General features: G+C 63.2%; 48 protein-coding genes, 1 tRNA gene and 1 pseudogene. 9 read left to right on the top strand and 41 right to left on the bottom strand.

Annotated elements, in window-relative coordinates:
* Positions 1–211: 211 nt before the first annotated feature.
* From AKL29_RS05190 to AKL29_RS05240, 12 genes are all read right to left on the bottom strand, one after another.
* Entirely contained in the window at positions 212–895 is a 684-nt protein-coding gene (locus tag AKL29_RS05190; protein ID WP_050383363.1) for a hypothetical protein, read from the bottom strand.
* Positions 896–964: 69 nt separating this feature from the next.
* The gene (mcrC, locus tag AKL29_RS05195; RefSeq protein WP_050383600.1) at positions 965–2,050 is read right to left on the bottom strand and encodes a 5-methylcytosine-specific restriction endonuclease system specificity protein McrC; all 1,086 of its coding nucleotides are present in this window, start codon (positions 2,048–2,050) and stop codon (positions 965–967) included.
* Positions 2,051–2,062: 12 nt separating this feature from the next.
* On the bottom strand, positions 2,063–4,267 hold the full coding sequence (locus tag AKL29_RS05200) for an McrB family protein (RefSeq protein ID WP_050383364.1): 2,205 nt from the start codon (positions 4,265–4,267) through the stop codon (positions 2,063–2,065).
* Between the two features lie 108 nt (positions 4,268–4,375).
* Positions 4,376–4,603, bottom strand: coding sequence for a hypothetical protein (locus AKL29_RS41630; RefSeq protein WP_152977443.1), 228 nt, complete (start codon positions 4,601–4,603; stop codon positions 4,376–4,378).
* Between the two features lie 5 nt (positions 4,604–4,608).
* On the bottom strand, positions 4,609–5,808 hold the full coding sequence (locus AKL29_RS05205; RefSeq protein ID WP_050383365.1) for a GIY-YIG nuclease family protein: 1,200 nt from the start codon (positions 5,806–5,808) through the stop codon (positions 4,609–4,611).
* Positions 5,798–7,858 carry a DEAD/DEAH box helicase gene (locus AKL29_RS05210; protein ID WP_430648856.1) on the bottom strand — a complete coding sequence of 687 codons (2,061 nt, stop codon included), beginning with the start codon at positions 7,856–7,858 and terminating at the stop codon, positions 5,798–5,800. Before AKL29_RS05210 ends, AKL29_RS05205 begins: the two co-directional genes overlap by 11 nt.
* Positions 7,858–10,653, bottom strand: coding sequence for a class I SAM-dependent DNA methyltransferase (locus AKL29_RS05215; protein ID WP_050383601.1), 2,796 nt, complete (start codon positions 10,651–10,653; stop codon positions 7,858–7,860). The genes AKL29_RS05210 and AKL29_RS05215 overlap by 1 nt, the downstream gene beginning before the upstream one ends.
* A 233-nt stretch (positions 10,654–10,886) precedes the next feature.
* On the bottom strand, positions 10,887–11,900 hold the full coding sequence (locus AKL29_RS05220) for an AAA family ATPase (RefSeq protein ID WP_050383367.1): 1,014 nt from the start codon (positions 11,898–11,900) through the stop codon (positions 10,887–10,889).
* A complete protein-coding gene (locus AKL29_RS05225) occupies positions 11,893–12,216 on the bottom strand; it encodes a hypothetical protein (protein WP_050383368.1) in 324 nt (107 codons plus the stop codon). The genes AKL29_RS05220 and AKL29_RS05225 overlap by 8 nt, the downstream gene beginning before the upstream one ends.
* Positions 12,213–12,461, bottom strand: coding sequence for a hypothetical protein (locus AKL29_RS05230; protein WP_050383369.1), 249 nt, complete (start codon positions 12,459–12,461; stop codon positions 12,213–12,215). The genes AKL29_RS05225 and AKL29_RS05230 overlap by 4 nt, the downstream gene beginning before the upstream one ends.
* Before the next feature lie 109 nt (positions 12,462–12,570).
* Positions 12,571–13,425: a hypothetical protein gene (locus AKL29_RS05235; protein ID WP_152977444.1), complete on the bottom strand. Its 855-nt coding sequence runs from the start codon at positions 13,423–13,425 to the stop codon at positions 12,571–12,573.
* A gap of 88 nt (positions 13,426–13,513) precedes the next feature.
* Complete coding sequence (locus AKL29_RS05240; RefSeq protein ID WP_050383371.1) at positions 13,514–14,782, bottom strand: tyrosine-type recombinase/integrase; 1,269 nt, start codon at positions 14,780–14,782, stop codon at positions 13,514–13,516.
* Positions 14,783–14,788: 6 nt separating this feature from the next.
* On the opposite strand from AKL29_RS05240, the gene AKL29_RS41635 reads away from it, so the two are divergent.
* Positions 14,789–14,978: transfer RNA gene (locus tag AKL29_RS41635), tRNA-Arg, on the top strand.
* Positions 14,979–15,032: 54 nt separating this feature from the next.
* Here the strand turns inward: AKL29_RS41635 and AKL29_RS05245 are convergent.
* The 3 genes from AKL29_RS05245 to AKL29_RS05255 all read right to left on the bottom strand — a co-directional run bounded on the left by AKL29_RS05245 (position 15,033) and on the right by AKL29_RS05255 (position 22,521).
* The gene (locus AKL29_RS05245; RefSeq protein WP_050383372.1) at positions 15,033–15,353 is read right to left on the bottom strand and encodes a hypothetical protein; all 321 of its coding nucleotides are present in this window, start codon (positions 15,351–15,353) and stop codon (positions 15,033–15,035) included.
* 71 nt (positions 15,354–15,424) lie between these two features.
* Positions 15,425–20,248 (bottom strand): NAD-glutamate dehydrogenase, encoded by a 4,824-nt coding sequence (locus AKL29_RS05250; protein ID WP_050383373.1) that lies wholly within the window; start codon positions 20,246–20,248, stop codon positions 15,425–15,427.
* 329 nt (positions 20,249–20,577) lie between these two features.
* Positions 20,578–22,521 carry a sigma-54-dependent Fis family transcriptional regulator gene (locus tag AKL29_RS05255; RefSeq protein ID WP_050383374.1) on the bottom strand — a complete coding sequence of 648 codons (1,944 nt, stop codon included), beginning with the start codon at positions 22,519–22,521 and terminating at the stop codon, positions 20,578–20,580.
* Between the two features lie 283 nt (positions 22,522–22,804).
* On the opposite strand from AKL29_RS05255, the gene AKL29_RS05260 reads away from it, so the two are divergent.
* Positions 22,805–24,613 carry an NAD(P)/FAD-dependent oxidoreductase gene (locus tag AKL29_RS05260; RefSeq protein WP_050383375.1) on the top strand — a complete coding sequence of 603 codons (1,809 nt, stop codon included), beginning with the start codon at positions 22,805–22,807 and terminating at the stop codon, positions 24,611–24,613.
* A gap of 58 nt (positions 24,614–24,671) precedes the next feature.
* Here AKL29_RS05260 and AKL29_RS05265 read toward each other — a convergent pair whose 3' ends face one another.
* The 5 genes from AKL29_RS05265 to AKL29_RS05285 all read right to left on the bottom strand — a co-directional run bounded on the left by AKL29_RS05265 (position 24,672) and on the right by AKL29_RS05285 (position 28,959).
* Positions 24,672–25,091 (bottom strand): CBS domain-containing protein, encoded by a 420-nt coding sequence (locus AKL29_RS05265; RefSeq protein ID WP_028335592.1) that lies wholly within the window; start codon positions 25,089–25,091, stop codon positions 24,672–24,674.
* A gap of 252 nt (positions 25,092–25,343) precedes the next feature.
* Positions 25,344–25,814 (bottom strand): aminoacyl-tRNA deacylase, encoded by a 471-nt coding sequence (locus tag AKL29_RS05270; RefSeq protein WP_028335591.1) that lies wholly within the window; start codon positions 25,812–25,814, stop codon positions 25,344–25,346.
* A gap of 120 nt (positions 25,815–25,934) precedes the next feature.
* The gene (locus AKL29_RS05275; protein ID WP_050383376.1) at positions 25,935–26,747 is read right to left on the bottom strand and encodes a pentapeptide repeat-containing protein; all 813 of its coding nucleotides are present in this window, start codon (positions 26,745–26,747) and stop codon (positions 25,935–25,937) included.
* 285 nt (positions 26,748–27,032) lie between these two features.
* A complete protein-coding gene (locus AKL29_RS05280) occupies positions 27,033–28,271 on the bottom strand; it encodes a CaiB/BaiF CoA transferase family protein (RefSeq protein WP_028335589.1) in 1,239 nt (412 codons plus the stop codon).
* Positions 28,258–28,959 (bottom strand): haloacid dehalogenase type II, encoded by a 702-nt coding sequence (locus tag AKL29_RS05285; protein ID WP_050383377.1) that lies wholly within the window; start codon positions 28,957–28,959, stop codon positions 28,258–28,260. Before AKL29_RS05285 ends, AKL29_RS05280 begins: the two co-directional genes overlap by 14 nt.
* Positions 28,960–29,053: 94 nt before the next feature.
* On the opposite strand from AKL29_RS05285, the gene AKL29_RS05290 reads away from it, so the two are divergent.
* Positions 29,054–29,956 carry a LysR family transcriptional regulator gene (locus AKL29_RS05290; RefSeq protein ID WP_028335587.1) on the top strand — a complete coding sequence of 301 codons (903 nt, stop codon included), beginning with the start codon at positions 29,054–29,056 and terminating at the stop codon, positions 29,954–29,956.
* Here the strand turns inward: AKL29_RS05290 and AKL29_RS05295 are convergent.
* Positions 29,953–31,362: an MFS transporter gene (locus AKL29_RS05295; RefSeq protein WP_028335586.1), complete on the bottom strand. Its 1,410-nt coding sequence runs from the start codon at positions 31,360–31,362 to the stop codon at positions 29,953–29,955. The two genes, AKL29_RS05290 and AKL29_RS05295, sit on opposite strands and share 4 nt — an antisense overlap.
* A 296-nt stretch (positions 31,363–31,658) precedes the next feature.
* Between AKL29_RS05295 and AKL29_RS43830 the strand changes: the two genes are divergently transcribed.
* Positions 31,659–32,720 carry a YXWGXW repeat-containing protein gene (locus AKL29_RS43830; RefSeq protein WP_050383378.1) on the top strand — a complete coding sequence of 354 codons (1,062 nt, stop codon included), beginning with the start codon at positions 31,659–31,661 and terminating at the stop codon, positions 32,718–32,720.
* Positions 32,721–32,836: 116 nt separating this feature from the next.
* Here the strand turns inward: AKL29_RS43830 and AKL29_RS05305 are convergent, their stop codons facing one another.
* The 4 genes from AKL29_RS05305 to bioB all read right to left on the bottom strand — a co-directional run bounded on the left by AKL29_RS05305 (position 32,837) and on the right by bioB (position 36,940).
* Entirely contained in the window at positions 32,837–34,099 is a 1,263-nt protein-coding gene (locus tag AKL29_RS05305) for an adenosylmethionine--8-amino-7-oxononanoate transaminase (RefSeq protein ID WP_050383379.1), read from the bottom strand.
* Positions 34,096–34,728 (bottom strand): dethiobiotin synthase, encoded by a 633-nt coding sequence (gene bioD, locus AKL29_RS05310; protein ID WP_050383380.1) that lies wholly within the window; start codon positions 34,726–34,728, stop codon positions 34,096–34,098. The genes AKL29_RS05305 and bioD overlap by 4 nt, the downstream gene beginning before the upstream one ends.
* On the bottom strand, positions 34,725–35,879 hold the full coding sequence (locus AKL29_RS05315) for an 8-amino-7-oxononanoate synthase (RefSeq protein ID WP_050383381.1): 1,155 nt from the start codon (positions 35,877–35,879) through the stop codon (positions 34,725–34,727). Before AKL29_RS05315 ends, bioD begins: the two co-directional genes overlap by 4 nt.
* A 65-nt stretch (positions 35,880–35,944) precedes the next feature.
* Positions 35,945–36,940 (bottom strand): biotin synthase BioB, encoded by a 996-nt coding sequence (bioB, locus tag AKL29_RS05320; RefSeq protein ID WP_028335582.1) that lies wholly within the window; start codon positions 36,938–36,940, stop codon positions 35,945–35,947.
* Positions 36,941–37,064: 124 nt separating this feature from the next.
* Between bioB and AKL29_RS05325 the strand changes: the two genes are divergently transcribed.
* Positions 37,065–37,703 carry a GntR family transcriptional regulator gene (locus AKL29_RS05325; RefSeq protein ID WP_028341425.1) on the top strand — a complete coding sequence of 213 codons (639 nt, stop codon included), beginning with the start codon at positions 37,065–37,067 and terminating at the stop codon, positions 37,701–37,703.
* A gap of 275 nt (positions 37,704–37,978) precedes the next feature.
* On the opposite strand, the gene greA is transcribed toward AKL29_RS05325, so the two are convergent.
* From greA to AKL29_RS05345, 4 genes are all read right to left on the bottom strand, one after another.
* The gene (greA, locus tag AKL29_RS05330; protein WP_050383382.1) at positions 37,979–38,461 is read right to left on the bottom strand and encodes a transcription elongation factor GreA; all 483 of its coding nucleotides are present in this window, start codon (positions 38,459–38,461) and stop codon (positions 37,979–37,981) included.
* A gap of 79 nt (positions 38,462–38,540) precedes the next feature.
* Positions 38,541–41,687 carry an efflux RND transporter permease subunit gene (locus tag AKL29_RS05335; RefSeq protein ID WP_050383383.1) on the bottom strand — a complete coding sequence of 1,049 codons (3,147 nt, stop codon included), beginning with the start codon at positions 41,685–41,687 and terminating at the stop codon, positions 38,541–38,543.
* On the bottom strand, positions 41,684–42,919 hold the full coding sequence (locus tag AKL29_RS05340; protein WP_244481767.1) for an efflux RND transporter periplasmic adaptor subunit: 1,236 nt from the start codon (positions 42,917–42,919) through the stop codon (positions 41,684–41,686). Before AKL29_RS05340 ends, AKL29_RS05335 begins: the two co-directional genes overlap by 4 nt.
* A 353-nt stretch (positions 42,920–43,272) precedes the next feature.
* Positions 43,273–44,409, bottom strand: coding sequence for a hypothetical protein (locus tag AKL29_RS05345; RefSeq protein ID WP_050383384.1), 1,137 nt, complete (start codon positions 44,407–44,409; stop codon positions 43,273–43,275).
* Between the two features lie 665 nt (positions 44,410–45,074).
* Between AKL29_RS05345 and AKL29_RS05350 the strand changes: the two genes are divergently transcribed.
* The 3 genes from AKL29_RS05350 to AKL29_RS05360 all read left to right on the top strand — a co-directional run bounded on the left by AKL29_RS05350 (position 45,075) and on the right by AKL29_RS05360 (position 47,163).
* The gene (locus AKL29_RS05350; RefSeq protein ID WP_050383385.1) at positions 45,075–46,187 is read left to right on the top strand and encodes a helix-turn-helix transcriptional regulator; all 1,113 of its coding nucleotides are present in this window, start codon (positions 45,075–45,077) and stop codon (positions 46,185–46,187) included.
* Positions 46,188–46,341: 154 nt separating this feature from the next.
* Positions 46,342–46,647, top strand: coding sequence for a hypothetical protein (locus tag AKL29_RS05355; protein WP_050383386.1), 306 nt, complete (start codon positions 46,342–46,344; stop codon positions 46,645–46,647).
* A gap of 3 nt (positions 46,648–46,650) precedes the next feature.
* Entirely contained in the window at positions 46,651–47,163 is a 513-nt protein-coding gene (locus AKL29_RS05360; RefSeq protein ID WP_050383387.1) for a DUF1697 domain-containing protein, read from the top strand.
* 170 nt (positions 47,164–47,333) lie between these two features.
* Here AKL29_RS05360 and AKL29_RS05365 read toward each other — a convergent pair whose 3' ends face one another.
* The 12 genes and pseudogenes from AKL29_RS05365 to AKL29_RS05425 form a co-directional block, all read right to left on the bottom strand.
* A complete protein-coding gene (locus AKL29_RS05365) occupies positions 47,334–48,557 on the bottom strand; it encodes a threonine ammonia-lyase (RefSeq protein ID WP_050383388.1) in 1,224 nt (407 codons plus the stop codon).
* A 625-nt stretch (positions 48,558–49,182) separates the two neighbouring features.
* Positions 49,183–49,593, bottom strand: coding sequence for an aminoacyl-tRNA deacylase (locus AKL29_RS05375; RefSeq protein ID WP_244481768.1), 411 nt, complete (start codon positions 49,591–49,593; stop codon positions 49,183–49,185).
* Between the two features lie 124 nt (positions 49,594–49,717).
* Positions 49,718–51,244 (bottom strand): magnesium-protoporphyrin IX monomethyl ester anaerobic oxidative cyclase, encoded by a 1,527-nt coding sequence (gene bchE, locus AKL29_RS05380; RefSeq protein ID WP_050383390.1) that lies wholly within the window; start codon positions 51,242–51,244, stop codon positions 49,718–49,720.
* A gap of 111 nt (positions 51,245–51,355) precedes the next feature.
* Positions 51,356–52,096, bottom strand: coding sequence for a di-trans,poly-cis-decaprenylcistransferase (locus AKL29_RS05385; protein ID WP_050383391.1), 741 nt, complete (start codon positions 52,094–52,096; stop codon positions 51,356–51,358).
* Between the two features lie 30 nt (positions 52,097–52,126).
* Entirely contained in the window at positions 52,127–52,549 is a 423-nt protein-coding gene (locus tag AKL29_RS05390) for a transcriptional regulator (protein ID WP_038377679.1), read from the bottom strand.
* A complete protein-coding gene (locus AKL29_RS05395; RefSeq protein ID WP_028335568.1) occupies positions 52,536–53,153 on the bottom strand; it encodes a hypothetical protein in 618 nt (205 codons plus the stop codon). The genes AKL29_RS05390 and AKL29_RS05395 overlap by 14 nt, the downstream gene beginning before the upstream one ends.
* Before the next feature lie 128 nt (positions 53,154–53,281).
* Positions 53,282–53,638 carry a DUF1428 domain-containing protein gene (locus AKL29_RS05400; RefSeq protein WP_028335567.1) on the bottom strand — a complete coding sequence of 119 codons (357 nt, stop codon included), beginning with the start codon at positions 53,636–53,638 and terminating at the stop codon, positions 53,282–53,284.
* Between the two features lie 145 nt (positions 53,639–53,783).
* A complete protein-coding gene (locus AKL29_RS05405; RefSeq protein ID WP_050383392.1) occupies positions 53,784–54,521 on the bottom strand; it encodes a DUF899 domain-containing protein in 738 nt (245 codons plus the stop codon).
* An 18-nt stretch (positions 54,522–54,539) separates the two neighbouring features.
* Positions 54,540–54,902, bottom strand: a pseudogene (locus AKL29_RS05410) (SRPBCC family protein); the annotation flags it as partial.
* Positions 54,887–55,342: an ArsR/SmtB family transcription factor gene (locus AKL29_RS40335; protein WP_080667144.1), complete on the bottom strand. Its 456-nt coding sequence runs from the start codon at positions 55,340–55,342 to the stop codon at positions 54,887–54,889. The pseudogene AKL29_RS05410 and the gene AKL29_RS40335, both read right to left, overlap by 16 nt.
* A 129-nt stretch (positions 55,343–55,471) precedes the next feature.
* Positions 55,472–55,756, bottom strand: a complete 285-nt coding sequence (locus AKL29_RS05420) for a DUF3551 domain-containing protein (RefSeq protein ID WP_028335563.1) — start codon at positions 55,754–55,756, stop codon at positions 55,472–55,474.
* Between the two features lie 165 nt (positions 55,757–55,921).
* Positions 55,922–56,893 carry a Bug family tripartite tricarboxylate transporter substrate binding protein gene (locus AKL29_RS05425; protein WP_016843619.1) on the bottom strand — a complete coding sequence of 324 codons (972 nt, stop codon included), beginning with the start codon at positions 56,891–56,893 and terminating at the stop codon, positions 55,922–55,924.
* 204 nt (positions 56,894–57,097) lie between these two features.
* On the opposite strand from AKL29_RS05425, the gene AKL29_RS05430 reads away from it, so the two are divergent.
* Positions 57,098–57,517: a VOC family protein gene (locus tag AKL29_RS05430; protein WP_028335562.1), complete on the top strand. Its 420-nt coding sequence runs from the start codon at positions 57,098–57,100 to the stop codon at positions 57,515–57,517.

Genomic DNA, 57,517 nt, shown 5'->3' on the forward strand with positions numbered 1-57,517 from the left:
GTATTTCTAGGGGTTTTTGCAAATATCGGTTTGACTGCGAACCCGCTGGGTAAGCAATAGGTAAGCACCGTCTCTTCTCGCGGTGTCCGCCCCTCTCAATCGCATTCGAAATTTTTATGGCGAAGTACCCCACCCAGTTTGGGGCCCCACTACCGTTCTCTGCGAGCAGCAAAAAGCGAATTGCCAAGCGCTCGCACCTGAGACGGCGAACTTATTCCAACCGCTTCCTACGTCGCCTTCGATAAGGGCGCAGCCTACGGCTGCCCTCCCGTACGGTGAAGGAAACCGCCGTCTGCACACCAAGCTCCTCCATGACCTCATTCAGCGACGTGATCAGCGGCTTGGTGAGGTCCCGCCCAATTCGCCGGTCGCCCTCTTCGCATCGCAAGCCATTGGCAATCAGTGAACCTACCGACTGGCCGCCTCCTTCCGAGTGCGGATTGAGATAGTCGCCAGCAGGATAGCAGGTGACGCCGTTCGGACCGTAAACCCACACGTACGAGGAGGACTCGGAGCGCTCCATCATCTTGCCGATCTGCTCCGGCAGCTTTGGGTCCTTTGCAGAGTGGTCCCACTTCGCCTGGGCGAGCATCCCCTTGCTTACGTCCTTCCGATCTTCCGGGATAACAGCCACCGAAATATACACGTCGGCACCCACCTTCCCTTCGAGCGCTCCGCGGCCCTGAGCCGGGAAGTCCCGCACCTCTACTTGGACGTTCAGGTCTCCGACATCCATCTTCTTGATCGTGTGCTCGATCGCACCCGCGATCTTCGAGGTGAGCTGCGGCTCCTGAGTGAGCGCCTCATAATGTCCCTCCACGACCTCCGAAACGATGGCGTCGACGGCCTGCTCGATTGCCTGGAAGACGTGCTCTTTTTCTTCGTCCGTTGCCATGTTGCCCCCAACTCAACACTACACGCAGGACGGGCATCCTGTCAGCGGACATTCTTCCGAAGGCGCCCCTCAGTCTCTAGCCCGAGCGATCGAGTGGAGCCGATCAAGGATGTCGGAAGGCTTGAGAGCCAAATCGACTGTGACGAACCGGATATCATGGCCTTGGATAGTGAATGTCTCATCCACATCATGGTCGAGCGCGGGATAGAGAAGCACGCCTTCCGCCCTGTCGCATAGGGGTCCGCGGCCCCGTTGAGAGAGAAGATAAGCGTAGATCTGATAGATGTTGGCGCTCTTGAGTTTGTCCTTGTCGGCAATGCCTTTCGCGAGAATGCTGGTGAACTTGGTATCGATGACGATCCTGCGGTCCTGCCCTCTGTCCAGGATGATGTCCGGCTTCATTCCCGGCAGCAGGGCTACGTCGCCGGACCGGCCCGGCTCCAGTTGCCAGCTCTGATAATTCTGCTCACGCACGGACCAGCCATCGGCGGCACTCAAATGATGCCGATAGAACCCCGTGACCGCCTTCTCGAAGATCTTTCGCAGGGTGATCTCGTCCCGCCTGAGCCGCGACAGTTTCATGTCACCGGACGCTTCGTTCGGCAGCAGCATCTCGAACACGAGCCTGGCCGCGCTGACCATGAAGCGATCTTCGGATTGATGGCTTCCGATCGTGTCTGCGGACATCTCCTGTCGGGTTGGTCGGGACGCCGCAATGCCCAGCCGTCCGAGGTCGTCACCGAGTCGGCGGCAATCGGCGGCGACGGCACGATCCTGAATCCGTCCGGCGATCGCAATCAGCGCGCAGCGCACCAGCCGGTTTCGCGGAGTGTCGAACGACAACTCCTCAAACCGGCAGGCGAGCCGCCCGCGCTGCAGATGTTGGCGGGAGAGCGTCCGCAACCAATCCACCCGCCCTCTGACCCGCGGAATGATTGCTTCCCTGCGCTGATAGCCCCGCGACAGATTGGTCCTCAGTCGCCGTTTGACCAGCGTCACCAGCAGGCGACCCAGAATGTCGGCCAGCTCAATATCATCGTCCGTGCCTATTCCGCACTGGCTCTCGAACTCGGCGAGACCGGACGCATAGACAAGCAACAGCCAGAGGTTCCGAATCGGAATGCCTTTTTGGCTGCGCCAGGCCTGATCGGACATCTGCACCCGTCCCTACAGGCAGGCCTGCAGAGTCTTGGTATGATCTTCCGCCTTGTCCCTCGCATCGTACCAATACTCCAGCAGCAACGGTCTGATCTCGGTCAGGATCACATTGCCGATCCATGTCTTCCATCGCGCGGCATCCATGCTCTCAGCCGGCGTGAGAAAGCTGTGACCGACACTGAACTGAGCACCGAGCGACTGGTCCGCCGCAATGGTCTCGTTCAACGCGACGATAGACTGCCTTAGGGCCTGCAGCAGTTCATCCGGAGCACCCCGCGCCTTGCAGTATTGCTGCCAGGCAGTTCCAAAATTGGGATTGAGGTTCACGAATGCGAAGCGGCGCCGCAAAGCGAGGTCGACGAGCGCCAGCGAACGGTCGGCAAGGTTCATCGTCCCGATGACATAAAGATTCGGCGGTACATGGACCCGCTCAGTCTGAGACATCGGATAGGCCAGCCGGAGTGCCTCGCTCTCGCTGCGCTTGTCCGCCTCTAGCAGCGTGAGCAGCTCGCCGAAGATCTGCGCCGGGTTACCTCGATTGATCTCCTCGATCACCAGAACGTATGGCCTCGTGGGTTCTGCCTTCGCCGCTGCAACCGCTTCCAGGAAGGCGCCATCGACCAGTTGCAGGCCGGTGGTTCCGTTCGGTCGGTAGCCGCGGACGAAATCCTCGTAGGATAGTGAGGGCTGGAACTGCACAGCCATCAGTCGCGAAGGGTCTTTCTCGCCGATCAGCGCGTATCCCAGGCGCTTGGCGAGCCAGGTTTTGCCTGTTCCCGGAGGCCCCTGCAGAACTAGGTTCTTCTTCGTCTTCAGCAAGTCGATCGCTTGGTCGAGCGTCGCGCGCTCAAGGAAGCAGCCTTCATCGATGATAGCCTCAACCGTATAGGACGCTCCCGAGCTGGCTTCTTCCGCGATCATCTCGGGAGCTGCGTCGTCCAGCGCCTCAGCCGCGGCGTTGATCCGCCAGCGCTCCTCGAAATCCCGCGGCAGTGCGGATACATATTCCTGACCGTCGTCAGTCAGATACAGACGGTTGATGCCCTGAACAGTTTCGGCTCTCACGAGACCGGTGACTCTGGCCCACGCGATGATGTGCGACCCCGGCATTGTCGTGGTCCAGGTCGGCACCAGCGATTGCAGCCATTTGGCCGCATCAGTCGTCCCCATCCCGTCGGGGCGCCGCGACAACTGAAGCAATAGATGCCCCATCCCGAAAACACGACCGACCAGCGGCGCACGCAGCACTTCCGCTGGCTCGTTCGCGGTCAGCAGTTCAAGGCCGCGCTGCGTCGGCCGGTACGCCCCGTCGACGAGATGAATAAGTCCTAGTCCACCCGTGGCCTGCGAGATCACATTGGCGGCACTGTTCGTGTTGAGCTGCGGCGCTTCCGATAGGATCACGCTTGCGAGGTCGTCCCGTGCAATCCCGTTCTCCGCTTCGCGGACGACCGCCACGAACACGCCGACCGCACCCTTCATGCAGGATAGGCTTCGCCGTTGAGCGGTTACAGGCAAAAGCGACAAGGGCGGTATGTCGCTCGCCTCCGGCTGCGCCGCCTCCACCGTCACCGCGCCTTCGTCGGGACGATTTAAATATTTATTCCAGAGAAACCACGCGAAGATCGACTGGTCGACCTCGCTGGCGATGTCAGGTGCGTTCCCCACCGAATCGCGGATCCGCTGCCGAAGCGCCGGGTGCTGGGCGATGAAGTCGCCGATCAGTCGCGGCGCACCGATCAGGCGTTGCGTGGCCCATACCCTGTTGGCATCCATCAGACAGGTCATGTCGCGCGGGAACATCGCGGCCATCAGACGGACCAGGCGCGCCTTAGGCCGGCGCTTGGCGTGAGCCGGATGAACCCTGGCCAGAACATGGTCGAACATGTCCTGTAGCCTCTTCCCGCGCTCGGCGAGATCGCTGCCGATCGGCGCGTCTCGGAACTGAAGAAGCTCACGCGAGATCGCAACGTCGGAATATGCACCTTCCACCGTGACCGAAGTGCCCGGCCCGATGTTGGAGATCGGATTCTCGTCCCAGAGCCTGCGCTGGAATGCGGGATCGAGCCATTGCGCCTCGTCCGCACTCTTCACCAGCTCGACATGCGCGGCGTATCTCTGCCGCCACTCCACTGCCCATGGCTCGTTCAAGTAAGCGCGGAACGGCCCGTTGAACGCTTCAGTCAATGCCTTATCATCGAATGAATCAACCATCCCCTCAGCCTTCCAAGCTTTGATTTCGTCTCAGATCGCGTTCGACTGCGCGACTTCTTCCGGCGCTTGCTACGGTCACATTCCACGACATTGATCGCAGATGCTACGCTAACTCTTTCGTCTCTTCTTGAGCAGCTTGCGACGAGCCGCCGCTCGCTTACCGGGAGGCGTCGAGCGCTTCGTCGGGTGGCGGCGGTTCTTGATCTTCGCCAGCCTGGCTAAATCCCTCTCCCGCTCGCCCGGGACGGCTGCACCGGCCACACCTCCTTCTCTATCTTTATTTGGTGTGCGCGCCTTGATGAGCCGGTTACGCTTTTCGTGGTTGATCTCGTTCATGGTGGTCAGCCCCCCTGGGTCTTGTCTGACCGCACTAGCGCTGCTGTTCTCGGATCGTACAGGTAATCGGTGATGGTACCATCTCTGATCCGGTCAACAGCTTCGTTGATGACGAAGAGAGGCACGAGAAACCATTCGCGAGGAACCACCGGATGACCGAAGCGATCCTTGATCTCGATATCGAGCCGCGCAGGATCAAAGATGCGGTGGATGAGGTTTTCTAGCTTCGTCCGATTGATATTGGACAGCTTGTAGGTGGCGACGACCTCCACGTCGGCCAAAAGGAAGGTCGCATCGTTCTTCGCGTCTCCGATGCGTGCCTCAACCGTGCCGCCGGTGACCCCGATCTTGTGCAGCACATCGCGGTGGGACGCGACTGTCGGGTGGTCAGACTTGCTACGCAGTACATAGATCGTGCCGCTGGCCAAGTCGCCGTCTTCGCTCTCGCCGGAAAACAGCGGCCCCGCCGTGGGGTCGGTGATGCGCCGGCCCGCCTCATCGCGGTGGAGGGCACGTTGCAACGAGCGCAATAGGACGTCGCTCTCGGTGCCGTTGTCGTAGATCACGCGCAACCGGCTATCGCGACGGTCGTACTCGGTCACAAATTCCTTGCCGGCTCCCGCGACATAGGCGATCTGGCCACCGACGATGAAAAACTCGCCCTCCTTGATCTCTGCCATCGTCTGGAACCGCCGCGTCTGGCGTATGCCGACATCGAGGTCTTTCCTCACCTGAACAAACAATGGCTTGAAGTTATTAAAGTCCTCGCAAGGCGTGCGGTTGGCGATTTCCTCAGCCGCACGCTTGTCGGCGGCGGTGCGCACATGGCGAAGCTCTGTAATGTCGGGCGCACCACCCATGCCTTCCAGTTCGGCTAGTAATTCATCGTTATCTATCAATTCGACCGGCTCGATGTCATTTGCCACCACGACAGCCAAGAGACCCTGCTTGTCGAGCGGGGTGAGAAGCGAACGGCATTCTTCTAGCCCACGTAGCCGATCGAGGCGCACGGCATAAAGCCGCTCGAATATGTCGTTGCTCTCGTCATGCGCTGGTGCGCGGCCGTGGGCTTCGGCGAAACGCTGGATTTCTTCGAAGCCCGCGATGATGCGTTCCTCGCGTGCGCTACGGCCGCCTTTCTTGTCCTGCGGGGCGAAATCGGCGAGGTCAGCCGCCAATTCATCGAGATCGAGGTCATCCGTCATAGCGGCCCTCTTTCTTGAAGCGCATGAACGCGACGGCGCCCTCGGCCATGCGTTTTTCCCAGGGGTCCTGGGCGTCGATGGAGGGCAACCTGCCTCGCTCCTTCTTGAACCTCGACGCGCGGACGGCAAGCTCTTTGGCCTCCTCTGGCGTCAGACTCGTGCGCTTGGCTCCAATCGCCGCCTCGACCTGCTTTAGAGCCTCCTCGTTCATGGTCTTGGCGAGGATGGCGTAGGCTTGGCCGAACGGGTTGATGCGGTCGATAAGATCGATATCAAGTTCGGTTACACTAAGGGCAAATTTGCGCACGCCGTCGATCAGGGCCGTATTGGCCTTTGGCTCAGTATCGTTTTCGCCGCCAAGCGCGATTTTTTTGGCCTGCTGCGTTACGTTAAGGGCGGCAATGGCGTGCTGACGCACAGCTTCCTGATCTTCCTCGTCAAGTTCGGGATACTTGTCCTTGATAATCTTCCCCATCCGCACCTGGGTCAGTTCCTCGGGGATCAGCTCCTCGTCGAACAGTCCGCGCTCGATGGTAGTTTTGTCCTGAACGAAGGCGGCGATAACTTCATTCAGATCCTCGGTGCAGATGCGTGCGGCTTCCTTGCTCTTGGGTTCGGCAAGGCCCTTGATCTCGATGTGGAACTGCCCGCTCTGCTCATTGAAGCCAACATTACCTTTGCTCGGATCGTAGCCACCTTCACCGTAGTCAAAGCCGTCAACCGGGCCGCTCTGCGGATTCTTTGGCGTGAAGTTGAAGCGCGGCGCGAGCACCTGTTCCATCAATAGGCTCGCGGCTATGGCTTTCAGCGTGTCGTTGACGGCCTCGGTGACCGCCTCCTCGGAAGCGTCCGGCTCGGCGATCAGATTAGTGAAACGGGCGCGGGTTTTGCCCGGCGCGTCACGGGTCGCGCGGCCGATGATCTGCACGATCTCGGTGAGGCTGGATCGATAGCCGACGGTAAGCGCGTGCTCACACCAAATCCAGTCGAACCCCTCCTTGGCCATGCCGAGCGCAATGATGATGTCCACATGGTCGCGGTTGTTCTTCTGCGCGGGGTCTTTCAGTGCCGCTGAAACTTTGTCGCGCTTCGCGGGGTCGTCATCGACCAGATCGGCGATGCGCAGCACCTTTCCGTCCGGCCGCTTGACTAGCTGGAAGCCGGTCGCGGGGGCGACGCCTTGCCACTCGCCCAACGCCTCGATGATGTGTTCCACCTCCCTGATCTTATCTTTCGTGCTTTCGCGCGAATTGACGCTTGGGATGTGGATGATGGTTTTCTCATTTGGCTCAAGGACGCTCAGTATGTCGTCGGCGTAGGAACCGGAATAGAAGAAATAGCCGATGTCGAGTTGCTTGAGATATTCGTAGCCATTGAGTTGTTCGTAGTAGGTATAGGTAACAGGATCGAACTTCGCCTCGTCGTGCGGGGCCATCACCGGGACGGCATCGCCCCGGAAATATGAGCCCGTCATGGCGACGATATGCACCTCGTCGCGAGCGATGAACGCCCCGAGATGCTGGCCTAGCTTGCTCTCGGGGTCGGCTGAAACGTGATGAAACTCATCCACCGCGATCAGCCGCTTATCGAACTTCTCGACCCCGAACTTGTCCACGGCGAAGCGGAAGGTCGCGTGGGTGCAGACTAGAACCTTGTCATCGCTGTCGAGGAACGCACCGAGAGAATTGACCTTGCCACCGTTGTCCGAGCCGGGCGCGTCGCAGAGGTTCCATTTGGGTACAACGATCCAATCGGCCGAAAAGCCGTATTTGGTCAACGGCTCATCATGGAAGCTGGCGCCGATGGATTTTTCCGGCACGACGATAATGGCCTGCTTGAGACCCTGATTGGCGAGCTTGTCGAGCGCAATGAACATGAGCGCCCGGCTCTTGCCGGAGGCGGGCGGCGACTTGATGAGAAGGTACTGCTCGCCACGCCGTTCATATGCGCGCTCCTGCATCGGCCGCATGCCAAGCGCGTTGGCCTTGGTCGATGAACCGTTGCGGGCATAAGAAACCGAAACGGAAGGGATGACTTTCTTGTCGTCGATCACGCGCTTGCCCCCGCCTTTTTCTTCTTCGTCGCTGTGCTCTTTCCAGCACCGGACGACGCGATCATCTTGGTGTAGAGATCAAACAGCTTTTCCAGCCGCTCAGTGTCGTTGCGGAAGCGGCGTCCGATGTAGATACGCTCAAGCACTTCGTCGTTGCGCTCATGCGCCGCGCGCAGATCGGCCGGCATCTTCTCCGGGTCATAGAGGTCGGCGATAGTCGCTGGGAAATGAGCCTCGCGCACCAGCAGGATGCCCTCAGCGCAGCGCGTGAGGTCGGCCTTGTTCTTGTCGGTGAGTGAGGGGACCGGAAATGTGTTCCAGCCAAGCGTGTTGGAATAGCGGAAGTCCGTTTTCATCTTTCCACACACCGTGGCAATCCAAACAAGATGCAAACGGGATGCGATCAGCGCCATGTTCCAGAGCGGCGCGTCGTAGAGAGCAAAGGCATTGTCGGACACGATGGAATGCTCTGACAGCAGGCCAACCGGTAGATAGGGGCGGCTTTCAGACGTGACCTTCGGAACGACGATGGATGACTCGTGACCTCGACCTTGAATCTGCTTGAAACGATGCGGGCGGTCGGCGAATGCCCGTGTTGATTCGGCATCGCTGGCCAGCCTCATTTCCCGAACACCCTCGAAGCGAGCGGCAACAAAACTCGATTGTAGCGCGGCATTGACCTCAGAATCTTCGATCCACAGGCAACGTCGGACAATTCCTTTTACGTACTCCTGCGATCCAACGAAGTCATAAACGAAGCGCGAGATTGCTGGCTCTGCCTTAGCCGCAGCCACTGCCTCATCGAAGGAGAGCAGAAGATTTCCTCCGTCTTTCGGCATGTTCCCTAAATCCATGTAGGCTGTCCCGGATATCGACTTTTTTGAAGGCTGAATATCGATATCTCGCCCAGCAACAAGGTAGGCATTGATGTTGCTCGCCTCCTGCACCACCACTCTGCCGCCGTCATCAACCGAACATAGACGAGCTGCTCCTTGATGATGGTTAGAGATACCAACGATGATTACGGTCACGCCCGCATTGTTGCTCGCAAGGTTCGACCATCTGAATGATGTATGAGCGAAATGAATTTTGTGGCCTGTGCTGAAGATCAGCGGCCACAGAATTGGAACTTGAACCCCCTGACATATTGAGTTTGTTGCCACCAACGCTGCGACGGCGCTCGTCTGCATGCCATAGTCTGCTGCCTTCATTATCCAGCCTGCCACGTAGTCAAGCGACTTCCAGCTGTTCGTCCGACCGTCAAAGATCGCCTTGAGGTCGGACTTATGTTCATCCGTCTGCCATTTGCTGCCGAGATATGGCGGATTGCCGCATATATAAGTTTCTCCGCCCTCGTTCTCGAAGTCGATCTGCGCCTGATCGAGCGGCGTGCTGAAAAGGTCGTCTCCGTGAAGCTTCACGCTCGCGCCCGTCGGCGGGCAGATGCTGAGCCAGTCAAGTCGTAGCGCATTGCCGCAGCTGATCCAGTTCTGCGCGTCGAGCGGCAAGAAGTCCTGCAAGGCTTCCTTCTGGCCCCGATAGAGCACGTCGCACTGAAACTCGGCGATGATAAGCGCCAGCCGCGCGACCTCGGCTGGGAAGTCGCGCAGCTCGATGCCTCGAAAATTGGTAAGCGGAATATCCGTGCGCCGGTCGGCCTCGCCGCGCTGCCTGTTGATCTCGGCCTCAATCTCCCGCATGGCCTTGTAGGCGATGACAAGGAAGTTGCCCGAACCGCAGGCCGGATCGAAGACCCTGATTTTCGCCATGCGATTGCGGAGGTTCAGCAGCTTGCGGGGATTGCAGTCCGCTTCCGTAAGCCGGGCGCGCAGATCGTCGAGAAACAGCGGATTGAGGGCCTTCAGGATGTTCGGCACGGACGTGTAGTGCATGCCGAGCGCGCCGCGTTCCTCGTCCTCGGCGACGGCCTGGATCATCGACCCGAAGATATCCGGATTGATCTTCGTCCAGTCGAGACTGCCGATATGCAGAAGATACGCGCGGGCGATCTTGCTGAATCGCGGCGTGTTCACGCTGCCGGAGAACAGTTCGCCATTCACATAGGGAAAGGCATCAGCCCATCGGGGAATGCCCGCGCTCGCTCGGTCCTCCCGCTTAGTGTTCATGGAGCGGAACAGTTCGCCGATCACTTTATGGGTGTCGGACGAGTCCTTGGCGCTCATCCGGGCGATGGTGTCGGTGAACAGGTCTTTGCCGCTGAAAATGTCGGTGTCCTCGGCGAAGAAACAGAAGATCAGCCGCGCCATGAAATGGTTCATGTCGTGGCGGCGCGCCGCGGTGCCCCAATCGGGATTGTCTTTCAGAAGCTCGACATAGAGCCGGTTCATGCGGCTGGTGGCGCGGATGTCGAACGAGCTTTCGCGGACCTGCTTGACGGTGGTGATGCCCGCGAGCGGCAGGAAGAATCCGAAGTGATCGGGGAAATCGGCATAGGCACAGGCGACGGTTTCGCCGGTGTCAAAATCCTCCGCTTCGAAGTCTGCGCCGTCGGTCGCGAGGATGAAACGCGCCTTCGCCTTCGCCGTGGCCGGGCTGGCTTTCAGCGCGGCCAGGGTCTTCGTGACCGCGCCCGGCACGGAGACAGCGATGTGAATGTGGTTCCGTTGCAGGACGCCGCCCAGATCGGAGCTATTCGACGCGCCCGCTCTGAGCTTCTTGATCGTCGTTTCCTTATTGCCGAAGGCTTGCAGAAAAGCGAACGGGAACTCGACGCCGCTGAACGGCTGCTCGGCCAAGGTCGATATTGCTTCTTCAATTTCGACGGCGTTCATCTTGCCCCCGCCCACCCGAATTCCGGAAAGGACCGCTGATGTAAATGCGGCCGGACTTTCCCACTCCATAAAAGCAGATATATTTTTTGGAGCGATTCCCGAGAAAACATAGGTCTTTCATAGACTTCAACGGCCGCGGTAATTCAAGGAAATTTTGGGAAATTTGCACTACCATTCTGAAGGTGTCCCGCTGTCCCACACCCTAAGGCAGCGGGACAGCGGGACAGCGGTCGCTACTCCTTCGGCTCAGCCGGCTTGGCCTTCTTCGCTCGCTTGGCCTTCTTCAACAGCCGGTCAACCCTGGACTTGCTCATCGACAGCTCTTTGCCGATCTCGCGGGTGCTCTTACCCGCTTCCGACAGCTCCAGCACCTTCTCCACATCCTCTGCGTCTTCGCTCTTGAGATCGGTGCATACCCACCGGGCCGCCCCGTCTTCGTCCAGTTCGAGCTTCGCCTCGAACGCCAGGGCATCCTCGCCGAACACCCCTCGCGCCTTGGTCAGGTGCACCTCGAAGCGTGCCCCTTCACCGGGATCATAGTCTTCGGGGTGCTTGAGCTGGATCACCGTGTCGAGCACATCCTCCCGCTTGGACGTGCCCCGCGCATTGCCGCCTCGGCCGGCGTGATGCACGACCAAGACGGTGACCCCGCGTCGCCGCAACTGGAGCAGCCAGGCCTGCATCGAGATCCAGGACTCGGCATCGTTCTCCGCCCCGCCGTTGACGAGGGTCGACAAGTTGTCGAGAACCAAAAACTCCACGCCGTCCAGATGCGAATTGATGGCCTCCTGCTGCTTCGGATCAGCCAGATTGAGGGACGTCCCCAGCGGCTGCCGGTCCATGCACAGGAGGCGGAATGCGCCATCCGGTGGATGGCGCCCTCCTTTCATCGTCGCTAACAGGCGGTCTTGCAGGGCCTCCTGAGGCATCTCTCCATCGACGTACAGCACGTTGCACACCCTTTCCGCTCGCCAGCGCAGGAACTCGCCACCGCAGCTCACGGCATAAGCGATGCCCAGGGCAACGTGGGTCTTACCGATGCCTCGCCCTGCGAACAGCATGGCCAGACCTCGTTCCGGCAGGATCGGATCGAGCACCATCCTCCGCGGGGGCAACTTCAACTTCGAAAATTTGCTGACGCAGATCGTGTCGAGCGTGAGAGCTTGCTCCTCCGCTTCGACTTCGTCATCGCCAACCCGGTCGTCGAAATCGGCTCGCTCGTCGAAATCGAATACCTGATCATCCATGTCGGCTACCCTTCTCGTCTTCAGTCAACACGGCTCGCCAGCAATTGACACGTCGACCCGCTCGGCTGAGGCGACGCTCTCCCGTCTGCTCCACCTCTCTCGCGTAGTGCGCCTCGGCCAGACGGGGCCGGACTGGCAACAGGCTGAGCCCGAAGTGCTCCGCGATCTCATCCGCGGTGCGGCCCTTGGGATACTGAGACTTCAGGTAGGCGACGATCTGCTTGCGCAGAACGCGCGCTCGGCCGCGCACCGCGATTGCGGCTTCCTGGCTGGCCCCGGGGGTCTTGTAGCCCGGCATGTTCGGGTAGCTGCTCATCGCCGCACCTCCGACGTCGATCGCACCAACGGGCCGATCTTGCCCCGAGCCCAAGCGTCGAGACCGGAAACCGGATACAGCGGGAAGCGGCCAGCCAGCCTGAAGGGCGGCCCCTCTGAGCTGATGCACGCCAGCTTTGCCAGCGTTTTGGGCGAGCAAGGCAGGTTGTAGGTCTCTACGATATACTTTGCTGCCTCCATTCGGCGCAGGTGACGCTCGTCTTCAATTTCGCTCTTGGTATCCATCAGAACCTCACAATGTCGCGGATCAATTTCCGTGATTGCGGGTCTATCTCGCTACCCATGTCGCCGTCGCCCGATTGATACCGAGCGCTTCCGATCGTTTCCGATCGAATTATCGCGCACTATTTTGGGACGTTCTCTTGCGGAACCGTTTAGCCAGACGCTCGACCTTGCTCTCGATTGTACCAGCGCCATGGGCTCGGCTGCTCACCCTCTTCGCAGCCTCTTCTGGAGATGCCACGCTTAGGTTTTTGAGAAGCGCTGCCATCTCGTCGAGGAGAGGCTCGTCGAGAGCCGCGTAAGAGCCCTGCCCCTTCTTCTTGCCCGGGCTAGATCTTAGGATGATTTCAGGTTCTGCGACCGGTCGCGTTTCAACGGTCGGATTCTGCGCAGGCCACACTGCCATGACTTCATCACGAGGAAATCGCGCATCGGTGTACTTTCGCCTGTCGCCGACGTAGATCGGCAGTTCGAACCATTTGTCGGAGTTCCTGACCTCCAAACGTGACCAGCTGTACGCTTCGATCTTGACTTCGTTGCCTTCAAGATCAAGCGCTATCGCCGATATCTTCCCCTCACTAGCGGCTGCGTGAACAGACCGTATTGCGTCTGTAAGGGACACCGACGGCACCTTCGGACCATCAACCGCCTCTCTGTCGGACGCCGCCCATGAAGCCCGCCTCGCGAACGCCCCCAACACGCGAATGTTCGCGGGCACCCAGTGCTTAATGTCTAAGGTCGTCACACCGTTCGCGGTCCTGGGCACATGATCCCAGCAGTATTTCCGATACTCATCCCAAAACGTGAGGACGACGTCCAAGTCGCGCCACGATATCCAAGCTATGACCATTGGATAGGTCCAAAAGGCCACCCTTCCTGGATCGAACCTCGCTGAATCTGGACGATAGGACGCACCCTTAGGCTTGGCACCGGGCGCCGGGTTTTCGATCTTTACTGGCTTCTTCAAGAGCCCTCCGCAGAGCCGCCGCAAAGTGACGACGCGGCAGGCTGGTGCGGACCAGCTTTTCGGGAGCTACCCTAGCCGCGCCGATTGATCAGGCCTTGCGAATTTGACCGACCTTGCTTTGTTTCTTGCCTGTCATGGCATCATCGATGTGTCTGGCGACACGATCGGCGGCCGCAAGGAGGGCGGTATCAATCAGGTGAATATAACCTTCCGTCACGCTCGACCGCGAGTGGCCAACTAGGGCCTTGATCGTTGGGATCGAGAAACCGAGATCCTCAGCCGTAGAGCTAAATGAATGGCGCAAACCGTGGCAGGTAATGCCAGGAACATCCTCTGCCGATATCTTCTGAAGCCAACGGGTCAACCCGGTATGGTGCTTGCTGTTGGTCGTTATCGCAGGAAAGACGTACTTCGACTGGGACTTCGCCATGGCTTTCTTTAGGATTGCGATCACTGCCGAGCCCACGGGCCGGACGCTCTTGCCGGTCTTCGTCTTGCCTAACCTGAGGGCCATTCCGACTGTGTCGACTTCGGTCTTGAGAAGGCCTTCTACTTCATCGAGGCGACAGCCGGTCATAGCTGCCGCGCGGCTCGCCTGCATTCGCTGCCAGTGCTCGCCGTTTGCCTCCGCCATCGCGAGACACTTGCCCAGCTTGCGATAACCGGCATCGTCCAAGCGCCACTCGCGAGTTCCATCTTTCGGTCGAATGATGCCGTTTACAGGGTTGTCAGGGCGATATCCCTCACGGACCGCGTAGCTGAAGATGCCACCAAGAAGACCCATCGTACGAGCTGCGGTACCGTTCCCACCAGTGACGATCGCGCGTCCGCGCTCTTTCGTTTTGACGTCGGCGGCAGATTTCCCGCTCATTACGTCTCGCATGAAACGACCGGCATCAGCAGCAGTGAAGTCCGCGACGGTGCGGTTCCCAATGAGGGGAACGATGTGCCGCGTGACCCGCCCCTTATCGCTGTAGACGGTCGTAACGCTCTTCGTCACGCCGCGGCGCGTCAGTATGAGGCCCCGCTCAGCCTTCTCCATGTACTCCTGACAAAGCTCCTCGATCGTCATAGCACCGCGGGCGAGCTTCCGGCTTTCCGCTGGGTCAGCCCCCTTCACAACCTCCGCCAGGGCGAGCTTGGCTGCTTTGCGGCCCTCTTCTGCGGTCAGCACCCCATACCGTCCCAAGGTGAGGCGCCGGCTTCGGTTGTTGGCATTTCGATACTGGACGACGAAGGACTTGACCCCGCTCTTCTTGACCCTCAAACCGAAGCCGGGAATTTCATCATCCCAGATGAAGAGGTCGCCGCCTGCAGCGGTGGCTGCATCGGCAATGCGCTTGGTGATCTTGGGCATGGGTAAGCAGAGGGTAAGCAGTTGGCGGGGAACCAGGGCAAATCTCGGGAACCAAGAAGTCTCTCAAGAAAGCCTGTAAGATACGGGTTTTGTTGCAAAAAGTAATATCAACCCACCAATCGCAAATCAAGGAAAACCTATAACCCTTGCCCTCCGAAGGCAAAGGTCACACGTTCGAATCGTGTCGGGTGCGCCATTTCCGCTTCGTTTGCCGCCGTTCAATTGCAGCCATTGCTGCGCTCCCCGCGGGTTAGGGGATTCTTGCAACAACGTTGGGCCGGTTTTTCTCGAGCCAAGCGACGGCCCCGGGTCCATCGACGACACACTCGAAAGTTTCCCAGGTTGGGTCCTCCAGAGATTCCAGTTGCAGTCGCTTCGCCGCATACTCAACGAGGTCGTGCAGGCGTTCGTATCCTTGTCTGTGCTCGAGGGAATCTGCAATCGCAGTGCTGGTCCATCCTCGTTGGGCCAAATCGATAATGCTCGGAGCGTCAGCCTCGCTGAACCACGGTGTGGCATCGAACTCGATACAGCGAACATTGTCGGCGGTATGACAAGTGGCGTGGATCATTGGATTCCTCCGTTGCCCGGCTAACTACCTGCGCCAGCATCACACTTCTCATGTCGCTGCCTCGCACGCCGTCAGGCCTTGACCAAGTCCCCCAGCAGGTTCGCCGCCACCGTCAGCTTGGCGAGGGTCAGGCCGCTGGCAGCGATCTCCTCGACCGAGCGGCGGATACGCGTCGCCTCGGGGTGAGCCGCGAGCCAGGTCTCGACGGCCTGCTGGCCAGACTGGCCGGTTGCCAGCATATCGGCGGCCAGTCTCCTTTCGGCGCCGGCGATCTGCTCGACGGCGCGATCGATGGCCATGCGTTCGAAATAATCGTTGGCCGGCACACTGCGTGCGGCGGCGATGATGCGGTCGAGACGGAAATTCGCTTCGGCGGCGTAGAAGGTCGCGGCGGCATCGCCGATGGGGCGCGTGGTGCGCTCGGCAACCGTCACGATGTCGGGAGCCGAGATCAAAGCGTCAAGATCGGCGAGCTCGCCGGCGAGGCCGGCCGGGACACCGGCGTCGGCGAGTTCCTGCCGCCGCTTGACGCGCGCGGCTTGCAAGTCCGGCGGCAAGGCAGCGTCGAGCCCGGCGACGATCTGGCGGATCGCCGGGCCGAAGCGCGCGACGACGGCCTCCAGCCCATCCTTGAAATCGGCATTGCGCACGTACCAGACCATGCGGGAGAGCAGGAGGTCCTGCACTGAAGCGTAGAGGGACAGCTGCAGCTGCCCGTCGATGCAGGCATCGAGCGCGTCGATCGCGTCATTGAGCCACTTCAGGCCGTAGCATTCGTCGACCGCCACATAGGCCATGACGATGGTCGGGATATCGGCGTCGGTCTCGTCGATCAAGCGCACGACGCAGGCCGGGCCGCCGCGATTGATCACCGCATTGGCGAGACTGGTCGCGATGATCTCCCGCCGCAGGCGATGCAATCCGGCCGCGGTCGGGAATTTGTCCTGAACCTCGCGCGGAAAATACTGGGATAGTTCGCGGGCAAGATAGGGGTCATCGGGCACGCTGGTGACGAGCAGGTCATCGTAGAGGGTCAACTTGGCGTAGGCGAGCAGCACGGCAAGCTCGGGCCGCGCGAGGGACTGGCCGCGGCGTGTGCGCTCGGTGAGCGCGGCGTCGTCGGGCAAGAACTCCACAGCGCGGCTGAGCAAGCCGCGCTGTTCGAGCGACTGCATCAGGCGGGTGAGGAAACCGGTCTCGGCCACACCCTTGCGCTCGGCCAGCGAGAGCGCCAGCGTCTGCAGATAGTTGTTGCGCAGCACCAGCACGCCGACCTCGTCGGTCATCGCGGCAAGCAGGCTGTTGCGGTCAGTGGGACTGAGGCGTCCCTCGCGCTCGGGGCGCGCCAGCGCGATCTTGATGTTGACCTCGACGTCGGACGTGTTCACGCCGGCCGAATTGTCGATGGCGTCGGTGTTGAGCTTGACGCCCTTCTGCGCCGCTTCGATGCGGCCGCGCTGGGTAACGCCGAGGTTGGCCCCTTCGCCGATCACCCGGGCGCGCACGTCGCCACCCGCGATGCGGATTGGATCGTTGGCGCGGTCCCCGACCTGATCGTCGCTTTCCCCGGCGGAACGGATATAGGTGCCGATGCCGCCAAACCACAACAGGTCCGCGCGAGCCTTCAGGATCGCCGTCATCACCTCGAAAGGCGTGGCTTGCGGCTTGTCGAGATCGAGCAGCGTGCGCACTTCCGGCGCAAGCGGGATCGCCTTGAGCGAGCGCGAGAACACGCCGCCGCCCTGCGAGATCAGCGACTTGTTGTAGTCCTGCCAGCTGGATCGCGGCAGATCGAACAGGCGCTTGCGCTCGGCGAAGCTGGTCGATGGATCGGGCGAAGGATCGATGAAGATGTCGCGATGATCGAACGCCGCCACAAGCCTTGTCGCCGGCGAGAGCAGCATGCCGTTGCCGAAAACGTCGCCCGACATGTCGCCGACGCCGACCGCGGTGAACGGCATGGTCTGAATGTCGGTGCCGAGCTCGCGGAAGTGGCGCTTGACCGCCGTCCAGGCGCCGCGCGCCGTGATCCCCATCTTCTTGTGGTCATAACCCTGGCTGCCGCCGGATGCGAAGGCATCGCCGAGCCAATGGTTCTTCTCGGCCGAGATCGCGTTGGCGACATCGGAGAAGGTGGCGGTGCCCTTGTCGGCGGCAACGACGAGGTAAGGGTCGTCGCCGTCGTGGCGCACGGTGGATTCGGGCGGCACGACGATGTCGCCGTCGAGATTGTCGGTGAGTTCGAGCAGCGAGCGAACGAAGATGCGATAGCTTTCGGTGCCCTCCGCGAGCCAGGCGTCGCGCTTGGAAGGCGGCGGCAGGCGCTTGGGCACGAAGCCGCCCTTGGCACCGACCGGCACGATCACGGCGTTCTTGACCTGCTGCGCTTTCACCAGGCCGAGGATCTCGGTGCGGAAATCCTGCGGCCGGTCGGACCAGCGCAAGCCACCGCGCGCCACCTTGCCGAAGCGCAGGTGAATGCCTTCGACACGAGGGGAATAGACGAAGATCTCGTAGAGCGGTCGTGGAGCGGGTAAGTCGTCGATCCGGCGCGCCTCGAACTTGAAGGAGATCACCGGACGCGGATGTCCATCCTCGCCGATCTGCCACAGATTGGTACGAACGGTAGCCTGCACCAGATTGGTGAAGCGGCGCAGGATGCGGTCTTCGTCGAGCGAGGCGACGGATTTGAGCTGTTCCTCGATCTCGGCAAGCAAAGCCGTCTCACGCGCCGCGCGCTCGGCGTCCGTCAAGGCGAGGCGCGGATCGAGGCGGGTCTGGAACATCGCGACCAGGCTGGCCGTGATCGCGGCGTTCTTGCGCAAGGTCTCCCACATGTAATCCTGGGTGAACGGAGCGCGGATCTGGTGCAAATAACGCGACAGCGCCCGGATGGTCGAGACTTCCCGCCAGCTTAGCGCGGTGCGCAGGATCAGGCCGTTATATCCGTCGGATTCGGCGCGATCGGTCACCACCGCCATGATCGAGGCTTCCAGGCGATGGCTGAATTCCGGGTTGATCTCGATGGGCTGGCCGTCACTGGTCTCGATCGTCATGTCGTGCAGCCAGACCGGCGCAGGCCTGGTACCGGGCACGATCTGATAGGTGCGTTCGTTGACCACGCGCAGGCCGTGATTTTCGATCACCGGCACGCGGTAGGACAAGGACAGCGGTACGGCGTCCGAAAACACCTTAAGGCCGAAGCGCCTCGGATCGTCGCCTTCGATGCGGTAAGCCGAAATCGTAACCGGGCGGGCCGGCGTCAGCTTTTCGACGGTCGTGATATCGGCGATCGCCTGTTCCGCGCCGAACACCTCGGTATAGCCGCCGCTGAAGGCCTGGGCATATCGGTTGGTGAGCATGCGCGCCCGCATGCCATCGGTCGACGCGGTGAGCGCGGCCTTCAGCTTGTCGGCCCAGGTCGCGGCAATGGCGCTGATCCCGGCCTCGAGCAGGGCGCGGTCGACGACGGGCGTTTTGCCTTCATAGCGTCCGATGATGAAGTGGACACGCGCAAGCGCCCCTTCAGGGAATGATACGTAGGAGGCGGACAGCTTCCCTTTGTAGGCCTGCGCCAAAAAGGCTCCGACGCGCGTGCGGACGTCGGTGTCGTATTTGTCGCGCGGAATGAAGGTGAGGATGGAGACAAAGCGATCGAACTTGTCGACCCGCGGAAGCGCCCGGACGCGCGGACGCTCGTAGAGGATCAGGATCTCGATGACGAAGTTGTAGAGCGTGTCGACGTCGATCTGGAACAGTTCGTCGCGCGGATAATCTTCGAGAATATGCATCAGCGCCTTGCCGGAATGGCCGTTCGGGTCGAAGCCCGCGCGCTGCAGCACCCGCGAAACCTTGTGGCGGACATACGGGATCTGCCGTACAGAGCGAGTATAGGCGCCCGAGGTGAAAAGGCCGACGACGCGCAACTCGCCTTCGAGCCGGCCGTCGGGCGAGTAGAGTTTGATGCCCACATAATCCATCCGGGTGCGGCGATGGACCCGGCTGGAGACATTGGCCTTGATGACGATCAGCAGGGTCGGCTCGTGCATGAACTCGCGGATTTCCGGCGTCATCACCACCATTTCGCTGCCTCGGCGCAGAACCTTCACGTCCGGATCGCGCAGGATGCCGAGGCCTTCGCCGGTCGTAATGTCGTCCGACGCGTCGCTGTCGGGCGAGAAGCGATATTTGCGCACGCCGAGGAAAGTGAAATTGTCCGCGCAGAGCCATTGCAGGAACTGATTGGCTTCGGCGAGTTCGTCGATCGGCAGCGGCGGCGGATTGGAAGAGAACGTCTTGATCGCTTCCTCGACACTGTCACGCATGACGCGCCAGTCGGCAACGCAGGCGCGGACATTGTTCAACGTCCTGGTCAGGCCGTCGATCAGCTTCTGGCGATCGGAATCCGCGTCCAGGCGGGTGATGTGGAGATGAATCAGGCTTTCGCGCGCGCCCTTTGCTCCCTCCGGCAGTGCTTCCCCGTAGAATCGCAACAGCTTGCCCCCTTCATCGCGCTCCACGGCGATGATCGGGTGAGCGACCAGGGTGACCTCGAGGCCCTGCTCGGCGAGCTCCGCCATGGTGGAATCGAACAGGAAAGGCATGTTGTCGTTGAGAATTTCGAGCACGGAAATCTCGCGCCCGTTCGGCAACGTCGGATTGACGACGCGGATATCGGCGCTGCCGGCCGTGCGCCGCTGCACGTGCTCCCAGGCCTGTTCCGCCAGGAGGGCAAGCGAGGCGGCATCGTAATTGGCGAGATCCTCGATATTGGTGTAGCCGAACAAGGGCTCGGCAAAGGCCCGGGGGCTCTTGCCCGCTGGCACGCTGCCCGCTGCATCGCGGATCAGGGCTGCCCGGGCCTTGTCGTCACGCCACGCCATAATGTCCTCCATTTGCCGTGCCGTCCGATCGCAGCCGCGACCATCCGCTTGATTCTGGAGTGCATCTCTTCGTGCGCCGCGATCGAATGCTAACACGAAATCCTAGCTTCGACGGCCGCCGACGACAATACTACGATCCCGCAGCGAACGGCGTACGCTGCCGTGAGGCGTGCTGAATTTCGCTTGCGAAAGCGGATGGGCCGAAGTCGGCGGCGACGGCGGCCGAACGCCCAGGCAGGAAAAATCACATGCAATTTCAATTATGTATGGGTTCGCGCCACCGTTCGGCAGGGATGTCGTATCTGACGGTGGCGGTCAGCGAAGGCGGACAGCGGCTGCACTCAGGTCAGGTCTTTCGGCATCGTGATGCCGAAGCGGAGAATCTGGCGATGGATGGTCGAGCGATCGACGCCGCGTTCGCGTGCCACCCGCGAGACGTTCCAGCGATTGTTGCGCAACGCCGCAAGTAGCGCATCGGCTTGCCGCGACGTCGCCGCTCCGCCACGTACCGGCTTTCCGGATATCTCCTCACCCAGGGGATGAGCGATCCGGTCCGGCAGATCGACAAGATCGATCGTGCCGTCGTTCGACAGCGCGCAGCCATGATCGAGCGCGTTGATCAGCTCGCGGATGTTGCCGGGCCATTGGTACTTGAGCAGCGCGCTGCGCGCGCTTGCCGTCAGCGCATAGTTGGCATTGTGCTCCGTCGAAAGCCGATGCAGGGATTGATCGATCAGCCACTCGATATCGGTGCGCTGACGCAGCGGAGGCAACGCAAGCACCGCGCCGTTGAGGCGGAAATAGAGATCCTCGCGAAACTGCCCCGCCCTCACCAGCGCGACGAGGTCGCGATGGGTGGCAGCTATGACGCGGACATTGAGCGGGACCGGCCGGGTGCGGCCGACCGGCGTCACCTCGCGCTCGGCGAGCACGCGCAACAGGCGCGTCTGCGACGAGATCGGCATGTCGCCGATCTCGTCAAGGAACAGGGTGCCGCCGTCGGCTTCGAGCACGAGACCCTTCTTGCCCTTGGCCGCCGCTCCGGTGAAGGCGCCCGCCTCGTGGCCGAACAGCTCGCTCTCGATCAGGCTTTCCGGCAGCGCGGCGCAGTTGACGGCGACGAAGGGCCTGCCTGCCCGCGCACTGACCGAATGCAGCGCCTTCGTCAGGTGCTCCTTGCCCGTGCCGGTTTCGCCGGTGATGAGCAAGCCCATCTGGGTGTTGATGAGCTTGGCAGCGCGCGTCACCACATGATGCATGGCGGGATCGCCGCGGAACAGGTTGCGCAACGGCGTCGGAAGCGCCGACTCGCTGCGGGAGGACGCCGGCGCCACCAGCTTGTTCGGGGGCGGCAAGGTCTGCGCGAACAGCGTCGCGCCGCTATTGGCTAGCCGCAGTATGCGTTGGCCGGTGGGGCGCGAGTGGGCGAAGCGCGGCAGATCGTCGATGGTGCATTCGAAGATGTCGGACACGCCGAAGCCGTCGGCCCGCAGGCGCAGGTCCGGACGCTTGGCCAGTTCGCGGGCGAGCAGCTGCCTTGCGCGATTGTTGAAACCGATGATGCGGCCGTTGCTATCGACGGCCATGACATAATCCGGATCGACATCGGCGAATTCCGCGGAGCCGGACAGCTTGATGATCCATTCCTGCCGGAAACGGTTCAGCAGGTTCGCATTCTCGATCTTGTGGGCGAACGACTTGACCAGTTGCAGCGCCAGGAACTGGCTGGCCTTCGGCTCCGGCGAACGCAGCGCGGAGATATCCAGCACCGCAGCGAGCTTGCCGCTCGGATCGAAGACCGGCGCGGCCGTGCAGGTCAGCGGAATATGGGTGGCGTCGAAATGGTCGGATTGATGCACCGTCAGGGCTTCTTCAGTGGCGATGCAAGTGCCGACTGCGCAAGTGCCGGCATGCGGCTCGTTCCAGTCGGCGCCGAGATAGAGGCCGGCCCTGCGAAGCGTGTTGTTGAATGTCGGGTCGCCGATGAAATCCACCGTGATGCCCCTGGCATCGGTGAGCAGCAGCACGTAGCCGAGTCCGGCGATCTGACGATACAGCATCTCGACGCCGAAGCGCGCCGTGTGGAGGAATTCGTCCATGGCGTCGCGATGCTCGCGCAGCCGTCCGGACGTCACGATATGAGCGTCGCGCAGCACCAACGGATCGAGCTTGTGTTCGGAGACGCATCGTACCCACGACTGATGGATGATTGCATCACGCGCGCTGGTCTGACCGACCGCAACGCGAACCAGCTCGTCGATGTGCGCAGCCCGCTCCGTCGTCACGGCTGATGCTCCTGGATGTTTCCCCGCACGTTGTTGCGTCAAGTGTCACTCGGATTGTGCCGCCGATCAAGTTTGTTGCGTGCAACACCTGTTGCATGGCGCAACAAGTGAGGCGGCCTGGCGCCGGCAGTTAACGCGAGGAAATGCCGAGCGTTTTTCGAAATGCGCGGCAGTGGCATGAGGCTTGCTGACATGGTGGTCGAGGCAAGATTCGACCTCGCTAACGAACGCGCCGGAACCACGACGCAAAGGCGATCGACGCCGGCATATGGGAGAATGAGACATGCTCACGAAGGCCCCGGACGGAAAGATCACCGCGCTGCTCGACGAGTTCAACGCCGCATTGTCGACGGGTGACATCGAACGCGCGATCGCGCTGTTCCAGACCGATTGCTACTGGCGCGATCTGGTCACCTTCACCTGGAACATCAAAACCATGGAAGACAAGGATCAGATCCGCGACATGCTGAAGGCGCGGCTTGCGGACAGCAAACCATCGGGATGGCGCATTGCCGATGGCGAAGCTGCCAGCGAGGCCGGCGGCATCATCGAGAGCTGGATCGAGTTCGAGACCGATGTCGCGCGCGGCTATGGTCACCTGCGCATGAAGGATGGACGCATCTGGACCTTGCTCACCACGATGGCCGAGCTCAAGGGACATGAGGAGAAGTCGGGCTTTACCCGTCCGCTCGGCGCCAAGCACGGTCATGGCAAGGACCGCAAGAGCTGGCGCGAGGAACGCGACCAGGAAATCACCGAGCTTGGTCACGCAAAACAACCCTATGCGCTGATCATCGGCGGTGGGCAGGGCGGCATTGCGCTTGGCGCGCGGCTGCGGCAACTGAACGTGCCGACCATCATCATCGAGAAGAACGAACGCGCCGGCGATTCTTGGCGCAAGCGATACAAGTCGCTCTGCCTGCACGATCCGGTCTGGTACGACCATCTGCCTTATATCGACTTCCCGAAAAACTGGCCTGTGTTCGCACCGAAGGACAAAATCGGCGACTGGCTGGAGATGTACACGAAGGTGATGGAGCTCAACTACTGGAGCTCGACCACGGCGAAGTCGGCCAAGTATGACGAGAAAGCCGGGGAATGGACCGTCGTGGTCGAGCGCGACGGCAAGGAGATCACGCTCAAGCCGAAGCAGCTCGTGCTGGCGACCGGTATGTCGGGCAAGGCGAACTGGCCCACCTACAAGGGGCAGGACATCTTCAAGGGTGAGCAGCAGCATTCCTCGACCCACCCGGGGCCGGAGAAATATCGCGGCAGTAAGGTGGTGGTGATCGGCTCCAACAACTCCGCCCACGACATTTGCGCGGCGCTGTGGGAAGGTGGTGCCGACGTCACCATGGTGCAGCGCTCATCAACGCATATCGTGAAGTCCGACACGCTGATGGATATCGGGCTCGGCACGCTTTATTCGGAGCAGGCGGTGGCGAGCGGGATGACCACGCGCAAGGCCGATCTGATCTTCGCCTCGCTGCCCTACAAGATCATGCATGAATTCCAGATCCCGCTCTACGAGCAGATGCGCGAGCGCGACAAGGATTTCTACGCCGCGCTGGAGAAAATCGGCTTCATGCATGACTGGGGCGACGACGGCTCCGGCCTGTTCATGAAGTACCTGCGCCGCGGCTCGGGCTATTACATCGACGTCGGCGCCTGCGATCTCGTGATCGACGGTTCGATCAAGCTCAAGAGCGGCAAGGGCGCGGCGGTGCAGGAACTGACCGAGACCGGCGTCAGATTCGCTGACGGCACCGAACTCCCCGCGGATCTCGTCGTCTATGCCACCGGCTACGGCTCGATGAACGGTTGGGCCGCCGACCTGATCTCGAAGGACGTCGCCGACAAGGTCGGCAAGGTCTGGGGTCTTGGATCCGAGACCACCAAGGACCCCGGCCCGTGGGAGGGCGAGCAGCGCAACATGTGGAAGCCAACCCAGCAGCAAGCGCTGTGGTTCCACGGAGGCAACCTGCACCAGTCGCGGCATTACTCCCAATATCTGGCGCTGCAACTGAAGGCGCGGATGGAAGGCATCCCAACCCCGGTCTACGGCTTGCAGAAGGTTCATCACCTCGGTTGATCGACCGGGCAATAACGAGATGTCGGGCGGATCGTCGTGCGATCCGCCCGGCCTCGCCTCAATGATGAGCCGACACGCTCTTCACGCATTGAGACAAGAGATCATCACCGGCAAAGTGGCCCACATCGCCCAGGCTGATCATGCCAACCATCCGCTTGCTCTTGTTGATCACCGGCAGTCTGCGGATCTTCAGCGTTTCCATGTGATGTATAGCTTTCGTCAGATCGTCGTCTTCCCGGCAGCAGTGTATGCCTTCCGTCATCACATCCCGCGCCGTGGTGCGCGCAGAGTTGAAGTCCTTGCTCGCGAGACCTTTGCAGACGAGGTCGCGATCCGTCACCATCCCGATCAGACGATCGTCTTGCCCGATCGGAATGCAGCCGATGTCGTGCCCTTGCATCAATTTCGCGATTTCGGTGATTGGGGTGTCGGGGCTTACCCAATCGACGCCCTTGTGCATCACGTCCTTGACTTTCATGGAGGACCTCCCGTCCAAGGCAGCAGCCCCCTCGCTCGCAACTATACAGCAGAGCTGGCGCGACTGCATGCGTGCTGCGCCTTAAGGCGCGGTGAAACCGGGTCGAAGCGTCATCGCGCTAGAGCCCCTTGCTTGAGCATGATCTCCGCGCAAGCGCGTTCCTCCCTTGTCTCGGGAGAGAGCCGCTTCGCACCTTTCCGGATCATGCTCCGGTCGGGGCGCACCGATAGACGGTCCCGCTGTCACGCCGCCTCAGTCGTGCGCACTGAAGCTGCCATGCAGGGAACCGGCGGTCAGGCGTGCGAATTGCGCACGACCGAGATGAAGCAACGTCTCATGATCGCCAGCTTCGATATAGATCTCGGGCTGCATCCGGATGCTGTCATCAACGATAACGTCGAGCCCGTAGCAGCTGCCGGCGGCGGGAACCGCCCCGTGCGCACAGTCCGCGAACAGCCGATCGATCTCGCCTTCAGCGGCCATGGCGATATCGTCACCGAATCTCGCCCTGAGATCCGCCAGCCTGAGGTGATGCGATGCCGGCAGCACGGCGAGCAGGTACCCGTCGTTGCGGCGCAGCACAATGGCCTTGGCCAAGCGATCGCCCGAGACGTGACAAGCCTGGGCGGTAAGGGCGGACGACATCGTCAGTACGTGCGGGATTTCGTCGTACTCGATGTTTTCTGCAGCAAGGTAGTTGTGCAGTCTGGGAGAAATGGTCATGGCATCACCTCCGGTGCGACATGCAACCATCCACCGTGGTCCTGCCCGCCGCACGATGAGCGGCTGCGTGGTTCTCAAGACAGAACATAGGTCTTGTCGCAGGACACTGCAATTCGATCCCTAACGGGGGCGCCGCGCCAGGTTCAAGTTCCGGGCCTTGTCCAGATTGCGGGCCTCGGCCAGCGTGGCCGCGCTCGGCAACAGAGCCGACGCAAGGTCGGCCTCGGTGAAATCTGCGCCGGCGACATTAGCGTCGGATAGGTCGGCTCCCGCAAGGTCAGCTCTGTGGAGGCTGCAGTTCGCCAAATTGGCGTTCTGCAGTTGCGCGAATTCGAGATCGGCGCGCGAGAGATTGGCGCCGCTTAGATCCGCGTTCCGCAGATCGGCGGATTTGAGCACGCCACGCATCAGGCCCATCGATTGGTTGCGCATATCAGCGCTCAGATCGGCGCCCGCAAGCCTGGCCCCGATCAGGGTGGCGCCGGAAAGATCGGCGGTTATCCGAGCGCCGCTCAAGTCGGCGCCGCCAAGCCTGGCACGCTGCATCTGCGTGCCGAGCAGCGATGCCTTGACGAGGGACGCCCCGGTCAAGTCTGCGTCGATTAGCCAAGCCTGGTTCAAGATAGCCCGATCGAAGCGGGCGCCTTTCAGATTGGTCCGGTTGAGCTTTACGAGATGAAGGTTGCCGCCGGTGAAGTCGAGGCCCGAGAGATCGAGGTGCGACAGTCGCTTTCCATCCAAATCCGCAGCGCGTCCGTCCCCTTGAGGGACCGACTTGAGGAGCGCGTCGACCTCGGCGCGCGTCATCTCCGACGTCGTCATTTCCGGACTGTTGAGGTCGACACTCCGCAGCATGTCCTGCGACACGGCGTCAGTCGGATCAACCAGGAGCGCCGCTATCGACACAAAGGCAAATGCGAGACGAAACGACATCGCCGTCTCTCCGCCGCTCAGTAACCCGGTATCGTCTCTTGCATTCTCCGGGTTGGCCGCGCCGTCAGGTTAGCTGGCCGGCTCCGGCCTATGCCAGAGTATGAAACCGGATATCGATCCTGGCAATGCCAGTGCCGCGTCCGAGGGAGGCTGCCCGCAAGCGCAAAGTGCCAGATTTCGGTCCGAAGAGGCGCGACAGGAAGAACGATCCGCCGCTCGTCGCCGACGGCGCGACGCGGCATCTGCTCGGCGATAGCTCTCACGACGATGCCTACATAACGAGACTCACAGGGGCGGGCGCACGAACGTCCGTCCAAAGTCGCCGAACGCGCCCTCGTCGGCAAATCTCCCGAGCTGATCGTCGCTCCAGCCGAGCCATTCCGCAAACACCTCGCGCGTGTGTTCGCCGAGCATTGGCGGCGGCGTGGAAGGTGGCGGCGGGACGTCGCCGAATCGCGTCGGCCTCGCGATGAACTTCACATCTCCCGCGGCCGGATGGCCGATGGTCTGGACCATTCCGCGCTGCGTGAGCTGAGGCGTTTCGCAGACCTCGCCGACCGACTTGATCGCGCCGCACGGAATGCCTGCCACACCGAGCGCCTGCAGCCAGTCGGCGCGACTCCTCCGCGCGAAGATCGGCGAAAGGATCGCGACGAGCTCATTGCGGCTCGCCGCGCGCTTCGGGGCGGTGGCGAAGCGCACGTCTTCGCGCAACTCCGGACGGTCGATGACGCCGCAAAACGCCGCCCAGAACTTGTCGTTCGCGACCCCGACATTGATCCAGCCGTCACTCGCCTCGAACGGTTCATACGGGCTGATGGTCGGATGAACATTGCCGCGGCGCTTCGGGCTTTGTCCCGAGGCGAAGTACATGCCGGCGTTGAAGGTCAGCAGCGATGCCATGGCGTCGAGCATGGAGACGTCGACCCGGCCGCCCTCGCCGGTGCGGCTCTTGCGCATCAGGGCAGCCAGCACCGAATGCGACGCATAGAGGCCCGTGACGAGGTCGGCGATCGACGTGCCGACCTTGGTCGGCGGCCCATCCGGATCGCCGGTAATGTGCATCACGCCGGATTCGCCCTGCAGGATGAGATCGTAGCCAGGGCGCGCGGCGTCGGCGCCGGTGCGGCCGAACCCCGAGATGCTGCACAGGATGATGTCGCCCTTGCGGGCCCTCAGCGCGTCGAAGCCGAGCCCCCATTTGTCCAAGGTACCGGGGCGGAAGTTCTCGATAACGACGTCGGCGACGGATGCAAGATCGAGCACCGCGTCGCGCCCGGCCGGCGACTTCAGATCGATAGCACAACTTCGCTTGTTGCGGTTCACCGACAGGAAATACGCACTCTCGCCGCCGATGAACGGGGGGCCGTAACGGCGGCTTTCGTCGCCCTGTCGCGGATCCTCGATCTTGACGATGTCGGCGCCGAGATCGCCGAGCTGCATCGTGGCAAACGGGCCGGAGACCACCCGGCAGAGGTCGAGGACCCTGATGCCCGACAGCGGCTCGCGATCAGACGATCGCATCGGCGAGGTCCTTCATCGACGGCACCAGGATGTCGGGCTGATGCGGCGTGATGCCGAACGGGCGGCTGCGCCGGTCGATGAAGGCCGTCCGCATGCCGGCGGACTTGGCGCCGATGCAGTCGAAGGCATGATTGGCCACGAACAGCACCTGCGCCGGCTGCACGCCCATGATCTCGGCCGCTTTCGTATAGGTCGCGACATGCGGCTTGAACGAATTGGCCTCCGCCACCGAGATCACCCGATCGAACGGGACCTTGTGGTATTGCTTCGCGGTCTCGAGCATGTCGGGATCGCCGTTCGAGAGCACGACGAGCTTGTACTTGCGCTGCAGCTGTGCGAGTGCGTCCGGCACCTCCGGAAACGGCACCAGCTTCTCGATCTCGCCCACGAGGTAGCGCACATCGTCCATCGTGTAATCGATCTTGGCGCGGTCCATGACGTGGGCAACCGCGCGGTGCCCGATCTCGCGATAGGGCGTGTGCTCGCGATGCAGCAGCGCATCGATCATCGAGTTCTCGAAATGCGTGCGACGCCACCACGTGACGAAGGAGTTCGGATCGCCCTTCCAGCCCTTCTTCGCGAGGAAGGGCGCCGCGATCCTGGTCAGGCCGCCCTGCATGTCGACGACCGTGCCGTACTGGTCGAACATGCAGATCTTCACGTCACGCTTGATCGTCTCAAAGCTCATTGATGCCTCCTTGGTCCTGATCGATTGATACGCGCTGCACCATCATGGATGAAATGGATTTGTTATCTCTCGTCATTCACGATATGAATAATTGATGAACCTTCGATCCATCGACCTCAATCTGCTCGTCGCGCTGGACGCACTGCTGACCGAGCGTCACGTCACCAAGGCGGCAGACCGCGTCGGTCTCAGCCAACCCGCGATGAGCAATGCGCTCAACCGGTTGCGCGCGATGTTCAAGGACGAGCTCCTGGTGCGGACCACGACGGGGATGAAGCCCACACCCCGCGCCACCGAACTGGCGGAGCCGCTGCGCCAGGTTCTGCGCCAGGTCGAGCGCGTGATGGCGAGCGATGCCGGCTTCGATCCAGACAAGACGGAACGCACCTTCACGATCAGGATGTCGGACATTCTTGCGTGCCTGCTGCTGCCGCGACTCGCCGCAGCGCGGCCGCCGGAGGGCCGAATTTCCTACAACACGATCCATCTGCCGCCTTCGCTTACGATCGATGCGCTGGAGCGGGACGAGATCGACGTCGCGGTGAGCATGGGGCTCGAACATTCCGCATCGATCCGTTCCGAGACGCTGCTCCGCGACCGCATGGTCTGCCTGATGCGACGCGGGCACCAGATCAAGCGCGCACGGCTGACCTTCGAGCGCTTCATCGCGCAGGAGCACATGAAGGTCTCGATGAGCCCGACCGATCTTCGCTTCGTCGACGACGTGCTCGCCGAACGCGGCCATCGAAGACGCATCGCCCTGAACGTGCCGCATTGGCTGGTCGTGCCCCATGTCTTGAAGAAGACCGATCTGCTCGCGGTGATGCCGAGGCACCTCGCAACCGTGCTGATGGACGACGGTCTGAGGATGGAGGAACTGCCGTTCGAGTCCGCGCCGTTCGACTGGATGTTGTACTGGCACCGCAGATACGATCAGAGCAATGCCAACGGCTGGCTCCGCGACCGGATCAGAGCAGCGTGCTCCGACCTGAACTAGGCGCCGAGGTCCGCCGGCCTCCGCGCCATCGACGACCGCCCTCCCGCCTCGGCGTCCGTGACCGCCGACGCGTCCTCGAGAGATCGTCCCTTGGTCTCGAAACCGAACACGAGGAAGACCACGGCCTGGAAGACGAGGATGCCGGCCAAGGTCGTCAGCACGCCGGTCAGCCCCTGCCAGGCGAAGATCGCAACCACGACGTATTGAACCAGCGCGGTCGCGATGCGTCCGGAGGTGGCGCAGATCGCCGTGCCGCGAAGCCGATACCGCGTTGGAAACAGTTCGGGGACGTGCATCGCGAACCCGGTCGCCAGCATCACGTAGATCGCCGTGATCAGCAGGAAGCCCACGGCCGCGAGCGCAACACCATCCGGCATGTATGGATAGGCGATACCGAGCGCCGCGGCCGCAATCGACGAGCAGACGATCGACAGCCTGCGTCCGAGCCGGTCCGCCAGCACGAGCCCGATCAGCGATCCGACCGGGCCGCCCAGCGCCATCACGGTGGTGTAGCCCAGCGAGGAAACCACGCTGTGGCCGCCCTTGACCATGAAGGTCGGCAGCCAGCCGATGAACCCGTAGAGGCTGAAGCCGACGACGATGTGCAACAGGCTGCCGAGCAGCGTGCGCGCGAGATAGGGCGGCTGGAACAGACGCCAGACCGCGCCCGGAGACTCCTGCGCCGGCGCGCGGGCAGCGACGGCAGGCAGTTTCGCCTTGCGCGCGGCCTCGGCTTCGATCGCCGACAGGATCTTCTCGGCTTCATCGGCACGTCCGTTGGCGGCGAGCCAGCGCGGCGATTCCGGCATCGACTTGCGCAGAATCCAGACGACCATCGCAAGACAACCGACAAGGCCGAACATGTAGCGCCATCCAAGCGTCGGGATCACCCACAGGCCGACCATCGACGAGACGAACAGCGAGAAATTGGTGATCACGGCCAGCAGCCCGATCCAGCGCCCACGCGAGGAAGCCGGCACGAATTCCGTCAAGGTCGCATAGCCGACCACGATCTCCGCGCCGAGGCCAATGCCGATGATGAAACGCAGGCCGATCAGGACGATCATGTTCGGCGCGAAGGCCGCGGCGATCGAGGCGAGGCCAAAGATCGCGAGGTTCATCTGGTAAGAGAAGCGGCGGCCGAAGCGGTCACCGAGGATGCCGGAACACCACGCGCCGATCGTCATCCCGACGAAGGTCGCGGAGACGAATGCGGCGTTGAGCTCGAGTGTCGACCATCCTTCCTTCAGCACGGCGCCCAGCACGCCGCCGGCCAGATAGATATCGAACGCGTCGAGGAACATGCCGGCCCCGATCAGGGCCAGGATGCGCCAGTGGAATCCGCAGATCGGCAGCCTGTCGAGGCGCGCGCCCGCGTTGATGTCGATGTCGGCGGATCGCGCCATACCAAACCTCCCTGCCCGGCCTTTGGCAGCCGGATGCTCCGTCACCGATTGATGACGCGCAGGGGGTCGTCGTCCAATTCAAATCGAAAATTCGACTATTTGGCGCGGTGATGAAGCTGACGAGACCGCATGATCGCGTTCCATCCTGACACCGGGCTGACGTGCATTCGCCGTCGTTAACGATCCCGCCGTCGCGCGATCTCGAAATCACGGTGTCAGCACAAACATTCACAACGGGTTCATGTCGCCGCCACTATTCGACTCCAACGCTGGGGGAGAAGATTGGAGTATGTGCCATGCGCCGCATCGCCGGACTGCCTTTCGCCCTGGCTCTCAGCCTCTGCTGTTTCTCGCCGCCACACGCTGCGCGCGCGCAGCTTGCCATCGGCATCACCGCCAATGCAGCGCCGCCGCCATTGCCGGTCTATGTCCAGCCGCCGATCCCCGCGCCCGGCTACATCTGGACTCCGGGCTATTGGGCATGGAGCGACGACACCGGCTACTACTGGGTGCCCGGCACATGGGTGCTTCCGCCGGCGCCTGAATTGCTATGGACACCCGGCTATTGGGGCTGGAGCGACGGCGCCTACGCCTTCCACGCCGGATATTGGGGCCCGACCGTCGGCTTCTACGGCGGCATCTCTTATGGCTTCGGCTACACCGGCGTCGGCTACGAGGGCGGCTACTGGCGCGGCGGCAGCTTCTTCTACAACAGCTCCGTCAACAACATCTCGAACGTCTCGGTCACCAACGTCTACAACAGGACCGTCGTCAACAACACGACCAACGTCAGCTACAACGGCGGCACCGGCGGCACCACGGTGAAGCCGACGCCGCAGCAGCTCGCCGCCCAGAACGGGCAGCACATGGCTGCGACCGGCGAGCAGACGCGGCACGCGCAAGCGGCGATGAAGAATCCAGCGCTGACGCTCGCCAACAACCATGGTCATCCGGCAGTCGCCGCGACCGCGCACGCAGCACGGTTCAGCGGCGCCGGCGTGATCGCCGCGCGCCCGGGCAAGCCGATCGCGGCGCCGCCGCCCCGACATGCGCAGACTGCGACGGGCCACGCTTTGCCGACGGGACACGCCCTGCCGACTGCGCATGCTCTGCAGGGCGCCGGCGCACATCCCGCACCGGCGCCGCACGTCGCTCCGCCGGCGTCAAGACCGCAGCTCGTGCAGCATGCACCGCCGCAGCCACGCGCGGCCGCGCATCCGCCGGCGCCGCGCGTCGCGCAAGCTGTTGTGCGTCGGCCCGCGTCGCCGCAGGTGTCTCGGCCGGCGCCGCGGCCTCATCCGGCGCCACGGCCGCATCCTGCTGCGAGGCCGCATCCGGCGCCACACCAGCACTCATGATCGGGCTCATCGGCGTGCCTGCGAGGGCACGCCGATGTCGTATGAGACCCCATCGCGGGCACCACGGCACGCGATGCACTCATCAATCCATGGACTTTTGGGTGCGAAGCGCGTCGTCAAGCCAGCGCGTCAGCCGCGCACCTGATCCCGTCGTAGATCTCCACGAGATCGGCTTCCGTCACGCAGTAGGGCGGCATGACGTAGATCGTGTTGCCGAGCGGCCGCAGCAGCAGGTTCCGGCGTTGGAAGAAGGCCTGAAGTTTTGGGCCGATGCCGGCGAGGTAGCCCGCATCGCTTGCCTTCAGGTCGAGTGCGGTGATGGTCCCGGTGCGGCGGACGTTTTCAAAGCGTGCATCGATACGGAATGGTGCGATCAGGCGCTCCTGCATCGCGGCAACCGAGGCGACGCGCTCGCCCGCGCCGTGTTGCCAGAGTTCGAGGTTGGCCCTTGCGGCGGCGCAGGCGACCGGGTTTGCCGTGTAGGAACTGGAATGGAAGAACGTGCGCGAACGATCGCTGGAATAATGCGCGTCGTAGATCTCGGCGCGGCACAGCGTCACCGCGAGTGGGAGCGACCCGCCGGTGAGGCCCTTCGAGTAACAGGCGATATCCGGGCTGACCTCGGCCTGCTCGCACGCGAACAAGGTGCCGGTCCGGCCCCAGCCGGTCATGACCTCGTCGGCGATGAACAGCACGTTTGAGGCTTCACAGATGCGCTTCATCTCCTTCAGCACCCAGGCGGGATACATCAGCATCCCGCCCGCGCCCAGGATCAGCGGTTCGACGATGAACGCTGCCGCGGATTCCTTCCTGCACGCGGCTTCGAGCGCGTCGAGGGTCGCTTGCTCATGACCGGCGGCCGGAAACGGGACTGACGCGACGTCGAACAGCAGGGGTTCATAGGCCTTGTTGAACACGCCGCGCGCGCCGACCGACATCGTCCCCACAGTATCGCCATGGTAGGAATGCTGCATGACGATGATCTGCGTGCGCGTCGCGCCGATATTGTGCCAGTAGCCGAGCGCCATCTTCAGCGCCACTTCGACGCTGGTCGAGCCGGAATCGGAGAAGAACACGTAGTCGAGGCCAGGGGGCGCGAGCTTCACTAGCTGTGCGGCAGCCTGTTCGGCCGGATCATGGGTATGACCGGCAAATATGATCTGGTTGAGCTGTTCCGCCTGGTCCTGAATCGCGCGCACGATGTGCGGATGGCAATGGCCGTGGGTCACGACCCACCAGGATGCGATCGCATCGATGATGCGGCGATCATCCGCGGTGTAGAGATAGGCGCCCTCCCCACGCACGATCCTGGTCATCTCGCCGTGCAGCGCGTGCTGGGTGAACGGGTGCCAGATCGGCGACTTCCGAGCGGATGTCATGGATTGAAATCTTCCCGCTGGAACGACGCCTTGAACGCTGCCCGCAGCGTGTCTGCCGCAAGCGGAGCAAGCCAGGGCAACCGGCCCAGCCGGCGCACCTGCCCGATCTCGCAGATCGCACGCTCGCTCTCGGGATTGCTCTCGCCGATGAAGGCGATCCCGAGGATGTCGATCCCGCGTTTGCGCAGCGCCTCGACCGACAACAGCGAGTGATTGATGGTGCCGAGCGCGGTGCGGGCGCAGAGCACGACCGGAAGCTGCCATTGCGCGAAGACGTCGATATAGAGCGTGCTGTCGTCGAGCGGCACCATCAACCCGCCGGCGCCCTCGATCACCAGCGGCCGGTCCCCTACATCGGGCACGCCGAGCGCGGCAGCGTCGATGCGCACGCCGTCGAGGGCCGCGGACTGATGCGGCGAAGCCGGCGTTCGAAGCCGGTAACGCTCCGGCACGATGCGACCGGCCGGGAGCCCGCCAAGTCGTGCGACCAGTTGCGCATCGGTTTCCTCCTCGAGGCCGGCCTGAACCGGTTTCCAGTAGCGCGCGCCGAGGAAGCCGGCGAGGCCAGCGGAGAACACCGTCTTCCCGATCCCGGTATCGGTGCCGGTGATAACGATCCGGCTCGTCATCGCGACCAGCCTTTCGTCTCCTCGACCAGCGCGTCGAGCAGCGCGCGCACGTCGTCCTCGTCGACATTGAGGGTCAGTGCAATGCGCAACCGCGCGGTGCCCGTCGGCACGGTCGGCGGCCTGATGCCTCTGATATCGAAGCCGCGCGCCTGTAGTGCAGACGCCAGTTGCATCGCGCGCGCATTGTCGCCGACGATGTAGGGCACGATCTGCGAGCGCGACGGACTGCGCCAACCGCGCAGGTCGAGCTCGCGATGCGTGAACGCGACCAGTTTTGCCAGGCGCTGCTGATGCCCGGGCTCCTGCTGCAGGATCAGCAGCGCCTCGCGCACGGCGACGGCCACAAGCGGCGACGGCGCGGTGGCGAAGATGAACGGGCGGCAACGATTGACCATGAAGTCGCGCAGCACGGTCGAGGCTGTGACCAGCGCGCCGGCGGCGCCCAGCGCCTTGCCGCAGGTATGAACGATCACGAGGTTCTCGCGCCCTTCATAAGGTGCAGTGTGCCCACGCCCCTGCTCGCCATAGACGCCGGTGCCGTGCGCCTCGTCCACCATCAGGAACGCGTCGTGTCGGTCCGCGATGGCGACGAGGTCGTCGAGCGGTGCGACGTCGCCATCCATGCTGTAGACGCTTTCGACCACGATCCAGACCCGGCCCGTGCCGCCCTCGGCGCGCCAGCCGCGAATGGTGTCTTCGACCGACCCGGGATCATTGTGCGCGCTGATCCGGAATTCGGCCCGGCCGGCCCGCGCGCCTTCATGGATGCTGGCGTGCACGAGAGAATCGAGCACCAGGAGGTCGCCGCGCTGCGGTAGCGTCGTCAGTACGGCGAAATTGGCGACGTAGCCGCCGCCGAAGAACAGCGCCGTCTCGGCCCTAAAGAACGCGGCGGCTTCGGCCTCGAGCCGTTCGTGCTCCTCGCAATTGCCGCGCAGCAGCCGCGACCCGCCGGCGCCGATCGGCGTGCCGGCATCGAGCGCGGCCGAGACCGCATTCTTGATGCGCGGCGCGCCCGCGAGCGCCAGATAGTCGTTCGAGACGAAATCGATGCCCGCGCGCGGCTTGAGACCGCGCAGCCGATCGGCCTTGCTCAGGGCGTGCAAGGCCGCGGCGTAATCAGCGACCTTGGCCGCGTGGATTGCGCTCATGCTTCTCTCTCAGATTTGTCGTTGGTCGCGCGGCGAATCCCGCCGCGCGCGTGCCGGAGCTGCGCTCAGGCGAGGGCGGAGTTGATGCCGAGCCGGTCCAGCAGATGGGCGTCGCGATCGCGCTGCGGGTTCCTGGTGGTCAGCAGCACATCGCCGATGAAGATCGAATTCGCGCCGGCGAGGAAGCACATCGCCTGCAGCTCGTCGGTCATGTATTGCCGTCCGGCCGACAGCCGCACCACGCTCTTCGGCATCATGATCCGCGCGGTGGCGACCAGACGCACCAGCGCGATCGGATCAGGCCGTTCCGCGGTGTCGTTGACCGGAACGCCCTTGACCTCATTCCACAGATTGATCGGCACGCTCTCCGGATGGCTGGGGAGATTGGCAAGCAGCATCAGCATGCCGAGCCGGTCATCGACCTGTTCACCCATGCCGATGATGCCGCCGCAGCAGACCTTGATGCCGGCGTCGCGCACATGCGCGAGCGTATCGATGCGGTCCTGCAGGGTGCGGGTGGTGATGATCTTGTCGTAGAACTCGGGCGAGGTGTCGACGTTGTGGTTGTAGAAATCGAGCCCGGCGTCGGAGAGACGCTCGGCCTGCTTTGGCGTCAGCATGCCGAGCGTGACGCAGGTTTCCATGCCCAGGCCCTTCACCGCGCTGACCATGTCGCAGACCTGATCGAGATCGCGGTCCTTCGGGCTGCGCCAGGCCGCGGCCATGCAGAAGCGGGTTGCGCCGGCGTCCTTGGCGCGCTGCGCGACCGCGACCACTTCGTGCCGCGGCATCAGGCGAGTGGCCTTCAGGCCGGTGTCGTAATGTGCGCTCTGCGAGCAGTAGCCGCAGTCTTCCGGGCAGCCGCCGGTCTTGATGCTGAGCAGGCTCGCGGTTTCGACATGGTTCGGATTGAAGTTGGCGCGATGCACGCCTTGCGCCTGAAACATCAGGTCCGCGAACGGCAAATTGTAGAGTGCTTCGGCCTCTGTACGGTCCCAGGTCTTGCGGGGCGCTGCACTGGTGCGGCTGTCGGTCCGTTCGATTTCCACGACATCAACCATAGGGCTTGCTTTCTCGCTTGCTGTGGATCATAGATAATCTGAGATATTATCTATGATCTATGGACTTAGAACGATGCTAGCCGAGCCCGAACGCGCGCGCACCCGTTTTTTCGATAGATAATCTATGACAAACGAGGGCGAGAACACGACCACCGCGGGGCGCATCGCCGAAGCGATCGGCGAGCGCATCATCAGCGGAGAATTGCTGCCGGACGCGCCGCTGCGGCAGGACCATGTCGCGCGCGAATTCCATTCGAGCCACGTCCCGGTGCGCGAGGCGTTCAGGCAATTGGAGGCGCAGCATCTCGTCGTTGCGGTGCCGCGACGCGGGGTGCGGGTCGCCCCGCTCGACACCAGGTCGGTGAAGGAAATCGCCGAGATGCGCGCCGCGCTCGAAGTGGTCGCGTTGCGCAATGCCGCCCCCAGGCTCACATCGGCCCATCTGGCACGGATCGAACTCGCCATGATCGAAGGCGACAATGCCGAGACCGTGCAGGATTTCGAGATGGCCAATCGCGCCTTCCATCATGCGCTGGTGGCGCCCTGCGCGATGCCGCGGCTGCTCGCCAGCCTCGACGGCCTGCAGCTGGCGAATTCGCGGCTGGTGTTCGCAATGGCGCGCAACGCCGGGTGGCGGCCGCGGCCGAGCCAGGATCATCGCGTGATCCTGCAGGCGCTGCGCGCCCGCAACATCGAACAAGCCTGCAGCCTGCTGGCGCGGCATATTCAAACCATCGAGCGGCTTGCCCTGCCGGCGGCGTGATCACTTTGCTCCGAATCGAGCCGCGGACTCCGGTTCACCTCGCCCCGCGCGCGGGGAGAGGCATAGGCCGCCTTCAGCGGCCGTCCCCAAGAACGCCGAAGCCAAGGCTTCGGCTATGACGCATCGGCAGATGCGTTCCGGGTGAGGGGGAGTCTCCGCGAGAGTATCTGTCTCCGTGTGCGGAGGGAGCCCTCACCCCAACCCTCTCCCCGTGAGAACGGGGCGAGGGGGCGCGCCGCCTTTGCGACCGCCATTCAATCCAATCCCATCACTCTCTAAGCGATCGCGACGATCTCCAGTTCCTGATCGCCCGAGCCTGCGACGTCGCCCAGGGCTTTGCCCATCAGCGACCTCGCCACCGGCGAGACAAAGGAAATCGAGCCTGCCTTTGGATCGGCTTCATCCTCGCCGACAATGCGATAGGTCTGCACCCGCCCGTCGGCGCGGCTGAAAGTCACCGTGCTGCCGAAGGCAACGGTTTCGGTGGAAGCAGGGTCAGGCACGACCTGCGCGGTGCGGAGCCGCTCCGTGAGATAGCGCGCGTCGCGCAGTGGGGCCGCCGACTGCCGCCGCCGTTCGTTGACGTCCTCGAGCTGCTGCGCAGTCTCGTAAGCCTCGCGCGCCTCCTGAAGATGGCGCTCCAACGCTCTCCGTCCGGCTTCGGTCACCAGGTTGGGATGCGGCGAAATGGGGCGGTCCGGCAACAGCGTTTCCGACGCCGTCTCGGCACTTTCTTCCTTGGTGAAGGCAACGCTCAATCCAGAACTCCATCGATGAGGCCAGCAGCATAGACCCGCCCCACGCGCTCCGCTAATGCGCGAAGGGATTAGGCGGGATCTAATGCGAGGCAGGCTGTTCCGCCTTGCTCCGTCTGCCGAAGCGGTTCTTTACACCCTCGCGCCAGCCCTGGAAGGTGACGAACAGCATCGGCACCAGGAAGATGCCGACCGAGCTTGCGGCGAGCATACCGCCGAACACCGCGGTGCCGACCGCGCGGCGGCTGATTTCCGCGGCACCGGTCGCGACCACCAGCGGCACCAAGCCGAGGATGAAGGCAATTGATGTCATCATGACGGCGCGGAAGCGCATCTGCGCGCCCATCGTCGCGGCCTCCGTGATCGGCTTGCCGGCCTCGCGCTGCTCCTTGGCGAACTCGACGATCAGGATCCCGTTCTTGGCGGCGAGCGCGATCAGCACCACGAGGCCGATCTGGCCGTAGAGATCGAGGTTCAGACCCGCGAGCTTGATCGCAAGATAGGAACCGAACACGCCGACCGTGACCGACAGCAGCACGGGAATCGGGATCGTCCAGCTCTCATACAGCGCGACCAGGAACAGATAGGCAAATAGCACCGCGAGCCCGAGGATGATGCCGGTTTGGCCGGAGGCCGCCTGCTCCTGATAGGCCGTGCCGGTCCACTCGTAGGAATAGCCGGAAGGCAGCGTCGACTTGGAGAGGTCGGCCATCGTCGCGATCGCGGTGCCCGAGGACACGCCCGCCGCCGGGCTGCCGTTCACGGTGACCGAACGATAATTGTTGTAGCGCGTGATCACCTGCGGTCCGGTCACGATGCGCAAGGACGCGATGGAGCGGATCGGCACCATCTCGCCGCCGCTGTTGCGCACATAGATCTGCCAGATGTCGGGAATGTCGCGGCGATCGGCGGCATCTCCCTGCACATTGACCTGCCAGGTACGGCCGAACAGGTTGAAGTTGTTGACATAGATGCCGCCGAGCGTGGCCTGCAGCGCGGTGAAGACGTCGGCCATGTTGAGGCCGAGCGCCTGCGCCTTGGCGCGATCGATATCGAGATAGACCGACGGGTTGGTCGCGGTGAAGGTCGAGAACACGCGGGCCAGATTCGGATTGCGGTTCGCAGCACCGATCAGCCCGCCCATCACGCTGCTGAGCGAGGCCGGATCCTGCCCTTCCAGTGCCTCGAGCTGATATTCGAAGCCGCCGGAGGTCGAAAGCCCGATGATCGGCGGCAGGTTGAACGGCAGCACCGATGCCTGACGAATCTGCGATCCCCCGACGAAGGTCTGCCCGATCGCCGCCTGCACCGAGTCGGTGACGGCCTTGCGGTCGGCGAACGCCTTCATGCGCGCCACCATGAATGCCGAATTCGGCTCGCTGGCTCCGTCGAGCAGCGAGAAGCCGATGATCGACAACACATGGTCGATCGCCGGATTCTTCTTCAGAAGCGCCTCAACCTGCTTGGTCACCTCGCTGGTGCGCGCCACCGACGCGCCGTCGGGCAATTGCACCGCGATGAAGAAGGCGCCCTGATCCTCCTCGGGCAGGAAGCCGGTCGGCGTGATCTTCGACACGCCGAACACCGCGCCGGCAAACACCAGCACCGCAACCAGCGACAGCACCGCCACACGAACCAGCCGTTGCACCACGCCGGCATAGCGGTCGCGCACCCAGTCGATGCTGCCGAGCACCCGTCCCATGATGCCGCGGCGCGGTCCGCCATGGCGCAGGAACACGGCGCACAGTGCCGGCGACAAGGTCAGCGCATTCAGCGCCGAGATCACCATCGCGGCGCTGATGGTCACCGCGAACTGGCGGAACAGCGTGCCGGAAATGCCCGGGATGAACGCGATCGGCACGAACACCGAGAGCAGCACAAGCGAGATCGCGATGATCGGCGCGGTGATCTGCGCCATCGCCTTCTTGGTGGCGTCGGCCGGCGACAGCTCCGGCTCCTCCTCCATGACGCGCTCGACGTTCTCGACCACGACGATGGCGTCGTCGACCACGATGCCGATCGCAAGCACCATCGCCAGCAGCGAGACCGTATTGGCGGAATAGCCGAGCGCGAGCAGCACCGCGAAGGCGCCGATCAGGCTGACCGGAACCGCGACCGCCGGGATCACCGTGGCGCGCAGATTGCCGAGGAACAGGAACACCACGATCACGACGAGCACGAAGGCCTCGCCGAGCGTCTTCATCACCTCCTTGATCGTATCGGACACGAAGGTGGTGGAGTCGTACTGCACGAGATAGGTCAGCCCCGGCGGAAACCGCTCCGACAACCGCGCAAGCGTGGCCTGCACCGCCTTGGCCGTGGTCACGGCATTGGCGCCGGGCGCGAGATAGATGCCCATCGGCACGCCGGGATTGCCGTCGATCCGCGACTCTGAATCCATGTTCTGCGCGCCGATCTCGACGCGAGCAACGTCCCTGATCCGCAGCACCGATCCGTCCGGATTGGCCCGCAGCACGATGTCGCCGAACTGCTTGGATGTCGTCAGGCGGCCCTGCGTCTGCACATTGAACTGGAACTGCTGGTCGTTGCTGATCGGACGCGCGCCGATGCGGCCGACCGGTGCCTGCACGCTTTGCGCCCGGATCGCGGCGATCACGTCCGACGGCGCCAGATTGAGGCTGGTCAGGCGCTGGGTATCGAACCAGATCCGCATCGAATAGTTCAGCTTCGCGAACAGCGAGGCCTGCCCGACACCAGGCGTGCGCGAGATCGCGTCCAGCACGTTGATGATAGCGTAGTTGGTGATGAACAGCGGATCCTGATCGCCGCTCTTGCTGTACAGCACGATGAATTGCAGCACTGCCGAGGATTTCTTCTGCACGGTCAGGCCCTGCGCCTGCACCTCGGTCGGCAATTGCGCGAGCGCGCTCTGCACGCGGTTGTTGACGTTGACGGTGTTGATATCGGGATCGGTGCCGAGCGCGAACGAGACCGTCAGCGTGTAGCTGCCGTCATTGCCGCTGGTCGATTTCATGTAGAGCATCTTGTCGACGCCCACGACCTGCGCTTCCAGCGGCTGGGCGACGCTCGATTCCACCACTTCAGCCGATGCGCCGGGGAACACGGCGGAGACCGTGACCTGCGGCGGCACGATGTCCGGGAACTGCGCGACCGGAATCTGCATCAGCGCCAGCGCGCCCGCGATTGTGATCACGAACGCGATGACGATCGCAAGCCGCGGACGATCGACGAAGACGGCAGAAATCATGGGTTATTGCCCGTCGATTTCGGCGTGTTGCCGGCGCCGCCGTCCGCCGAAACCTTCATGCTCGACTGGATCAGCGCGCTGACGGGCCCCGGCGCCACCACCTCGCCCGGCTTGACCTTCTGCAACCCCTCGACGACGACCTTGTCGCCGAGCGAGATGCCGCTCGTCACCGCCGCAATCGTTGCGGTCGATTGCCCAAGCTGGATCCGCCTTTGCTCGGCCTTGTTGTCCGCGCCGACGACATAGACATATTCGCCCTGCTGGTCCGACAGCACCGCCGAACGCGGGATCGCGAGCACCTCGACCGGCTGCACGCCTTCGAGGAGAACGGTCACGAACTCATTGTCGGTGAGTTCGCGGACCGAGCCGCCGGCTGCGACGGAGGTGTAGGTTGACGGGTTGGGGATGACGCCGCGCAGGGAGATGGTGTCGGTGTTCTGCGCGATCGTGTTGTTGACGAAGTTCAGCTCGCCGGTCTTGTCGTACAGCCGGCCGTCCGGCAACCGCAGGCGGATGACGACGGCCTTGAAGCCGCCGCGCGTCGCATAACGGTCGCGCAGATCGAGCGCCTCGCGCACCGGCACGGGAAAGGTAACATACATCGGGTCCTGGCTGACGATGGTCGTCAGGGTTCCCGAGCTCGGCGTCACGACGTTGCCCTCGGTGACCGCGGTGCGTCCGATCCTGCCGTCGATCGGCGAGTGGATCATGGTGTAGTCGAGATTGATCTGGGACAGGTCGACCTGCGCCTGCGCGGCCTGCACCTGCGCCTCGAGGCTCTGCTGGTTGGCGACCGCCGCATCAACATTGGATTGCTGGCCGGCCGGGCCGCCCATCAAAGCCTTGGCGCGATCGGTGGTCAGCTTGGCGTTGACCAGCGTCGCCTGCAACTGGGCGACCTGTGCCTTCTTCGATGCGAGATCGGCTTCGAACGGGCCGCGCTCGAGTTGGTACAAGAGATCGCCGGCCTTGACCTCGGAGCCCTCGACAAAGTTCCGCTTGTCCAGGAACGCGGTCACACGCGCCACCACGTTGACGCGGTTGGGGGCCTCGATGCGTCCGAGAAATTCATTGGTTTCGGTGATCGGCCGCTTTACCGCCTCGAACACGCCTACAGCAGGAGGCCCCGGCGGCCCCGCCTGGGCATGGGCCGCTGATACTCCCGCCGCCACCAACCCCGCCGATACGAGAACCCCTGCCAAACCGCCGAGCATGCGTTCCGTACCACTCATGCAGTCCAACCCTTCGGCTACCAACAGACGCTACGAGACGGATATGACGTCGAGTTCCCTCAGACCCGAAGGTCAGGATGGGCAGGTGCTTTGCAGCAGATCATAACGCGGCCAATCCGACAATCCTGTAAGCTGATCGCTCTTGTTCCAGCGATCTCGGCTGAAGGACAGTTTTAAGAAACGTCACGCGGCGCTGCAATCGCACCGCGATTGCGACCGCCATCCAGCGCGGGGCATGCCGCGGACACCGAAAACTCCCGGCAATGTGATGCAAATGAGCGCTACCTCGGCATGGTCGAGCTCAGCTCTGCGCGTGGTCGACGACGGATCGGGCGCGGCCGCGGGCCGAGCGCTCACAGCGCGATGGCGCCCTTTAAACGAGACGTCTGTTGATAGAGAGGCGACGCAAGGTGCTCGTACAGCCAAGGCCTTGCACGCTTGCCGCTGACCTCGTGCACGCCGTCGAAAACGTCGATGTCGATCAAATGCGGATGGCCTGACGATGCGTAGACCGACCGCATCTCCGCGAACTTCTCATCCCGCCCGAGCTCCATCGCGTTTGCACCGTCACGATTGCCAATCTCGGCGAACAGCGGACATGGACAAAGCAGATATGCCAGACCGGCGCCGGCGTATTTGGCGCGGCCGTTGCTGAAATGGATGTAGGCCGCAAGTTCGACGCCGAGATTCCTGGTGATGACGGATGACATCAGGAACTTCTTCTCGTCGCGCATATATCCGGATACGACAGTCGGCCGCATCCGCCCAGTCGCGGCTTCCAGATGCAGCGCGAGAAAGGCGCCCCAGGACACCCCGTAGACGCCGACATTCAAACCCGACGCGCCGGTGAGCTTCCTGCAAACGATTTCGCCGGCGTCGAGCGATGCGCATGACACGTTGTGGGCGGAGACACCGTGCGATGCCAGCATCGCGGCGATGTTGTTCTGGCTCTCCTGATTTCCGATCTGGATGATGTAAGGACACCAGACGACATAGCCGTCCCGACATAGCCGTTTGCCGAGCGCGTTCATGTAGTCCTTGTCGGCATCGTCGAAGCAGCGCTCCGGCGTGCTCGCCATGCCGTGGCCGAGCAGGATCAATCCTTTGAATTCTCCGCCGGGAATTCCAAGACATCCGCGCACCGGCACGCCGCATTCCAGATCGAACTCGACCTTCACGACCGAGAAGCTATCCGCGGGCGCGCGCCAGAGAACCCGGATCTCGTCGTGCGACGGCCGATAAAGCCGCCGCGCCCGGAACAGAGATCGCATCTCTCCGCGAATCTCCGAACCGGTTGCGACCGCATGCAGCCTGCCGCTTGCCGCGATATCGAACAACGACCGGCAGAACTGATCGTAGCCAAGGGTCGGCAAGTCGACATTCGCGCATGATCCCTGGCAATGGCCCAGCGCCAGCCCCTCGCTGCCGGCCCGCGACGAGGGGCCGACCAGCGTCATCAACAATCCGGAAAGCGCCCTGCGGCTGATCATCGGCCCTCTCCGAGCCGACGATGGCTCGCGTGAATGTCAGACTTGGCCGCTCACAACGCGATGAGACCCGGTTTGAATCGTCATCGCGCTTAGGCCCCCCTTAGGCATGATCCTTTTCGGAAAACCGCTTCGCACTTTTCCGGATCACGCCCTAGCTGGCGCCACGGATCGCGCGGATACAAATTAAAGGATGTTCATGCTCGAACGATCGCGTGCAGCGTTGCAAATGTGTGACGCCGACGGGGCTGGCGCAGCGCCAGTCACGCCAATCAGGTTTCGAGATGCTTCGGAATATTTCCACCTGTCACGCAGCTTCGATTTCGCCACACGCGGCGATGATCGCCGGGCCCGATTATCGAGTCTTCATCAAGTCTCTTTCGAGCCTCTATCAAGTCTTGGGTCTGCCCCGCCGACCTGGCATCGGCCTTCGAATTCGTCGTCCGGGCGCCGGCGGCCGCGCGCCGGGTCGCAGCCGAGCGAGCGAGGCCCAGGCGCCCGCGCGAAAATCGCGAAGAAGAGCGGCGAAAACGTCGGAATTCCCCCCTGATGCGCGTGAACGCGCACCGGAATAACCCGGACTCGTGGCTCAGGCTGAATTGCTTTACGCAATATTTCCGGGGTCGCCGGGTTTATCTATTGGGCAACAACGGTTTTTGGAATGACCGATGGCGAACGACCTGCACGAGCATCTGATTGAACTGGCCTATGAGGCCGCGGTTGTCCCCGAATTGTGGCCGAATGTCCTGCATCAGGTCGGTGCGATCGCGCGTGCGCGCGGTATCGTGCTGCTGACGGCGGCCCCGCACGACGTCCGCTGGGTCGCATCCCCCGACATGCACGACGACACCGTGGCCTATGTCGAAGGCGGCTGGCACGAGCGCAACGGGCGATTGCCGCGCTTGCTCGCGGCCAACCATGCCGGCTTCCTGCGCGACATCGACGTGTTCGATACGCCCGAGGAGGTGCAGCAGGATTTCCAGATCCGCGAATTCTTCCGCCCGCGCGGGCTCGGATGGGGCGCCGGTACCGCGATCCCGGTACCGAGCGGCGACGTGCTGATCTACAGCGTCGAGCGCGAATACCAGCACGGACCGATCGAGCGGGAGGCAATCGAGCAGCTCGACGCGCTGCGGCCGCATCTGGCGCGTGCGGCGCTGCTGTCGGCGCGGCTCGGGATGGAGCGCGCCAGGGCGGCAACCGAATCGCTGGCGATGCTCGGCCTGCCCGCGGCAGTGCTGCGGCGCGGCGGCCGCCTGATGGCGGCCAACGCGCTGTTCGACCGCCTGGTGCCCGACGTGATGCAGGATCGCGGCGAGCGCCTGACGCTGGCGTCGACGGCTGCCGACACGCTGTTCGCCCAGGCGCTGGCCGCGCTTGATCAAGGACTGATCAGCGTGGAGGTGCGCTCGGTGCCGATCGCGGCGCAGGAGGATCGGCCGCCGCTGATCGTGCATCTGGTCCCGATCCATGGCGCGGCACGAGACCTGTTCGACCGCGCGGCGGCGATCGTGATCGTGACGCCGGTGGTGCCGGCCGAGGTGCCGACCGCGGAAGTGCTGCAGGGCCTGTTCGACCTGACGCCGGCGGAGGCGCGCGTCGCGCGCGGCATCGGCGAAGGACGCACCGTCGAGGCAATCGCCGGCGCATTCGGCATCTCCCGCGAAACGGTGCGCAACCAGCTCAAGGCAGTGCTGGCCAAGACCGGACTGGGCCGGCAGGTGGAGCTGGCCGGACTGCTCGCCGGCGCGAAGGTGCCGCCGGGGTCGTCAGGAGACTAGCGCACGCCGCGCAAGCCTCGGTGCAGGGGTCGATGCGATCCTCCGGGAATTCGCAAAAGGATCGCATGTTCAAACGGTACCGGTTACGCTAGGGGTAGCTCCTCTCCCTCCGCGCGCCCCGCCCGGCGCATGTCCAGTCAATGAGTGCAACTGAATGGCCGAAGCCGACCTCGACGCCGTCATCCGGCAAACCGCAAAAGCGCAGACCAAGGCCGTGATGGCGGCTGCCAAGAAACGCCAGGCCGTCTGGGTCACGCGCGCCGCCAAGGCCAAGGACAAGGAGGCCAAGGCACGCTTCCGCTTCCTGGCCAAGAGCACGATGCTGAACGCAACCGCGACCGCCAAGAGGTTGCAGAATTCGGCCGAGAACGCCGCCGACGCCTATGCCCGCGCCATGAAGAAGGCGATGGAAGAGCCGCCGCCGGCCAAGAAGCCCGCGAAGAAGAAAACCGACGGCTAGTCGATGCCGCGTTACGTCGCCCTGCTGCGCGCGGTCAATGTCGGCGGCACCGGCAAGCTGCCGATGACCGAGTTGAAGGCGATGTGCGTCGACGAGGGATTTGCCGACGCGCAGACCTATATCGCCAGCGGCAATGTCGTGTTCTCCTCGAAGCTCGGCGCGGCCAACGTCAAGGCCACGCTGGAGCGGCGGCTGCAGGCCTATGCCGGCAAGCCGGTCGGCGTCGCCATCCGCAGCGCGGACGAGATCGCCGCGGTGCTGAAAGCCAATCCGTTTCCGAAAGCGCCGCCGAACTATACTGTCGCGATCTTCCTCGACGAGCCGCCGCCGAAGGACGCCTTGAAGGACATCAAGGGTCAGCAGGACGAAGAGGTGCGGCTCGGCAAGCGCGAGATCTATGTCGCCTATGGCAGCGGCATGGGCCGCTCGAAGCTGAAGATCCCCGCCGCCGCCAAGGGTACCGCGCGCAACATCAACACCATCGCGAAGCTCGCCGAGCTGGCGGCGGGTGAGTGAGCATCAGCCCCATTTGCCTAGTGAACCGTCATCCTGGGGAGCGCACTTGCGCGCGTCTCGAAGATGCACGGCACGGCCGGTGGCCGATTCATCCTTCGAGACGGCCGCGTTGCGGCCTCCTCAGGATGGCGGGTTAGGCACTTTAGTTCGTGGCAGATAGCGCAAAGTCGCTAGGTTTCCCGCACCGTAAATCCTTCGGCGCTGAGCCTTGCCAGCACGTCCTCCAGATGGGCCCGGTCGCGGGTTTCGATCACGAGCTCGAGCAGCGTCGCCTTCGCCGGAAGATCGGAGAAGGTGCGCTGGTGCGAGACCTCGATGATATTGGCGCCGGCATCGGCAAGCAGGATCGACACCGCCGCGAGCTGTCCGGGCCGGTCGACGATGTCGAGCGCCAGTTGCGTCAGCCGTCCCTCGCGGGCGAGCTCGCGGGTCAGGACCGAGGCGATCAGCCTGGTGTCGATATTGCCGCCGGTCAGCACCAGGCCGACATTGCGGCCGGCAAAGCGCGCCGGTGCCGCGAGCACGGCGGCGAGGCCGGCCGCGCCGGCGCCCTCGACCACCGTCTTCTCGATCGAGATCAGGGTCGCGACCGCGCGCTCGATCTGGTCCTCGCTGACCAGGATGATGTCGTCGACGAGCTCGCGCACGATTTTCGTGGTGATCTGCCCGGGAGCCTTGACCGCAATGCCCTCGGCGAGGGTGTCGCCGCGCATCGGCAGCTGCTCGCCTTTGACCGCATTGTACATTGACGGATAGAGCTGGGCCTGCACGCCGACGATCTGGATCGACGGCTTCAACGTCTTCGCGGCCGTGGCGATGCCCGAGATCAGCCCGCCGCCGCCGATCGGTACCACCAGGATATCGAGCTCCGGCGCCGTCGCGAGCATTTCAAGTCCGATCGTGCCCTGTCCTGCAATGATCAGCGGATCGTCATAGGGATGGATCAGGATCAGGCCCTTCTGCGCGGCATGCGAGCCGACGAACGCGAAGCATTCTTCCAGCGTCTGCCCGGTGATGATGACCTCGGCGCCGTGCCGCCTGGTGTTCTCGATCTTCACCATCGGCGTCCCGATCGGCATCACGATGGTGGCGGGGATGCCGAGCCGCTTCGCGTGATAGGCCACGCCCTGGGCGTGATTGCCGGCCGACATCGCGATTACCCCGCGCTTGCGCTCCGCGGGCGACAGCGCCTGCAGGCGGTTCAGCGCGCCGCGCTCCTTGAAGGTCGCGGTGAACTGCAGGTTCTCGAATTTGAGGAACAGGCGACAGCCGCAGATCTCGCCCAGCGTGCGGCTCTCGTTGCAGGCCGTGACCATGACCGCATCCCGGATCACATCCGCGGCACGGCGTATGTCGGCAAGGGTGATGGCGGTGGTGTCGGAAGGCTGCGGCATCGGGTTTCGCTTTGGTCCGTTTCGTCAGACGGAACCTAGCGGGTTTCGGCGCCGAAAACGACCGCGCAGAGCATAATCCGGAAAAGTGCGAAGCGGTCTTCCGGAAAGATGATGCTTAAACAACGAGCTAGCGCGCGATGACGATTCAACCTGATCTCATCGCGCTTCAGCGTGCGGCCGACACCCGTTCCTCCGGCTTGGCCGGACCGGCCAGCTGAACCTCATCGCATTTTGGGCATACAAGCGCGGTGCGGAAATGCTTGTCGAGCACAATGGTTCGCGTCCTGCCGCACTGGCAGCGCATCGGCTTATCCATGGAAGACCGGCCCGGGTTCGCGATGCAAGGAGAGCGTGCGCCTGGCTGCCCCGGTCAGGTTACCCAATATGACTTGAAGCCGGATAATTTGTCGCGCCGCTAAAAGAGACCGGCGCTGAGATCAAGGCCGTAGCTTGCCCTGAGTGCCGCGACGAACAGGACAGCGGACGCAAACAACAGGACATGCCGGGCGATGCTGCTCCGAAGCGAATTGGCCGAAAACGCGCGTGCGATCGATTGAGCCAAAGCAGTCATTTGCGACCTCCGGAGCCACGCCCCGAAGGTAGGTCGCGTGCAGCGCAGTGAGGTTCAATGCGGTTCACGAATCGGCCGGCGGCGCGCCAATGTGCTCTGTTCGGTATCGCTCGGTGCCCGCACGCGATTCTTGAAGCGGTGACCGACCACGATCAGCCTGCCCTCGGCGCGGATTACGGTCTCGGCCGATGGCGCGGACGGCAGATTGTCTTGCGTGACCGCCTCCAGCGCGCGCAGGAACTCGCGACCGGCCGATGTGATCTCCCAGCCTTCGACGTCACGGAGCACATAGCGATTGCTAAAGATGTCGAGTTCGGGGACCCGCGACGCCAGACGTTTGATCCGCGCATGCCAATCGTCGCCGCTCGATGAGAGGATTGCGAGATCGTGCTTGAGTGAATTGATTGTGGCTTTGCCGCGGACGTGACTGGCCAATATTTTTAAGATCGCAACCTGTATGCTCAACTCGACGCCTCGACCGCCACGGTTCTTTTTGTTCTGCGCAGCCGACCTGGAAATTATCGCGCTGATGACTCAGGCGTCCAGTCATCAGCGCCAGTTATCCAGAACCCGACAAGACGGTATCGACTTACGCCGCGCGTGATGTGCCGACGCGGCGCTCGGGCCGGTGCGACGACATCGATTCCTCCTCCATATCCTGCGGCGCGCCCCAAAATTCCTGCACCGTCGGCCCGTGCTTGAGTCTTTTGCCGCGCAGGAAGCCGAGAATTTCATGCGGCCAGACGCGGCGGCCCATCTGCGTGTACCAGCGCATCGCGTGACGAAGTCCGGCGTCGCGGTGGAGCAGCACGCGGAGCAGCGCCTTCGGGCGGCACTGCAGCACCATCTCGGTGAACTTGAACCAGAGCAGTACGCGCCATGGCGGCATGTGCCGGGTCGCCAGCACCTGATGCTTGTAGTCCCAGAGCCTGCGATCGGTCTGGATGACGCGCCGCTCCGCCGCGAGACGGAAATACGGCGTCCAGCGATGCGGCGTGACGTACAGCATCTGGATCTGGTCGGGATCATAGGACAACAGCTGCCTGAGACCGCGCCAATGGTCGCGATCGGTTTCCTCCTCGAAGCCGACCACCCAGGTCGCCATCGACAGCATTCCGTGCCGGCGCATCAAACGGATGGCCTCGCGATCGATCGTGGTGGTCGCGCCCTTGCGGATCAGCTCCAGCGTCTTCTCGTCGGTGTTCTCCATGCCCAGCAGGAAGCGCTGCCAGCCCGCTTTCTTGTAGAGATGCAGGATGTCGGCGTCGCGCACGATGTCGTCGGCGCGGGTCGAGCCGACCAGGATCAGATCGACATCCTCCGCGATCAAGGCCTCGAGAAAGGCCCGCCACGCCTTCTTCGAGACGGTCGGATTCTCGTCGGCGAAATTGATCACCTTGACGCCGTGCTCGCGATGGAGCCGCGCCAGCTCTTTTGCAAAGCGCACGGGATCGCGGTGCCGCCATCGCGTCCAGAAGCCGCGCTGGCCGCAGTAATTGCAAAGATGCGGACAGCCACGCGAGAACTGCACGACGACGGCGCACAGGCCGCCCCAATAGCTGTAGCGCGCGTGATCGATCAATTCCCATCCGACGCGATGGGCATCGAGATCACGGATAACAGGCGCAGGCGGCGTGATGCGCGGCCCATAATCGTCGCGGAACGCGATACCGTTGGTGATGCGAAGATCCTCGCCGGCCTCCAGCGCCCGCATCAGACGCCGCGCGGTTTCTTCGCCCTCGCCGCGCACGATCGCGGTGACGTAGCGCTCCTCGCGCAGGATGTCGCGCCAGTGATAGGTCGGAAACACGCCGCCATAGACGATCCGCACGTTTGGCACGGCCTTGACGATCGCCTGCGCCACCTCGGCGATCACAGGATGGCCCGACGTCGAGCCGGAATGGCCGAACAGCACCGCATCCGGTGCAAATCTCGATGCCTCCGCCACGATGGCTTCGACCGGCATCGGCCCGAACTCGGCATCGATAAGACCGACGTCGTGGCCGTCATCGATCAGCGGCCCGCCGATCGACAGCAGGCCGAGTGGCGGCAGATGGTCGTCGGGGATCCGGCTGCCGATCGCCGGATGCGGTACGTTGATGAGAAGAATGCGCATGGATGATCGCTCCCGCTTTGGTTGGCGTGATCGTTCGTCCCCGCATCTTGTGAGAGAGCCCAACCCCCCGGCCGGGCTTTCGGAAGAGAGCAGTTTGCGCGGCTTGACGCGCTAGAGGTTCGGCACCTCCGCCGGCGCGATCGCGATCAGTCCGCCGAAGCGGCGCTCGCGGCGATGGAAGGAGCCGAGCGCGTCGGCGAGATCGTCGGCATCGAATTCGGGCCACATCCGCTCGGTGAAATGCAGCTCGGCATAAGCGCCCTCCCAGAGCAGGAAGTCCGACAGCCGCTTCTCGCCCGAGGTGCGGATGATCAGGTCGACGTCGCGCAGGCCGGCCTCGCCGGTGATGAGATCGGCGAAAGTCTCGCGGCTAAGCTCGCCGGTGCCGGCCGCGCGCGCGGCGGCGTTCAGGATGGCGTCGCGCGCCGAATAGTCGATCGCGATGCGCAGATGCAGCGTGGTGCCGCCAGCGGTCTCGGCCTCGGCGCGCGTGATCGCGGCGGCGATGCCGTCGGGCAGCCGATCGCGGCGGCCGATCACGGTGAGGCGAACGCCGTTGCGCACAAGCGCGGCGATCTCGTTGGCGAGGTAGAACCGCAACAGCCCCATCAGTGCGGCGACCTCGGCCTTCGGACGGCGCCAATTGTCGCTCGAGAAGGCGTAGAGCGTCAGCGTGCCGACGCCCTGGTCCGGCGCGGCCTCGACGATGCGGCGGATCGCCTCGACGCCGGCCTCGTGTCCGCGCAGCCGTGACAGGCCGCGCCGCGTCGCCCAGCGGCCATTGCCGTCCATGATGATGCCGACATGGAGCCTGATGGCGGCTTCCGGCTTGAGCGCGACGTTACTTTGCATCACAAAGTCTCCGGACAAAAATGGGATGATTCAAACCGGCTGGATACCGAGGCGGCCAGCTGCGCCGTCGTCCTTGCCGGCGGCCTTCTCAGCCTTGCCGCCGGCCTTTTCTGTCGTGCCGGCAGCCTTGGCCGCGTCACGCACCAGCTGCTCGAGCACGGCGAGATAGTCGAGGAAGCGGCGGCGGCCGCTCTTGGTCAGGCGACAGGTGGTGTGCGGACGATTGCCTTCATAGCCCTTGATGACGTCGACGAGACCGGCCTCCTGCAGCACCTGGAGGTGCCGGCTGAGGTTGCCGTCGGTCAGGCCGCAGAGCTGCTTGAGATCGGCAAAGGCAAGCCCCTTCGGATGCGCCATCAGCGAGGTCAGCAGCCCGAGCCGCGCCTTCTCGTGGATGACGCGGTCGAGGCCTTCATAGGCGAATGGCGCGGTGGTCAGGTCAGTCTTCGGCATCATGGCCTCCGGAAGCGAAATAGAGCAGCGCTGCGAGCAGCAACTGGCCGATCGCGAATGGCAGTCCCATGGTCCAGGGCGACAGCGCGTGGCTCTGGCTTGCAATCAGCAGCACCGTGAAGCCCGACAGGAAATACCAGGCGCCGCCGAGCGCGATCGTGCGCGGCAGCAGGCGGACCGAGGCGAACACGCCGAGGCTGACCAGCACCTGCCACAGGCCGGGCAACATCCACAACGTCTCGGGCGCGAACTTCCATTGCAGGATCGCGAGCAGCACGCCGGCGATAACAGCGGGAACGAACTGCTCGATCGCCTGCTGGACCATCGCGTCCGCAAGGCCGGAATGATGCCGCCGCGAGCGCGCCTGCATCTCGATCCAGATCAGCACGGCGGAGACCAACGCGGCCGCCGCCCAGCCTGCGAGGAACGCGATCGGATGAGCGGTGGGATCGGCGAGCCAAAGATATTGCGCAAGCGCCGTGATGAGCGCGATGCCGCTGGTGGCGGCGACGGTCGCCGGACCGTAGCCGCGAAACGCCGTTCCGGCCGCAATCTGGCTGCGGATGGCGAGGATATCGGCCAACGCCTTGTCGAGGTCACGCATGATTCGCCCGAACTTTGTATTGCAAAGTATACGGGATCACCAAGTAAACGCAAGCGGCATCGCGCGGCTTGCCGAGCGTGATGTTTAACAGCCGGTTATTGCGCGGATTGCGGCGAAACCGTGCCGCGTCAGACCTTCACTAGGCTGGCGAAGCCGCCATAGATCATCCGCTTGCCGTCGAACGGCACGTCACCCATGCTCATCGATGCAAGGCGCGGATCGGCCATCACTTTGGCGTTGATCCGGTCGCGCTGGGCGCGCGACTTGTAGGTGATCCAGGCAAACACGACGGTTTCGCCGGCCTTCAGTTTCACGCTCTGCGGAAATGAGGTCAGCTTGCCCGGCTTGACGTCGTCGGCGACCCATTCGCGATAATCCAGCGCGCCATATTCACGCCAGACCTTGCCGGCCTTCTTCGAGAGTTGCGCATAGGCTTTGAGTTTCTTCTTCGGCACGGCGACGATGAATCCATCGACGTAAGGCATTGGGCGGTTTCCTGCTGTTTGGGCTCCCTGTCATTGCGAGCGCCTGCGAAGCAATCCATCTCTTCAAACGCCGAGGAATGGAATGCTTCGTCGCTTCCGCGCAAAATTGCTCTGCAATTTTGTCGCGAGCCCCTCGCAATGACGATCAGGAGTGACAGCAGGATGCCTGAACCGGCGCCGGTTGGTACTGGTCACGTAGCCGCACCCAATCCATCGGATAGGGCAATCCTTCCTCGTGGCGGCCGAGCGGCGTCAGGTCGAGATAGTGATAGGCGGCATTCATCATGTCGAGGCCGCGCGCGAAGGTCGAGTAGGTATGGAACACGCTCCCTGTCTCGTCGCGGAAGAACACGCTGATGCCGGGCAGTTCGGGACCATAGAGCGGCGTCGTTCCATAATTGTATTTCGCGTCCCCCGCATCGATCTGCCCTTGCGTGAACGATACGCCGTAATCGTAATTGAAGTCGCTCTCTCCCGAGGAGACCCAGTCGAAGGTCCAGCCCATCCGCGCCTTGAATGCGTCGAGCTTTGCGAGCGGCGCCCGCGAGATCGCGATCATCGTGGTGTCGCGCGCGGCGAGATGCGGAACCATGCGCTCGAAGCCGTCGACCCAGAACGAGCAGCTCTTGCACGCTGCGTCCCATTCCGGCGCGAACATCACATGCTGCACCACGAGCTGCGGCCTGCCCTTGAAGAGATCACCGAGCGTCATTTTGCCGCCCGGCCCGTCGAACACATAGTCCTTGTCGACCTTGACCCAGGGCAGTTCGCGGCGCTGCCGGCTGAGCGCTTCGCGGGCCTGGGTCAGCTCCTTCTCACCGATCATCAGCGCCTTGCGGGCTGCGATCCATTCCTCGCGCGAGACGATCTTGTGCTGTTGCATGAGATGCTCCTTTGCGGGTCAGGCGTCGACGTATTGTTCCAGGCTGCCGAGGAATTCGGTCCAGCCGCGCTGGTGATTGTCGCGGGCGGTCTCATCGACGAACTGTGCGTGATGGAAGGTGAGCAACGTGCCGCCGGCATCGGGCTTGATCGATATCGTCACCTCGGACTCGCGCTCCGGCGTAGAATGCCAGGCCCAGCTGAACACCAGCTTCTCGTTCGGCACCACCTCGCGATAGGTGCCGCCGACCTCGTGATATTCGCCGTTCGAGCCGGTGAACTTGATCCGGTAGCGTCCGCCGACGCGGACATCGAGCTCGGCCTGCGTCGTGCCGGGCTTGACCTGTCCCGGCCCGAACCACTGCGCTAGATTTTCCGGCTCGGTCCACGCGGCGTAGACTTTTTCCGGCCGCGCGCGGAGGCGCCGCGTGAGGGTGAGGCTTGGGCGCGCGGCGAGGCCGGCGTCGGCGGCGACTGCGGATTGGTTTGCCATGGTTCTTCCTCCACAAAGGCGGCAAGGCGGTCGAGGTTGTCGGACCAGAATTGCGCATAGCGATTGAGCCAGTTCATCGCCTGCTCCATCGGCCGTGCGGTGAGCCGGCACGCCACCGTGCGTCCGGTCTTTTCGCGAGCGACGAGACCCGCATCGGTGAGCACGTCGAGATGCTTCATGATCGCGGGCAACGACATCGCGAACGGCTGCGCCAGCTCGCTCACCGACAGGCTGTCCTGCTCGCCGAGCCGCGCCAGCAACGCGCGGCGGGTGGGATCGGAAAGCGCCGCAAAGGTGCGGTCCAGCGTCTCGTCCTGATACTTAACCATGTGGTTTAGTATAGGCGCAAACGGCGCGACGTCAAGCGCGCGACTTCACGATCGCGTCAGGATGGACCCAGCCGGGGGACGAACGTCAGGAACGGTGGCGACGGACCGCCTTGCGGTGATGCCGCAACGCTAGTCGGGATATACGGTCCGGTGCCGACGCTGATAGCGGCGCGGTGGCGGCGGCGGTTCGCTGAACAGGAAGCGCGGATTCTCGCCGCAATAGAGATAACGGCCGGACACGCTCGCGAGGCATTGCTGGTAGGTCCGGTAAGCGCATTCGCCGGGATAGCCCAGGCTAGGGCCCTGCGCGCACCATGGGTAGTCATAAGGATCGGCGGAAGCTGGCGTGATACTCGCCGCGCCTGCGAGCGTCATCGTTCCCAGAACAAGCATTGCCAATCCCGATGCGCGCATGATCCGGCTCCTCGGACGCCGCAGTTAGCCAGGCGCGGCACCTTTGATAAGGTTCCTGAACGTCATTCTATTCCGCGTCAAGGCCGACGGCTTCGGCCGCGGACCGGCTGTACCACGCGGGCCACATTTGTCCCGCGCGATCCAGCATCGCGCCTCTTGCGAGGCCTACTCGACCTTGAGGCCGGCGAACTCGACCACCTTCTTCCACTTGTCGGTTTCGGCCTTGATGTCGTTGCCGAAGGCTTCCGGCGTCTGGATCAGCGGATCGCCGCCGAGCTCGACTAGACGCTTCTTCATGTCGGGTTCGGCGAGCACGGCGTTGATCTCGGTGTTGAGCTTGGCGATAACTTCCTTCGGCATGTTCTTCGGCGCGCCCATGCCAAACAGCGCGCTCGCCTCGTAGCCCTTCACGGTTTCGGCGACCGACGGGACATCCGGCAGTTGCGAGGATCGCTCCGTTGACGTCACAGCCAGCGCGCGCAACGCGCCGGAGCGGATGTGCTGGATGATCGAGGGCATGTTGTCGAAGATCACCTGCACCTGGCCGCCGAGCATGTCGGTGATCGCGGGCGCCGCGCCGCGATACGGCACGTGCTGCATCTTGCAGCCGGTCATCGCCATGAACATCTCGCCGGAGAGATGCACCGAGGTGCCGTTGCCAGAAGAGGCCATGTTCACCTTGCCGGGATTGGCCTTCACATATTCGATGAACTCGGCGACGGTCTTGGCCGGCACGTCCTTGTTGACGGTCATCACGTTCGGCACGCGATTGAAGGAAGCGACCGGCGCGACGTCGCGCACGAAGTTGAACTTCAGATTGGCGTAGAGCGAGGCATTGATGTAGTTGGCTGGATTGACCAGCAGCACGGTGTAGCCGTCCGGCTCGGCGTTGATCGCCGCCTCGGTGCCGATATTGTTGCCCGCGCCTGGCTTGTTCTCGATCACGAATTGCTGCCCGAGCCTCTCCGACAGCCGCTGCCCGACCAGGCGCGCGATGATGTCGGTGGCGCCGCCCGGCGGATAACCCACGATCCAGCGCACCGGCCGCGCCGGATAGTCGGCAGCGGAAGCGCGGCCGATCGCGAATGTCGAAATCCCCGACCCGATCAGGCCCAGCGCGGTACGGCGTGAAATCATGAAGTTTCTCCCAATCCAGCAGGGTTTGGCGCCCTGCCCGTTTCTGTTGCGTTGCGTGCGGCGCGGTTTTAACAAACAATGCCTGAAGCGACCAGTGCGACACGTGCGCCGCCGACCGCGACGAAAGACTAAGCTTCGGCTCTGATCGCACCAGAACCGGCGACCACATCGCTCGAAAGCACTCTGGACCGAAGAGGATCGATCATGTCCGTCAAGGTGAATGGCCTCGACCATCTCGTGATCAACGTCACCGATGTCGTGCGCTCGGTTGCCTGGTACAGCAGGATCCTCGGCATGGAGGTGAAGGTGTTCGACCCCGGCAAGGGCAAGACACCGCGCACCTCGCTGGTGTTCGGCAACCAGAAGATCAATGTGCGGCCGCGCGATGCCGACAAGGTGGACTGGTTCACCGCCGAGCACGAGGCGGCCGGCAGCGACGATCTCTGCTTCCTCACGTCGAGCACACCCGAGGAAGTGGTCGCGCATCTGAAGGCCAATGGCGTCAGGATCGAGGAAGGCCCCGTCGCCAAGCAGGGCGCGCGCGGCACGCTGCGCTCGGTCTATTGCCGCGACCCCGACGGCAGCCTGATCGAGATCTCGTCGTACGAAAAGAACGCGACCTAG

It is taken from the genome of Bradyrhizobium pachyrhizi (assembly GCF_001189245.1).
GTDB classification, from domain to species: Bacteria; Pseudomonadota; Alphaproteobacteria; order Rhizobiales; family Xanthobacteraceae; genus Bradyrhizobium; species Bradyrhizobium pachyrhizi.

What these genes read in the sequence shown, in the direction of transcription:
- AKL29_RS05190 (WP_050383363.1), bottom strand. Translation starts at nt 895, where the DNA reads ATGGCAACGGACGAAGAAAAAGAGCACGTCTTCCAGGCAATCGAGCAG.
- mcrC (WP_050383600.1), bottom strand. Translation starts at nt 2,050, where the DNA reads ATGTCCGATCAGGCCTGGCGCAGCCAAAAAGGCATTCCGATTCGGAAC.
- AKL29_RS05200 (WP_050383364.1), bottom strand. Translation starts at nt 4,267, where the DNA reads ATGGTTGATTCATTCGATGATAAGGCATTGACTGAAGCGTTCAACGGG.
- AKL29_RS41630 (WP_152977443.1), bottom strand. Translation starts at nt 4,603, where the DNA reads ATGAACGAGATCAACCACGAAAAGCGTAACCGGCTCATCAAGGCGCGC.
- AKL29_RS05205 (WP_050383365.1), bottom strand. Translation starts at nt 5,808, where the DNA reads ATGACGGATGACCTCGATCTCGATGAATTGGCGGCTGACCTCGCCGAT.
- AKL29_RS05215 (WP_050383601.1), bottom strand. Translation starts at nt 10,653, where the DNA reads ATGAACGCCGTCGAAATTGAAGAAGCAATATCGACCTTGGCCGAGCAG.
- AKL29_RS05220 (WP_050383367.1), bottom strand. Translation starts at nt 11,900, where the DNA reads ATGGATGATCAGGTATTCGATTTCGACGAGCGAGCCGATTTCGACGAC.
- AKL29_RS05225 (WP_050383368.1), bottom strand. Translation starts at nt 12,216, where the DNA reads ATGAGCAGCTACCCGAACATGCCGGGCTACAAGACCCCCGGGGCCAGC.
- AKL29_RS05230 (WP_050383369.1), bottom strand. Translation starts at nt 12,461, where the DNA reads ATGGATACCAAGAGCGAAATTGAAGACGAGCGTCACCTGCGCCGAATG.
- AKL29_RS05240 (WP_050383371.1), bottom strand. Translation starts at nt 14,782, where the DNA reads ATGCCCAAGATCACCAAGCGCATTGCCGATGCAGCCACCGCTGCAGGC.
- AKL29_RS05245 (WP_050383372.1), bottom strand. Translation starts at nt 15,353, where the DNA reads ATGATCCACGCCACTTGTCATACCGCCGACAATGTTCGCTGTATCGAG.
- AKL29_RS05250 (WP_050383373.1), bottom strand. Translation starts at nt 20,248, where the DNA reads ATGGAGGACATTATGGCGTGGCGTGACGACAAGGCCCGGGCAGCCCTG.
- AKL29_RS05260 (WP_050383375.1), top strand. Translation starts at nt 22,805, where the DNA reads ATGCTCACGAAGGCCCCGGACGGAAAGATCACCGCGCTGCTCGACGAG.
- AKL29_RS05265 (WP_028335592.1), bottom strand. Translation starts at nt 25,091, where the DNA reads ATGAAAGTCAAGGACGTGATGCACAAGGGCGTCGATTGGGTAAGCCCC.
- AKL29_RS05270 (WP_028335591.1), bottom strand. Translation starts at nt 25,814, where the DNA reads ATGACCATTTCTCCCAGACTGCACAACTACCTTGCTGCAGAAAACATC.
- AKL29_RS05275 (WP_050383376.1), bottom strand. Translation starts at nt 26,747, where the DNA reads ATGTCGTTTCGTCTCGCATTTGCCTTTGTGTCGATAGCGGCGCTCCTG.
- AKL29_RS05280 (WP_028335589.1), bottom strand. Translation starts at nt 28,271, where the DNA reads ATGCGATCGTCTGATCGCGAGCCGCTGTCGGGCATCAGGGTCCTCGAC.
- AKL29_RS05285 (WP_050383377.1), bottom strand. Translation starts at nt 28,959, where the DNA reads ATGAGCTTTGAGACGATCAAGCGTGACGTGAAGATCTGCATGTTCGAC.
- AKL29_RS05290 (WP_028335587.1), top strand. Translation starts at nt 29,054, where the DNA reads ATGAACCTTCGATCCATCGACCTCAATCTGCTCGTCGCGCTGGACGCA.
- AKL29_RS05295 (WP_028335586.1), bottom strand. Translation starts at nt 31,362, where the DNA reads ATGGCGCGATCCGCCGACATCGACATCAACGCGGGCGCGCGCCTCGAC.
- AKL29_RS43830 (WP_050383378.1), top strand. Translation starts at nt 31,659, where the DNA reads ATGCGCCGCATCGCCGGACTGCCTTTCGCCCTGGCTCTCAGCCTCTGC.
- AKL29_RS05305 (WP_050383379.1), bottom strand. Translation starts at nt 34,099, where the DNA reads ATGACATCCGCTCGGAAGTCGCCGATCTGGCACCCGTTCACCCAGCAC.
- bioD (WP_050383380.1), bottom strand. Translation starts at nt 34,728, where the DNA reads ATGACGAGCCGGATCGTTATCACCGGCACCGATACCGGGATCGGGAAG.
- AKL29_RS05315 (WP_050383381.1), bottom strand. Translation starts at nt 35,879, where the DNA reads ATGAGCGCAATCCACGCGGCCAAGGTCGCTGATTACGCCGCGGCCTTG.
- bioB (WP_028335582.1), bottom strand. Translation starts at nt 36,940, where the DNA reads ATGGTTGATGTCGTGGAAATCGAACGGACCGACAGCCGCACCAGTGCA.
- AKL29_RS05325 (WP_028341425.1), top strand. Translation starts at nt 37,065, where the DNA reads ATGACAAACGAGGGCGAGAACACGACCACCGCGGGGCGCATCGCCGAA.
- AKL29_RS05335 (WP_050383383.1), bottom strand. Translation starts at nt 41,687, where the DNA reads ATGATTTCTGCCGTCTTCGTCGATCGTCCGCGGCTTGCGATCGTCATC.
- AKL29_RS05340 (WP_244481767.1), bottom strand. Translation starts at nt 42,919, where the DNA reads ATGAGTGGTACGGAACGCATGCTCGGCGGTTTGGCAGGGGTTCTCGTA.
- AKL29_RS05345 (WP_050383384.1), bottom strand. Translation starts at nt 44,409, where the DNA reads ATGATCAGCCGCAGGGCGCTTTCCGGATTGTTGATGACGCTGGTCGGC.
- AKL29_RS05350 (WP_050383385.1), top strand. Translation starts at nt 45,075, where the DNA reads ATGGCGAACGACCTGCACGAGCATCTGATTGAACTGGCCTATGAGGCC.
- AKL29_RS05355 (WP_050383386.1), top strand. Translation starts at nt 46,342, where the DNA reads ATGGCCGAAGCCGACCTCGACGCCGTCATCCGGCAAACCGCAAAAGCG.
- AKL29_RS05360 (WP_050383387.1), top strand. Translation starts at nt 46,651, where the DNA reads ATGCCGCGTTACGTCGCCCTGCTGCGCGCGGTCAATGTCGGCGGCACC.
- AKL29_RS05365 (WP_050383388.1), bottom strand. Translation starts at nt 48,557, where the DNA reads ATGCCGCAGCCTTCCGACACCACCGCCATCACCCTTGCCGACATACGC.
- bchE (WP_050383390.1), bottom strand. Translation starts at nt 51,244, where the DNA reads ATGCGCATTCTTCTCATCAACGTACCGCATCCGGCGATCGGCAGCCGG.
- AKL29_RS05385 (WP_050383391.1), bottom strand. Translation starts at nt 52,096, where the DNA reads ATGCAAAGTAACGTCGCGCTCAAGCCGGAAGCCGCCATCAGGCTCCAT.
- AKL29_RS05390 (WP_038377679.1), bottom strand. Translation starts at nt 52,549, where the DNA reads ATGCCGAAGACTGACCTGACCACCGCGCCATTCGCCTATGAAGGCCTC.
- AKL29_RS05395 (WP_028335568.1), bottom strand. Translation starts at nt 53,153, where the DNA reads ATGCGTGACCTCGACAAGGCGTTGGCCGATATCCTCGCCATCCGCAGC.
- AKL29_RS05400 (WP_028335567.1), bottom strand. Translation starts at nt 53,638, where the DNA reads ATGCCTTACGTCGATGGATTCATCGTCGCCGTGCCGAAGAAGAAACTC.
- AKL29_RS05405 (WP_050383392.1), bottom strand. Translation starts at nt 54,521, where the DNA reads ATGCAACAGCACAAGATCGTCTCGCGCGAGGAATGGATCGCAGCCCGC.
- AKL29_RS40335 (WP_080667144.1), bottom strand. Translation starts at nt 55,342, where the DNA reads ATGGTTAAGTATCAGGACGAGACGCTGGACCGCACCTTTGCGGCGCTT.
- AKL29_RS05420 (WP_028335563.1), bottom strand. Translation starts at nt 55,756, where the DNA reads ATGCGCGCATCGGGATTGGCAATGCTTGTTCTGGGAACGATGACGCTC.
- AKL29_RS05425 (WP_016843619.1), bottom strand. Translation starts at nt 56,893, where the DNA reads ATGATTTCACGCCGTACCGCGCTGGGCCTGATCGGGTCGGGGATTTCG.
- AKL29_RS05430 (WP_028335562.1), top strand. Translation starts at nt 57,098, where the DNA reads ATGTCCGTCAAGGTGAATGGCCTCGACCATCTCGTGATCAACGTCACC.